This window comes from Rhodanobacter sp. K2T2 (assembly GCF_013408815.1).
Lineage (GTDB): Bacteria > Pseudomonadota > Gammaproteobacteria > Xanthomonadales > Rhodanobacteraceae > Rhodanobacter.
In genome coordinates this window covers 230687-288357 of sequence record NZ_JACCCA010000003.1, presented here as the reverse complement: position 1 = coordinate 288357, position 57671 = coordinate 230687, and the positions used below count along the sequence as shown (strand labels likewise).

Here is a 57671-nt window from a genome sequence, read left to right as displayed (position 1 = left end):
CACGGCAACGTCCGTCTGCGCCGCTTTCCCGCTGAAGCTGCAGCTGGCCCGGAGCTATCAGGCCGAACGGTTCGTGCTGCTCGGCGACGCGGCGCACGCCGTGCATCCGCTGGCGGGGCAGGGCGTCAATCTTGGCCTGCGCGACGTCGCCGAGCTGCGCGACACGCTCGTCGCCGCCCGTAAGGCCGGTCGGGATATCGGCACTCAACACGTGCTGCGGCAATACGCGCGCCGCCGGCGCAGCGCCGATACGCTCGATGCACTCGGTTTTGACGCGCTGGCACGTATCTATGCGTGGCAGTCGACGCCGCTGGTGGCTGCACGGGGGGGGGGCGTTCGGCTGCTGGACACGCTTTCGCCCATCAAACGTCATATTGCCGATCACGCGGCAGGAATCTGATCCGCGCTTGGCGCATCGTTCAAGCGCCGTTTTGAAGCGACATATTTTCCATCAACGCACCGAGGATTTCGTCATGCGACTCGTTCGACTTTGCTGCGCGCTCGTCCTTTGCACCGTCGCCATGGCGACGCAGGCCAAGATGGTCAATAAGCCGGTCGAGTGGACCCAAGACGGCACCCGCTTCCACAGCGTGCTGGTGTACGACGATGCGGTGAAAACCAAGCGCCCGGGCCTGGTGATGGTGCCGAACTGGTACGGCATCAACGACATGGCCGTGCAAAAGGCCGAGATGATTGCCGGCAAGGATTACGTGATCCTGCTCACCGACATGTACGGCGCGAATGTGCGTCCCACGCAGGGCAACGCCGATCAGGCGATGGCCGCGGTCAAGCCGCTGTACGGCAATCGCGAACTCATGCGTAAGCGCATCAACGAAGCGCTGGCGCAGCTGAAGGCGCAGGCCGGCAGTGCGCCGATCGATCTGAATAATCTGGCCGCCATCGGTTTCTGCTTCGGCGGTTCGGCCGTGCTCGATCTGGCGCGCAGCGGCGCCGATGTCAAAGCGGTGGTGTCGTTCCACGGCGGTCTGACGACCGACAATCCCGCGCTGGGCAAAAACATCAAGGCGCGCGTGCTGGCGATGAACGGTGCGGACGACAAGAGCACGATGCCCGACGCCGACAAGTTCATGGACGAGATGCGCGGCAGCCCGGCCGACTGGCAGTTTGTGGTGATTGGCCACGCCGTGCATTGCTTCACCGAGAAAGGCGAGAATTCCGCCGGCTGCCGCTACGACGAAAAAGTGGCGCAGCGCAGCTACCGCCTGATGCACGACTGGCTGCGCGAATCGTTCGCCAACCAGCCCTAACGTTTACTCCATCGACCATTCGGTCGACTCTTCGGAAACATTGATGAAAGCCAGCAAGGGTGCAGTAAGGGTCGAAGATCGCGCAGCGGTATTGCGCGCGCTGCAGAACGCCAAGATGGCGGCGTCGGCACACGCGTACGTGCGCGGTGCCACCGTGCGGTTTTATCAGTGGCTGGAAGCGAACCACAGTTGGTCGATTCCGCAGGGGCCCGCGGTTTGGATCTGCGGCGACTGCCACCTTGGCAACCTTGGCCCGCTGGCCGATACCGAAGGCCGCGTGCAGGTACAGATCCGCGATCTGGATCAAACCGTGATCGGCAATCCCGCGCACGATTTGATTCGGCTCGGCCTGTCGCTGGCCACCGCGGCGCGCGGCTCCGACCTGCCGGGCATCACCACGGTGCGCATGATCGAGACCTTGATGGAAGGTTACGAATCGGCGTTCCCCGAGAACGACGAGCCGCATCCGGAAAAGCCGCAAGCGGTGAAGCTGGTGATGAAAAAAGCGATGAAGCGCACCTGGAAGCAGCTGGCGCGCGAACGCATCGACGATCCCTCGCCGCAGATTCCGCTGGGCAAGCGCTTCTGGCCGCTCGCAAAAAACGAGCGCAAGGCGATCGAAGAGCTATTCAGTACCCCGGCGCTGGACGAATTGGTCACGCAGATCAACCACCGCGCCGACGGTTCGCGCATCAAGGTGCTCGACGCGGCTTACTGGCGCAAGGGCTGCAGCTCGCTCGGCAAACTCCGCTATGCAGTGCTGCTCGACGTCGATGGTGGCAACGTCAATGGTGACGATCTGTGCCTGATCGATATCAAGCAAGCCAACAAGGCTGCTGCACCGCATGCGGCGCGCGCCATCATGCCGCGCGACCAGGCACGGCGCGTGGTTGAAGGCGCGCGGCATCTGTCACCGGCGCTCGGCGATCGCATGCGCAGCGCCACGCTGCTGGACACCCCAGTCATCATTCGAGAGCTGCTGCCGCAGGACTTGAAGTTGGAGATCGAGCATCTGGACGAGGAGGAGGCCATCAAGGCCGCACGCTTCCTCGCCAGCGTGGTCGGTCACGCGCACTGCCGTCAGATGGATGCCAAAAACCGCCGCGCCTGGCGCAAGGAGCTGCAGCGCAACCGCTCCAAGACCCTCGATGCGCCCTCGTGGCTATGGTCCAGCGTGGTCGATCTGGTCGCCGAACACGAGCGCGGATACCTGGAGCATTGCCGCAAGTATGTGTTGCTTGATCAGGGGTGATGGAGAGCGGGGAATGGGGAACGGGGACGTGCGAGTTCGCGGCAGACGGATAGGCTGCGCCTGAGTTGCCTACCCGATTTTTTCGCCATTCGTCTGCACTGCATGAGCGAAGAACGTGATCGTGCAACGCTTTACCGTTCCCCGTTCCCCGTTCCCCGTTCCCCGCAACCTCAGCTCTTGCGTTCTACCGCATAAGCCGCCAATGCCAGCAGCGCATCGCGATGTGCTGAATCCGGTAGCACCTGCAGCGCGGCGCCGGCCGCATCGGAATGAAAGACGGCGCGCTGATGCGTGCGTTCCAGCGCACCGGAGTCGCGGATGGCGGCGATGATGCGGTCCAGCGAATCCAGGCCGCCGTGTTCGATGGCATGGCGCAACGATTGCGCCTGCTCGGGGGTGGATTTTTCCAGCGCGTAGATGACCGGCAGCGTGGGCTTGCCTTCGGCCAGGTCGTCGCCGATGTTCTTGCCCAGGGTGTCGGCGTCGGAGACGTAGTCGAGCAGGTCGTCGGCGATCTGGAAGGCGTAGCCGAGCTGCATGCCGTATTCGCGCAGCGCGGCGATCTGGTTTTCCGGCAGGCCCCCGAGAATGCCGCCCAACTCGGTGGCGGCGGCGAACAGCACCGCGGTCTTGCGTTCGATCACGGCCAGGTAGGCGGCCTCGTCGACGTCGGCATTGCCGATGTTGAGCAGCTGCAGCACCTCGCCTTCGGCGATGGTGTTGGTGGTGTCGGCCAGGATGCGCATGATCCGCATGTCGTCCAGCTCCACCATCAGCTGGAACGAGCGCGAGTACAGAAAATCGCCGACCAGCACGCTGGCGGCATTGCCCCACAGCGCGTTGGCGGTCTTGCGGCCGCGGCGCAGGTCCGATTCGTCGACTACGTCGTCGTGCAGCAGGGTCGAGGTGTGGATGAACTCGATGATCGCCGCCAGCTTGGTGTGCTGATCGCCGCGGTAGCCGGAGGCACCGGCGGCCAGCACGTGCAACATCGGGCGCAAGCGTTTGCCGCCGCTGGCGATGATGTGGTCGGCAATCTGGTTGATCAGCACCACGTCGGACGACAAACGCTGGCGGATCAGCGCGTCGACGCGCTGCATGTCGGCAGCGGCGAGAGCACGCACTTGGGAGAAGTCGGCGGGGCGGCTGGCGTCGGCTGGCATCGAGTTCATGAAGGCTTCAAATCGGCGTGTGCGTCGATTATAGGGTGCGACAGGTAATTACGCCGAGACACGACGCCGCGCGCCCCGGCAAGCCCCACCCAGCAGGCTCTTGCGAAAAACTTTACGGCTTGTTTACGCGTCAACGCCGAATCGATACCCCTTTGTTATGCGCCAATTCCTACAGTGCGCTCCTTACTTTACCGAGCCTGCGCCGATGGATTTCGTCTACCTGCTGCTGCTGATCGTGCTGTGCGCAGCCACCCTGGGTCTGTTGCTGATCTGCGACCGACTCAGTCCGCGCAAGTAATCGTGAACGGGACAAACCCCGCCGAAACGCCTCCGCCGTTGCCTCGATCGACACGGCTTCTTCAGCAACGTTACTGAGTTCCCTCTCATGAATGTCCTCTATGTCCTCGCCGGGCTGATCGCTGTGGCGCTGACCGGCTACCTCTGCGTAGCTCTTCTCAAGCCGGAGTGGTTCGAATGACCACGAATGACTTTGTCCAGATCGGTTTTTTCCTGGTCATCCTGCTGCTGCTGGTCAAGCCGCTGGGCGGCTACATGGCCAGCGTGTTTTCCGACACCCCCAATCGCCTCACGCGTTTCGGCGGCGGTGCGGAGCGGCTGATCTATCGACTTTGCGGCATTCGCCAGGACGAAGACATGGGCTGGAAGCGCTATGCGCTGGCCGTGCTGGTGTTCAATGTCCTCGGCCTGCTGGTGGTCTATGCGCTGCAGCGCCTGCAGCAGTGGCTGCCGCTCAACCCGCAGCACTTTGCCGCCGTGTCGCCCGACTCGGCGCTCAACACGGCGATCAGTTTTGCCAGCAACACCAACTGGCAGGGCTACGGCGGCGAGTCGACCATGAGCTATTTCACCCAGATGCTCGGACTGGCGGTGCAGAATTTCCTCTCGGCCGCCACGGGTATCGCGGTGCTGATTGCGATCATCCGCGGCTTCAGCCGGCGCAGCGCGTTGGGCCTGGGCAATTTCTGGGTCGACATGACGCGCAGCACGCTGTACATCCTGATGCCGCTGTCGCTGGTCCTGACGCTGCTGCTGGTGTCGCAGGGCGTGGTGCAGAACTTCAAGTCCTACGTCGACGTGCCGGTGGTGCAGACCACGACGGTTAGCGAACCGGTGCTGGATGCTTCCGGCGCGGCGGTGAAAGACAAGGCCGGCAACCCGGTAATGAAGCCGACTGAAGTCTCGACGCAAACCCTGCCGATGGGCCCGGCCGCCTCGCAGATCGCGATCAAGCAGCTCGGTACCAACGGCGGCGGCTTCTTCAACGTCAACTCGGCGCATCCGTATGAGAACCCCACACCTTTCAGCAATTTCCTCGAGCTGCTGTCGATCCTGCTGATTCCCGCCGCGCTCTGCTATACCTTCGGCGAGCTGGTGAAAGACAAGCGCCAGGGCTGGGCGCTGCTGGCGGTAATGCTGGTGATCTTTGTGCCACTGCTGATCGCCTGCACGGCGGCCGAGCAGGCGGGTAATCCCGCGTTCAACGCGCTGCATGTCGACCAGACAGCCTCCGCGCTGCAGGCCGGCGGCAATATGGAAGGCAAGGAGACGCGCTTCGGTATCGTCAATTCTACCTTGTGGGCGACGGCGACCACCGCGGCGTCGAACGGCTCGGTCAATGCGATGCATGACTCGTTCACGCCGTTGGGCGGGTTGATTCCGATGTGGCTGATGCAGTTGGGCGAGGTGATCTTCGGCGGCGTCGGCTGCGGGTTGTACGGCATGCTCGCCTTCGCGGTGGTCGCCGTGTTCATTGCCGGACTGATGGTCGGCCGTACGCCGGAATACCTCGGCAAGAAGATCGAAGCCTACGAGATGAAAATGGCCAGCCTCGCCGTGCTGCTGCCGTGCGCCCTGGTGGTGATCGGCACGGCGATCGCGGTGATGGTGCCGGCCGGCTTTGCCGGTGTTGCCAACCCCGGCGCGCACGGCTTCACCGAAATGCTTTATGCGTTGAGTTCGGCCTCCAACAACAACGGCAGCGCGTTTGGTGGTTTGTCGGCCAACACGCCGTTCTGGAACGTGCTGCTGGGCATCTGCATGTTCCTCGCGCGGTTCCCGCTGATCATCGCGATGCTGGCGATGGCCGGCGCGCTGGCGGCCAAGCGTCATGTGCCCGCCACGGCCGGCACCTTGCCGACGCATACGCCGCTGTTCGTCACGCTGCTGGCTTGCGTGGTGATCGTGATCGGCGCGCTGACCTTTCTGCCGGCGCTGGCCCTGGGGCCGATCGCCGAATACCTGATGTCCGCCCACTGATGCACTCGCCATCGATCTTATCGGGACACTGATTGCATGACTTCGCATACTGAAACGATGGGCAATGCGCCCGTCAGCAACTTCAACCGCGCGCTGGTGATTGCCGCGCTCGGAGATTCATTCCGCAAGCTGTCGCCGCGGCTGCAGTTCCGCAACCCGGTGATGTTCGTGGTGTTCGTTTGCAGCGTGCTGACCACCCTGCTGTGGGTGCAGGCGCTGGCCGGTCACGGCGAGGCGCCGACGGCCTTCATCTTCTGGGTCAGCCTGTGGCTGTGGTTCACCCTGCTGTTTGCCAACTTTGCCGAAGCGCTGGCCGAAGGTCGCGGCAAGGCCCAGGCCGACGCGCTGCGCAGTTCGCGCAAGGACGTGATCGCCAACAAGCTGGCCAGCGCCGATCGCAACGCTGCGATCACGATGACGCCATCGAGCGAACTGCGCACCGGCAACTTTGTGCTGGTGATGGCGGGCGAGCAGATTCCCGGCGACGGTGAAGTAGTGGTTGGCGCGGCCAGCGTCGACGAAAGCGCGATCACCGGCGAGTCTGCGCCGGTGATCCGCGAATCCGGCGGCGACCGCAGCGCCGTCACCGGCGGCACCAAGGTGCTGTCCGACTGGGTGGTGGTGCGCATCACCAGTAACCCGGGCGAGAGCTTTCTCGATCGCATGATCGCGATGGTGGAAGGTTCCAAGCGTCGCAAGACGCCGAACGAAATCGCGCTGACGATTCTGCTGGCCAAGTTCACCCTGATCTTTCTGCTTGCGTGCTCCACGCTGCTGCCGTATTCGATCTACAGCGTGAAAGTGGCCGGCGCCGGCAATCCGATCACGCTGACCGTGCTGATCGCGCTGCTGGTGTGCCTGATTCCCACCACCATTGGCGCGCTGCTGTCGGCCATCGGCATCGCCGGCATGGACCGGATGATCCGCGCCAACGTCATCGCCACCTCCGGTCGCGCCGTGGAGGCGGCCGGGGACGTCGACGTGCTGCTGCTGGACAAGACCGGCACCATCACGCTGGGCAACCGTCAGGCCGTGCAGTTTCATCCGGCGCCTGGCATTGCCGATCACGTGGTGGCCGAAGCCGCGCAGCTGGCTTCGCTGGCGGACGAAACGCCGGAAGGCCGCAGCGTGATCGTGCTGGCCAAGGAGAAGCATGGTCTGAGCGAGCCGCAGCTGGCCGAGGGTGTAGCGCAGTTCGTGCCGTTCACCGCGCAGACGCGCATGAGCGGCGTCGATATCGGCTCGCGCCAGATCCGCAAAGGTGCGCTGGACGCGGTCGAGCGTCATCTGGAAGCGCAGAGCAGCCACCTGCCGCCGCTGGTCAAGCGCATGGCCGAGGACATCGCCCGTCGCGGCGCCACGCCGCTGATCGTCACCGAAGGCGCGCGCGCGCTCGGCGTGATCGAGCTGAAGGACATCGTCAAGGTCGGCATCAAGGAGCGCTTCGCCGAGATGCGCAAGATGGGCATCAAAACCATCATGATCACCGGCGACAATCCGCTGACGGCCGCGGCCATCGCGGCCGAAGCCGGCGTCGATGATTTCCTCGCCGAAGCCACGCCGGAAGCGAAGCTGAAGCTGATCCGCGACATGCAGGCCGAAAACCGCCTGGTCGCGATGTGCGGCGACGGCACCAACGATGCTCCCGCACTGGCGCAGGCCGACGTGGCGGTGGCCATGAACACCGGCACGCAGGCGGCGAAAGAGGCCGGCAACATGGTCGACCTGGATTCGAACCCGACCAAGCTGATCGAAGTGGTGGCCATCGGCAAGCAGATGTTGATCACCCGCGGCGCGCTGACCACGTTCTCGATCTCCAACGATATTGCCAAGTATTTCGCGATCATTCCGGCGGCGTTCGCCACCACGTATCCCGCGCTCAACGCGCTGAACGTGATGCATCTGGCCACGCCGCAGAGCGCGATTCTTTCGGCGGTGATCTTCAACGCGCTGATCATCATCTTCCTGATTCCACTGGCGCTGAAGGGCGTGAAGTACCGCGCGCTGGGCGCAGGTGCGCTGCTGCGGCGCAACCTGCTGGTCTACGGCCTGGGCGGCATCGTGGTGCCGTTTATCGGCATCAAGATCATCGACATGCTGCTCGTCGTTTGCGGATTCGCCTGAGCGTAGCTGGCCTGATTCATTTTCACCGTCATGCCTGAGTTGACATGACGACTTACTTCTCTCTGGAGTCTGTCGATGCAAACCCTGAAGCTTTCTGTCTCGCTACCCGACGCAACCCATCCCGATATGGAGCTGCGCCTGTCGGCCAATGATTCGGACTGCGAAGTCGTTATCGCCTTGCCTGCGGGCACACGCGTCGACCTGGCCAAGCCAGCGGTCGTCAGCGTCAACCCGCTGAGCGCGGTCAACGACGAATACGAGCTCGGCGGTTACGCCGGCATCTGATCAAAAGAATTACCGCGACACACTTCACCACTCACTTATTTCACCACCAGTCTGGTCCGGCACGGACCGCAGTTGCAGGGGCTTTAACTTTTATGCAGTACAAGAAACTTCTTTCCAGCGCGATTCTCGTGGCGATGATGCCAGTCGGTCAGGCGATGGCCACGGTCGACGCCTCGACCGACGCAGCGCCCACGTCCGATTCGCAGTCGGCAATGTCCGCTCCGGCGCCGGCCAAGGTATCGAGCGGCGATTGTTCGGTCGGCTTTTTGAGCCGCTTTGCGGCGGCCTATCGCGAAGACGCGGAGCCGGCCGATCCGAACGCGCCTGCCACGCCGCGTCGTGCCATGCCGGCGCCGCTGGACTCGCCGCCTTTTCCCAACTCCGAATGGCAGCTGGGCGGCGTCGACGCGCCGATCGGTGTGCCAGATACGAACTCGCAGTATCCGCTGGAAAAAGCGCTGTCCTGCACGGCCTTCGGGCAGTGGATGAAAAACAACCGCATCGAGGTGTTCGGCTGGATCAATCCGTCGGCCAACGCCAGTACCTCCAACACGAGCAACTATCCGCTGTCGTACGCCACGCGGCCGAACCGATTGGAGTTCAACCAGTGGGTGCTGAATATCGAGCGCGTGCCCGACACGGTGCAGACCGATCATGTCGACTGGGGCTTCGACATCTCCAACCTGTACGGTTACGACTACCACTTCACCACCATGAAGGGCGTTTTCAGCAATCAGCTGTTGAACAATCCGGCCGGCGCCAACGAACCGCTGACGGGGAAGATCTACGGCGACGACCCGATGCTTTTTTACTACGACCTGTATATCCCTTCGGTCGCGCAGGGCATGGAGATACGTTTCGGCCGCTGGCTGTCGCTGCCGGATATCGAAGCACAGTTTTCGCCGCAGAACTATCTGGTCACGCACTCGATTCTGTACACCGTCGATCCCTACACCCAGATGGGTGTGATGACGACGACCAAGCTCAATAACCAGTGGACGGTACAGCTTGGCGTCAACGGCAGCAACGATACGGCAATCTGGAATTCGGCTGCGCGGCCGTCGCTGCAGGCCTGCGTACGCTGGGTTTCCAAAAGCAACGACGACATGCTTTACCCCTGCGTCAATAATTTCAACGAGTCGGACTACAACTACAACAACGTGCAGATGTACGTGATGACCTGGGGCCATCGCTTCAGTCAGAGCTTCCATATGCTCACCGAGTCCTACTACATGTACGGCCGCAACGTGCCCGGCTTCGGCCCGGGCGAAACGCCGGGAATCACGGGATCCTCGCCGCTGCCGGGCAAGGCGGGCGAATACGGCATCGTCAATTATCTGAACTTCGAACTGAGCCCGAGCAACATGCTGTCGTTCCGCAACGAGTTCTACAACGACCAGAAGGGTCAGCGCACCGGTTTCGCCACTCGCTACACCAGCCACACGGTAGGCGTCACTCATTGGGTGTCACAGGACCTGGAGATTCGTCCGGAGCTTCGCTACGAGCACTCCTACGATCTTCCGGCCTATGACGAAGGCAAGAAGAGCAGCCAGACCGTGGCGCTGCTCGACGCCATCATTCACTACTGAGAAACCTCATGGGCAAATTACTGCGTCAAGCCATCGTCATGCTGCTGCTGATGACGGTCATTACCGGCATCGCTTACCCGCTCCTCGCCACCGGGCTGGCCCAGGTGATGTTTCCTGGGCAGGCCAACGGCAGCCTGATCGAGAAGAACGGCAAGCCGGTCGGCTCCGCGTTGATCGGTCAATCGTTCACCGATGCCAGGTACTTCTGGGGTCGTCCATCGGCCACGTCGCCGAACCCGAACAATTCGGCGTCGTCGAGCGGTTCGAACACCGGCCCGAGCAATCCGGCGCTGATCGACACGATCAAACAGCGCATCGACGCGTTGCACGCGGTCGATCCCGGCAACACGGCGCCGGTGCCGGTGGACTTGATCACCGCCTCGGGCAGCGGCCTCGATCCGGAAATCTCGCCGGCAGCGGCACAGTATCAAGTGTCGCGTGTGGCGCAGGCGCGCAAGCTCAGCGTGTCGCAGGTGCAGGCGCTCGTCGCCGAGTACACCAGCGGTCGCACGCTGGGCATCCTCGGCGAGCCGCGGGTCAACGTGCTCAAGCTCAACCTAGCGCTCGACGCGCCGCACGGTAGCTGACGCATCGAGTCGTTGAATGGGCGGTGGCACGCGTTTGTCGGGCCGCCGTCGCGAGGCGAGACCATCCGGCGTTGTCGCGGTGGCTCGCCGCGTTTTTTTGAGCCTTTCGCCGTCCTCGTTTTATCCGGCGCACGCTGGCATGCTTGATCCTGAAGATGTGCGGACACCCCGACGTTCGAGGGGTGTTCTAACCGGAGTGGCACCGCATGAACGAATCCTCCCGTGACGCTCGTGCCGATGCGCTGCTCAATACCGCGCAGCAGGAGCAGGGCAACCGGCTGAAGATTTTTCTCGGCGCCGCGCCCGGCGTCGGCAAAACCTACGCCATGCTTTCCGCCGCGCGCGAGCTGAAGCGGCAGGGCGTCGACGTGGTGGTCGGCCTGGTGGAAACGCACGGCCGCGCCGAAACGGCGGCTCTGCTCGAAGGCATGGAGGTGTTGCCGCGTCGGGCCGTGCGCTACGAATCGTTCAACGGCGGCGACCGCGAGTTCAGCGAGTTCGATCTGGACGCGGCGCTGGCGCGCAAGCCGGCCGTGCTGCTGGTCGACGAGCTGGCCCATCGCAACCTGCCCGGCGGCCGGCACGAGCGCCGCTGGCAGGATATCGCCGAGCTGATCGACGCCGGCATCGAGGTCTACACCGCGCTCAACGTGCAGCACCTGGAAAGCCTCAACGATCAGGTGCAGCGCATCACCGGCATCACCGTGCGCGAAACCGTGCCCGATGCCTTTCTCGATCACGCGCGCGACATCGTGCTGATCGATCTGCCGCCGCGCGAGCTGATCGCGCGGTTGAAGCAGGGCAAGGTCTACGTGCCGGAGACGGCGGCCGCCGCGCTCAATGCGTTCTTCTCACCCACCAACCTCGCCGCGCTGCGCGAGCTGGCCCTGAGCACCATCGCCGATCACGTCGACAGCGATCTGCGCGAGCACATGCTGGCGCGCGGCAGCGCCATGACCGTGCGGCGTCGGGTGCTCGCGGCCATCGATGGCCATGCACAAAGCGATTACCTCGTCCGTGTGGCGCGGCGCATCGCCGAACGTCGCGGCGCGCCGTGGAGCGTGGCCTACGTCGATACGGGTGCGCGGCTTGATCCCGCAAGACGCGAGCAGCGGGACGCGGCGATGCGGCTCGCGCGTCGGCTCGGTGGCGAAACCATCATCCTGCGCGGCCATTCGATCGCGGACGAGTTGCTCGCCCATGCCGATCGCGAGGGCGTAGGCCAGATCATTCTCGGCCGTACACGCGAACGTCCGATCGCGCGCATGCTGGGTCGTTCGCTGACCCAGATGCTATTGCGTCGCGGCGCGCATATGGAGCTGACGATCATCGCCACGCCGGCCGAACGGGCCAAGGCACGCCGACGCCTGAAGCTGCCGCGCGATCGCGGCAGCCGCAGCGAATATGTCTACGCGACGTTGGCCACCTTCGTGGCATTCGGGCTTTCGTTCATTGCCGATCGCTATCTTTCGGTTGCCAATCTGTCGTTGATTTTTCTCACTGCCGTGCTGGTGGTGGCGGTTCGTACCCGCATGACGGTAGCCGTCTATACGGCTATCTTGTGTTTTCTTGGCTACAACTTCTTCTTTGCGCCACCACGTTATACGCTGGAAATCGCCAATTTCGACGATGTGCTGGCCGTTACGCTGTTCCTGGTGGCCGCGCTGGTCTGCAGCCGTCTGGCCACGCGTCTGGCCAGTCAGGTAGAGTCACTGCGCGCCTCGCATGCGCAGACCCGCGCATTGCTGTCTCTGGGTCAGCAGCTGAGTACCAGTACCGATGCCGGCGGCATCCGCGATGCGGGCAGCAAGGGACTGGCTCAGGCGCTGCATTGCGACGCCTCGATGCTTGCGCGTGACGCCGACCAGGTACTGCGTGTCGTGGCCAGTGCACCGCGGGAGTACGCGCTGACCGCGCAGGATATGGCCGCATCCGACTGGAGCGATCATCACGGCGAACAGGCCGGCCGTTTTACCGACACCTTGAATGCGGCGCCGTGCTGGATCCTGCCGCTGGGCACCGAGGCACGCCCGCTCGGCGTAGCGGCTCTGCGTTTCGATCCGAAGGAGGGCGAACCCGACGCCGACCGCCGCAGCCTGGCGCTGGCGATGGCGCAGGACATCGGTCAGGCGCTGGAGCGCGCGCGGCTGTCCGACGAGCTGGAGGGTGCGCGCGTGCAGGGCGAAACCGAGCGCCTGCGTAATGCGCTGCTGTCGTCCGTTTCGCACGATCTGCGCTCGCCGCTGGCCTCGATGATCGGCGCCGCCGGTACGCTGATCAGTTACGAAGCCAAGCTGCCGCAGGCCGAACGCACCGAGCTGCTGCAATCGATTCTCGGCGAGGGCCAGCGGCTGGATCGTTACATCCAGAATCTGCTCGACATGACCCGGCTGGGCCATGGCACGCTCAAGCTCAGCCGCGACTGGACCGACAGCAGCGAGATCATCGCGGCCGCTATCACGCGCCTGCGCAAGCTGTTTCCCGATCTGCGCGTGGAAACAGTGACGCCGCACGAGCCCATCCTGCTGTACGTGCACCCGGCGCTCATAGAGCAGGCGCTGTTCAACATTCTGGAGAACGCGGCGCGCTTCTCGCCGGCCGATGAAGCCGTGCGCGTCACCGTGCAGACGAAGGACGAACGCCTGCTGATCGACGTCAGTGACCGCGGCCCCGGTATTCCCGAGGCCGAGCGCGCGCAGATCTTCGATATGTTTTATTCCGTGTCGCGCGGCGATCGCGCACCGCAGGGCACCGGCCTTGGCCTGGCGATCTGCCGCGGCATGATCGGCGCCCACGGCGGCAGCGTCGAGGCCTTGCCAGGCGATGGTATCGGCACCACCATCCGTATCAGCCTGCCGCTGCCGGCGCCGCCGGGTTCGGAGCCGTGACGCTGGCTCGCCAATGGATTCGCGCGAAATGCTTTGCCATGACCTTATGACGATCGATCTGCCATGACCTCGGCTTCTCCACGCATTCTTGTGATCGACGACGAGGCGCAGATCCGGCGCTTCCTCGATATCGGCCTGCGCGCGGAAGGTTACGAGGTGTTTCTCGCGGCCAACGCGGCGGAAGGGCTGGCGCTGGCGGTGACGCAGTCGCCCGATCTGGTGATTCTCGATATTGGCCTGCCCGATCGCGAGGGACACGACGTGCTGGCCGAGCTGCGTCAGTGGACGCAGGTGCCGGTGATGATGCTGACCGTGCGCGATGCGGAAAAGGAAAAAGTGCGCGCGCTCGATGCCGGTGCCAACGATTATGTGACGAAGCCCTTCGGCATTCAGGAGCTGATGGCGCGACTGCGCGTGCTGCTACGCAGTCGCCCCGGCGAGCCTGCGACCCAACAGCGTTACGACGACGGCCATCTCATCATCGACCTGGCGCGGCGCGAAGTGCATCTGAACGGTGCGCTGCTATCGCTGACGCGCAAGGAATACGCCGTGCTCGCGCTGCTGCTGCGCCATGCCGGCCGCGTCGTCACCCAGCAGCAGCTGCTGCGCGAATTGTGGGGCGCTACCCACGTGCAGGACACTCACTACCTGCGCATCGTGCTGGGCAAGCTGCGCCAGAAACTCGGCGACGATGCCGCCGCCCCGCGCTGGCTGAAAACCGAACCCGGAGTCGGCTATCGCTTTCTCGGCGTCGGCTGAGCAAAGTCGCAGATGGCATAGGTTGGGCTGAGCGCACGCGAATCCCAACATGTTGGCGCCGCGATGTTGGGATTCACTAATGCTCATCCCAACCTACCAATGCCTGAGACACTTACTCTTCGGGCGGCGCCACCGACGCGCCGTTGATGCCGTGTCTGGCAAGCGCATCGGCCACGAAGCCTGAGGCTTTCATCTCCTCGACGAATTGCCGCAAAAACAGCGCGGCCTCGTCGCCGCGGATCTTGGGCGTACCCATCGCTTGCTGGATCACCATGAATCGCTCGGGCAACAAATGCAGTCCATGTTCTCCGGCGGCCTGCTGCTCCAGCTGCTGCTTGACGCCGGCGGCGACCTCGATCTGTTGCTCGAGAAATGTCCTGACGACGGCCGGTGAACTCGGGGCGCGGACGATCTGCGCATGCTTGAGCTCACGGCTCAGAAAAAGATCGTAGGCGCTGCCCTGTCCAACGACTACACGATGCTCCGGTCGATCGACGTCGGCGTTGGTTTTTATGGGGGACGTTTCGCGGACCAGATAAAAGCCCTCGATCAGTACATAGGCCGCGGTGAACGCGATGCTCGCACCGCGTGCTGGATCGATGGCGAAGAAACCGACGTCGGCGTTCTCTTCGGCCACTGCCTGTACCGACTTGCCTGCCGTGTCGAACGCAATCAGTTCGACGTCGACGCCCAGGCGTCGCCCCAGTTCCATCGCGAGGTCGATGGAAACGCCGCGTAGTCTTCCCGTGACCGGATCGGTGCCTGCAAGGATGGGATTGCCCAGATTGATCGAGGCTCGCAGGCGGTGATGAGGCGCAAGGCTTGCCCTGGTCGTGCTGTCTGGCTTCATGGCTTTATCCGAATACGCGGTTCGCGGGCTGCGAGCTTATGCTGTCGGCGCTTTATAAGGCCCGCCTCCGATATGCATGGTTGCCATCTGCGGAAAGGTGCTGCAAATTTTTTTCGGTTTCGAAAGAGTCCGGTCATGAATATCCGAAAATACTCGTGCTGATGAGCATCCGAACGCGAACTGGACGACAACGAGTTGGCCGGCAACGCTCGCAAAGGGAACACGATGGCAGCGAGGTCAAATCCGTCAAGCTGGCTTGACGCAGGCCCCCAACAAAATCAGGTCCACGCCGGCGAGGAACTGCTGGCGATCGTCATGGTCGCGCAGTTGCGCCGCCACCTGCCGCAAAAACGGCCGTGAATCCGGGTCGCCCTGCGTCCACCGTGCGGTCATGGCCGTAAGGAAGTCCCCTCGATCCGTCTCGCGAGGAAGCAGGCGGGCGTTGGCCGCATTCTGGCAGGCCACGCCGAGGATATAGCTCGTCAGCGCGGAGGTGCAGTCGAATTGCGCGTCGGCAGCGACACCGATCGCCTGCAGTCGTCCGCCGATGTGTTCGAAGATCTCGCCGATCGCGGGATGCCACGGCTCGCGAGAAAGATGCGCACCGGCCCAGGGATGGGCGTCGATGGCGTCGAATACCCCGAGCGCGATAGCTCGGATAGTGGCTTTTGAATCTGTTTCCTCGCCCACCGCTACCAAGGCGGGAGCGAGAACATCCTCGGTCGCGGCCGAAAGAAGGCCGTTCCGATCAGCGATATGCCAATAGATCGCCCCGCTGCCTGTCGCCAACCGCGCGGCCAATCCCCGAAAAGTCAGGGCAGCTTCCCCCTCGGCATCGAGGATCTCGATCGCTGCCCGGACAATCCGCGCTTTTGAAAGTGCTTCAGCGCGATGCTCGGTTTGTTTGAGTCGTTTGGGCACGCGGTATCGTGGCATGTATGGAACGATGTTCCAAATCGTGCTATGAGTGGAACACTGTTCCAGTCGTGCTTTGAGGCAAAGTGATGACCCATTCCATCGCCATCATCGGCGCAGGCCTCGGTGGTTTGGTCCTGGCCCGCGTGCTCCACGTCCACGGTATCCGCGCCACAGTCTATGAAGCGGAGGCTTCGGCCCAAGCCCGCGCCCAAGGTGGCCAGCTCGATATTCACGAGCATGACGGCCAGCGCGCGCTCGCTGCAGCCGGTCTGACGGACGCGTTCCGCGCGATTATCCATGAAGGCGGCGACGCCATGCGTGCGCTCGACCGGATGGGCAACGTGCTGCTCGACCAGCCGGAAGATGGCAGGCGTCCCGAGGTGCTCAGAGGGGAGCTACGGCGAATCCTCGTCGACTCCTTGCCAGCGGGCACGATCCGGTGGGGATGCAAGCTCGACAGACTGATATCCACGAGGGCGGGAAGCCACGAACTGACGTTCGCCGACGGCTCAAGCGTAGAGGCCGACTTGCTGGTCGGCGCCGATGGCGCTTGGTCGAAGGTGCGGCAGCAGCTCTCGGACGCCGAGCCCACCTACGTCGGCGTTTCCTTCGTCGAAACTTACCTGCACGATGTCGATCGGCGGTTCCCCGCGTCCGCAGCGGCGGTCGGCGCCGGGGGCATGTTTGCGTTGGAGCCCGGCAAGGGCATCACCGCGCATCGGGAGCCGGGAGGCGTAATCCACACTTACGTTCAGTTGATGCGCCCGGTTTCCTGGTTCGCCGACATCGATTTCAGCGACGCCGCGACTGCTAAGGCGCGGATCGGAGCGGAGTTCGACGGCTGGGCCTCGGTGCTGACCACGTTGATCAGCGGGAGTGACACTTCGCCGGTCCTGCGACCGATCAACACACTGCCGATCGGCCATCGATGGGAGCGCACCCCCGGCGTGACGCTGCTTGGCGACGCTGCCCATCTGTCACCGCCAGCCGGCGACGGCGCAAACCTGGCCATGCTCGACGGCGCCGAACTCGGCCTGGCTATCGCTGCCCATTCTGACGATGTCGAGGCCGCATTAGCCGCATACGAAACAGCGATGTTCCCCCGCAGCAAGGTCGCGGCCGTGGACGCGCACCGGATGTTGGACCTCTGCCTGGGCGCGCACGCCCCCTTCAGCCTTACCGACTTCCTCGCGGTGGCACATCGTTGATGCCGCCACCGTCCGTTCTTCGTCACTCAAACTGCTCGGGTACATCGATTCCCATCCTCACAAATCCACCCTGACATCTTAAGAGTTCATTCGACCGAATCGCGTACGTCCGGCACTTTTGGTCTGGTCAGCAGGGTAAAAACGACGAGCGACGAAATCAGCGTCACGACAACCAGCAGATGGAGAAGTATTCGGAACGCCTCGCCGTATTGCGTAACCAGCATCGCGGCGCCGAGATCGGGTAATCGCAGAACAGCATGAGCAAGGTCGCCGGACGACAGGCGTGCAGCGGCCTCGTGGATCGACGAACGATCGTGCGCGTGCCGATCGGGCAGTAGACGAGCGAGCCGGGACTGCGTCAACACGCTGAGAATCGCCGTAACGATCGCCAGTGCAATGCTCTCTCCCGCGACGCGGGTCGTGCTGAAAATTCCCGTGGCCATGCCTGCACGCTCTTTGGGCACCACGCTTATCGACAAACCATCCATGAGTCCCCAGGGCAATCCGGTGCCGCATCCGATCAGCAGCATCGGCAACACCAGCTCGCCACTGGTTTCGCGAATGGCGACGCGGCTGAGCAGGTAGAGACCCGCCGCTGCGATCAGCAGGCCGGTGCCGGAAAGTAGGCCGGGCGAGAGCCAGCGAGTCAGCCATGAGGCGAACGTCGGCACGACCAGCATCGGCGCCGACGAGGCGAGCATGAGCATGCCGGCATCCGTTTCATGCAAACCGTTGACGCCGATAAATCGAAGCGGAAGCAGCACCAGCAGTACGATATAGCAGTAGCAGGTGCCGATCGGCAGCACCTGCACGCCGACGAAACGTGGATAGCGGAAAAGCGCCAGGTCGAGCATCGGACGAGGCACCCTCCGTTCGATCGCCACGAATAGCGTCGCAAAAATCGTCGATGCGAGCAGCGGGCCAACCACGGCGAGACTCGTCAACGCATGATCGGTGGCTTCGACGATGCCGCTGGTCAACAGCACCAGCGTCAGGGTGAAAGTCAGCGCGCCCGGCATATCCAATCCGGCCGCCTGCGGGTCGCGCGATTCTTGCATTCGCGGCACGCCGAAAACGAATGCGGCGACAGCCACCGCGGCAATGAATAAAAATATCGAACGCCATCCCGCATGAGCGATAAGAAAACCGGCCAATATCGGGCCAAAAGCGAGACCCGTGCCAAAACTTGTTCCCAGCATGCTGAAAGCTCGCGTACGTGCATGGCCGTCGAACACTTGGGCAAGCGCCGCAGATCCGCCCGACAGCGCGGCTGCAGCGGCAAGCCCCTGCAGCGCGCGCAGCACGTCGATCCATAACACGGACGGGGCTGCGGCCAGCAGCAGCGAAAGCACTGCAAAAGCACCGACGCCGATGGCAAAGAGTTTCTTTCTGCCATAGGCGTCGGCGAGAGCGCCGGCGGCCATCAGCGTGCTACCAAAAGCCAGCATGAAAGCATTGGTAATCCAGATCAGGCTAGTACTGCTTCCGCCGAGCTGTCTGCCGATGATCGGCGTGGCTATTGCACCGGCCGAAAAGCTCAACGGCAGAATCAGGGCGGCGAGGCAGACCGCGGCGAGTATTAGCCGTGAGGCTTTCGGTGAAGCGACACTCAATGAGCTGGACATGACGTTATTCCGGTGGATGAAAAGACGGCGCTGGTTGATCGGCGCGTGCCCAATACATGCTATAGAAGCGTCAATCGACAATAATCAGCCTAAATATCCTCACACTGCGGAATGAATCGCTTGAATAAGTCGATCGAAAGCCTGGGGCGCGTCGCAACGTTTGTGCAGGCCGCCGAAAGCCTCAGTTTTGTGGGCGCGAGCCGCATTCTCGGTGTGTCGGCCTCTGCCGTAGGCAAGACCATCGCCGCGCTCGAGCAGGCGCTCGGTGTACGGCTGTTCCAGCGCAGCACGCGAACCGTCAGACTGACCACCGAGGGCGAGCTTTTCTACGAGCGCTGCCGCAAAGTGCTCGATGAGTTGCACGACGCCGAATCGATGCTTTCGCAGTCGGCCGAATTGCCGCGTGGCCGGTTACGCGTGAGTCTGCCGACCATCGGCTATCGCTTTCTGGTGCCGCATCTGGCCGAATTTCAGCGGCTGTACCCGCAGATCGAACTCGACCTCGACTTCAGCGATCGGCTGGTCGATATCATCGAGGATGGCTTCGACGCGGTGATCCGCAGTGGCGATCTACCGGATTCGCGACTGATGTCCAAGCACCTCGGCCCATTTCGCTTCGTGCTCTGCGCGGCGCCGAAATACCTTGCGCAACATGGCGCGCCAAAAAAAATCGCGGACCTGGCCGATCACGCATGTCTGCAGTTTCGTTTTCCCACCAGCGGAAAAATTCGCGGCTGGCCGTTTCCGGATAACGCCGCTTCGCCGCAGCGAAGCCAGCTGTCGATGCTCACCTGCAGCAATATGGAAGCGATTCGCGCGCTGGCCATCGAAGGCCTCGGTCTGGGTTACATGCCGGACTTTCTCGCCAGCGACGCCATCGCGGAAGGACTGCTTGAAATGGTATCGCTGCCCCTGCCGAAAGATGAGGGGCAGTTTTCCGTGATCTGGCCATCGAGCCGTCAGCTGTCGCCGAAGATTCGCGTTTTTGTCGATTTCGTCTCTTCGCGGCTTTTCAAGGGGGCGCGGCTCACGTGATCGCCGAGTGCGAATCGTTCAACGCGCTGGCATCGGCCACGCTGAAACGGATGCGCCGCTCGCTGAAGCGCACGCGCAGTTGCCGATACTTGGTGAGATAGCGCACCCCTACCAACGCTGCGGCCAAACCTGCGCTGGCGCCGACGGCCATGGCCCAGCGGGGGCCAAACGTATCCGCGACCCAGCCGACGATGGGGGCGCCGATCGGCGTGCCGCCCAGGGCGATGGCCATGACGATCGCCATCACGCGGCCACGCATCGCCGGCGCTGTACTCAGTTGCACGGTGCTGATCACCGTGGTGGTGAAGGTTTGCGCAGCAATGCCGACAATCGCCAGGGCCACACCGAACAGCCACACCGTTGGCATCAGCGCGGCGAACGCCAGGCCGAAGGCGAATACCGCGGCCGCCGAAAAAAGCAGTGCGGCATGGGCTTTGGCGCGCTGGGCCGCCAGGAGCGCGCCGACCACGGAGCCGATCGCCATCGTCGACGTCAGCAATCCGTACTCGCCGGCACCGGCGTGAAATGCCGTCACCGACATGGTGGAAATAAAGATGGGAAAGTTCAGGCCGAAGGTGCCGACGAACAGCAGCATGCACAGCACGGATTTCAGATCGGGGCGTTGCCACACATAGCGAAAGCCTTCGATCAGGCTGCCGCGTTTGCGCACGGCGCGCTCCCCGCGATGCAGCGTGTCCACCCGGATCAGGCAGAGCGAGAGGATCACTGCGGCGTACGAAACGGCATTGATCAAGAAGACCCATCCCGTGCCGACGCCGGCGATAAGCACGCCGGCAACCGCGGGCCCGATCATCCTCGCCGCGTTGAACGAGGTGGAGTTCAAACCCACGGCGTTGGATAGATCGTCCTCGCCCACCAGTTCGGAGACAAAGGTTTGTCGCGCCGGCGCGTCGAAAGCGGCGGCGCAGCCGAGCAGGAAGGCGAATACATATACATGCCACAGCTGTACCAGCCCCGTGACGGTCAACAGGCCCAGGCAAAGCGCCAGCAAACCCATCGATGCCTGGGTGGCCAGCAGCAGTTTGCGTCGGTCCAGATGGTCGGCGGCAAAGCCGCTGAAGGGCAGCATCAGCAGCTGCGGTCCGAACTGCAGGCCCATCACGATACCGACAGCCGTCGCGTTGTGATGAGTCAGCTGGGTCAGCACGATCCAGTCCTGGGCGGTGCGCTGCATCCAGGTGCCGACATTGGACACGACGGCGCCGCCGGCCCAGAGCCGGTAATTGGGATTGCGCAGAGAACGGAACGTACCCTTCATCCAGATTTACTTGGCGACCGTCGCATTGCCGCCGTGAAAGCGCCCGAAGTGACGCGCCATCATCACGCCCATCAGGATCATGCCCAGGCCGAGCGCCATGGCGTCGTCGGCAGCGCGCAGGTCGAACTCGCCGACGTGACACAGCAATAGGTAGCTGAAGACCAGATTCAAGAATCCCCATAGTACGTTGACCGTGGAGGAAGAGAGCCCCCGGCCGGACGGCTTGGCGAACGGGCTCTGGAAGGCGCGGCCCAGCATGCCGCTGACAAAATGCGGGATGGCGTTGGCGAGAAAGGCGCCGCCGAAGAACCAGGCGATATAGTGGGTCCATGGCATGATCAGGCGCTCCTCTCCAGTCGATCGATGACATCTTGGGTGGTGCCGGTTTCCGCGATTCTCGGGAAAATTTGCGTGATGCTGTGGGTGTGCTGGTCGAGGCTCATATCCGTCATGGCATCGACCGCCAGCGTGACGTTGAAGCCATTTTCGTAGGCATGCCGGGCCGTCGATTCGACGCCGGAACTGGTCGCGACCCCGACCACCACGACTTGCGTGACGCCCCGCTGCTTGAGGTATGCATCGAGGTCCGTGCCGGTGAATGCGCCGCGGGTCTGTTTGGTCACCAGGTGATCCTGCGGCTGCGGATTCAGTTGCGGAATGAGATCGGCCCAGCCGGCAGGGAACTCGCCGCGCAGCCGCGACTGCTCGACGCGGCCCGGCGACACGCCCGTTACGTTGACCAGTACCACCGGCAGATCGTGCCGGCGGAAGGCCTCGATCAGGCGGCAAGCGTTGCCGATCACGTCGTCGATGGGATGAGCGGTGGGCAGGCCGACGATGCCTTTTTGCAGATCGATCACGATCAGCGCGGTGTGCTTGTCCAGCGTGGTGAGCGGCATGGGGTTCTCCTTGGAAGTCTTGTATGGCGAATGCGGCGTAAGCTGGGCTGAGCAAAGCGATGCCCAACATCCGCCGGGCCAGACACGTTGGGTATACGGCGCGCTCCTGCGCGCCGCCCTTCGTGCCATTCGCTTCGAAAATGTTCGTTGCGGCATTCTGCCTCCACAGTCGCTGCGCTCAGCCCTACCTACAGGGCGCGCGAAGATGTGCGCCTATTCCTCGCTCAACCTTTTGAGCAATGCGATGCCTTGGGCGAGCTTCATCTGCTCCTTTGCGGTGAGCTTGCTGCTGATGGCGCGGTAGAGCCAGTCCTCCCGTGCCGCGCGACCGGCCTTCATCAATTTTCGGCAGTTCGCGGTCAGCGAAAGAACCGTTTGCCGGCCGTCGGTGGGATGCGGTGCGCTGGCGATCAAGCCCGCGGCCTGCAGCGACGAGACCGTGGCGCCCATCGACTGCGGGCGCACCCCGTCGGCCTTCGCCAGCGCCGTGATCGACGCCGAGCCCTCGCGTTCCAGATGCAGCAGCACCGATTTTTGCGAGGCGGTGAGATCACTGGAGTGCGCCTGTTCGCGCAGGCGCCGATTCAGGCGGCCGATCACGACGCGCATCTCGCTGGCCAACGCCAGTGCGCTGGCGGCCTCGTCCGTGTGCTGCGGATCGCCCATGCGTTTGCCTCGGATTAAAAGAAAAACTACAAAGTTAAACTTGTTATTTGGATCATCGTCCTACATGGGCTCGCTGTCAAGCGGCGGATGCCACGATGGAATATTCGGCGGGGAAAAGTGGACGCGTCGATCGGCCGGGATGCGCTTATCCATTCCGCGCACCGAGCGGCTTGTCTTACGGCGATTGCCGCGGCCGCAAGTTTTTGGGCTGTCGATTGTGCTAAAACTATATTGTCGTACAAATGGATTCGAGCCAGCGCCATGCCTCCCGATGCTTCGCAACCCAACGTTCACCGGCAGGTCGTCGACCAGTTGGGTCGTTTGATCGTAGGCGGTTCGCTGGCGCCGGGTGACGCGCTGCCGAGCGAGGAGCTGCTGGCCGGCCAGCTCGTTGTCAGCCGTTCCGCGCTGCGTGAGGCGATGAAGGCGCTCGGCGCCAAAGGCCTGATCGAAAGCCGCCAGAAAACCGGGGCGCGCGTGCGCGAGCGACGATTCTGGCATCAGCTCGATGCCGACGTGCTGGGCTGGCGCTTCGCCACCATGCCGACTCAGGCCTTTATTGCCGAACTGGTCGAGATGCGCGAGATCATCGAGCCCGCCGCTGCCGCTGCTGCTGCCAAGAAACGCGATCGCGATCAGCTCGCCGCCATCGCCGCGGCCTATCAGGCCATGGCGGCGGCTGGCGATCGGGATGCATGGGCCAAAGCCGACGCAGAATTTCACAGTGCCGTACTGAACGCGGCGAATAATGAGCTGATGAGCTCGCTCTTCAACGTCATTGCCACGGCGCTACACGGATTCTTTCTGCTCTCCGCGCGCGCGTCGGACGATTTCAAATATTCGCTGCCGCACCATTTCAACGTCTACGACGCGATTCGCAAGCGCAGCGCCCCGCAAGCGCGCATGGCCATGCAGAAAATGGTCGACGATTCACGGCGCCATCTTCAACACACGGGAGGAGTGGCATGAGCGGGTTGATCGCATTGGACTGGGGCACGTCGAGCCTGCGCGCCATACGGATGGATGCCGACGGCACGGTCTTGGAGACGCGCCGGCAGCCCTGGGGTATCCGGCAGCTGCCGGACAGCGGCTTTGCCGGGGCGCTCGAGGCCGTAACCCAGGGCTGGCCGGCGCTGATCCGCATTGCGTCCGGCATGATCGGCAGCCGCAGCGGTTGGCGCGAGGTCGCCTATCTTGATCTGCCCGCCGGCGGGGACGAGCTGGCCGGCGCGCTGGATACCGCCGACGGCCTGACGATTGTGCCGGGCCTGCGCAATCCGCGCGGACCGGACGTGATGCGCGGTGAGGAAACCCAGATTGTGGGCCTGATGGCGCTTCATCCGACCGCCGCCGACGCCACGGTGCTGCTGCCCGGCACCCACAGCAAGTGGGTATCGCTGCGCCAGGGCAGGGTGGTGGATTTCTGCACGCTGATGACCGGCGAGCTGTTTGCATTATTGCGTCAGCATTCCATTCTTGCGGCCGGTGTCGATGCCGGAGCCGTGGTCGATGACGGCGACGCGTTTCTCGACGGCGTGCGGCAGGCGCGCGATAGCGGTGCCGCCGGTGTCTTGAGCCGTCTATTTGCCACGCGCGCACGCATGCTCGACGGCGATCTGCAACCGGCCTCCATTCCCGACTATCTCTCCGGCCTGCTGATCGGCGAGGAGTTTCGCTCGATGCGAGCCGACCGGCGCATGCCCACCGACCAGCCGCTGTGGTTGATCGGCGACGCGGCGCTGTGCGCGCGCTACCGCCTGGCCGCGGCCGAATGTTCCATCGCGCTGGCTCCCGCCGTCGACGATACCGCTGCCGCCGGACTTTGGTGGCTGGCACGCGCGGCGGGTCTGCCGGGAGCCACTACGTCTCATTCTTCTGCAGGAGTTTCCCGATGATCGATCCCTGGTTCGAACCGCTGCCGCTGGTGGCGATACTGCGCGGCCTCACCCCGGACGAGGCTGTCGATGTCGGCAATGCCGTGCTCGATGCGGGCTTTCGCATCCTCGAGGTGCCGCTCAATTCCCCCGACCCGATGCGCAGCATCGGATTGATGGCTGAGGCCTTTGGCCATCGCGCGCTGGTCGGTGCAGGCACCGTCTTGAGCAAGGCGCAGGTGGGCCAGGTGGTGGCCGCCGGCGGCCAGCTCATCGTGATGCCGCATGGCGATGTGGAGGTGATTGCCGAAGCCAAGCGTCACGGCCTGTTCTGCATTCCCGGCATCGCCACGCCGACGGAAGCGTTTGCCGCCATCCATGCCGGTGCCGACGCGCTGAAAATCTTTGCCGCCGAGCACATCAGCCCCGCCGTGGTGAAGGCCTGGCGTGCGGTGCTGCCGAAGGATCTGGCCTTGCTGCCTGTCGGCGGCATCACGCCGGAAAACATGGGGCCATACGTGGCCGCTGGCGTACGCGGCTTCGGCATCGGCTCGGCGCTGTATGCGCCCGGTCGCAGCGCGGCGGAAACCGGTGAGCGCGCGAAGAAGTTCGCCCAGGCATGGGCCGAGGCGAAGACGTACGCGGCATGAAAATCACCGGCCTGAAAACGTATCTCGTGCCGCCGCGCTGGCTGTTTCTGAAAATCGAAACGGACAGCGGCATCGTCGGCTGGGGCGAGCCGGTGGTGGAAGGGCGCGCGCTGACGGTCGCTGCCGCCGTGGAAGAGCTGTCCGATTACCTGGTCGGCAAGGACCCCAGCCGCATCGAGGATCTGTGGAGCGTGATGTATCGCGGCGGGTTTTATCGCGGCGGTCCGATTCTGATGAGCGCGATCGCCGGCATCGACCAGGCACTGTGGGACATCAAGGGCAAGCATCTCGGTGTGCCGGTGCATACCTTGCTGGGTGGTCCGGTACGCGATCGCATCCGCGTGTATTCGTGGATCGGCGGTGATCGTCCGGCCGACACCGCGCGCGCGGCCAGTGATGCGGTAGGCCGGGGGTTCACCGCGGTCAAGATGAATGGCACCGAGGAAATGCAGTACATCGACTCGCACGACAAGGTCGACAAGGTGCTGGCCAACGTCCAGGCGGTGCGCGATGCGGTGGGCCCGAACATCGGCCTGGGCGTCGACTTCCACGGCCGCGTGCACAAGCCGATGGCCAAAGTGCTCATGCGCGAGCTGGCGCCGTACAAGCTGATGTTTATCGAGGAGCCGGTGCTGTCGGAATACCTCGAATGCATCCCCGAGCTGGCCGCTATTTCGCCAGCGCCGATCGCGCTTGGCGAACGGCTGTATTCGCGCTGGGATTTCAAGCGCGTGCTGGATCGCGGTGGCGTCGACATCATCCAGCCCGACCCCTCGCATGCCGGCGGCATCACCGAAACGCGCAAGATCGCCGCGATGGCCGAAGCCTACGACGTGGCGCTGGCGTTGCATTGTCCGCTCGGCCCGATCGCGCTGGCGGCGAACCTGCAGCTCGACGCCGTCTGTCACAACGCCTTTATCCAAGAACAGAGCCTCGGCATCCACTACAACGCCGCCAACGATCTGCTCGACTACGTGGCCGATCGCAGCGTGTTCGCCTACGAGAACGGCTACGTCACCATTCCCGGTGGCCCCGGCCTCGGTATCGAGGTCAACGAGGCCTATGTGATCGAGCGCGCGGCGGTCGGCCATCGCTGGCGCAACCCGATCTGGCGGCACGCCGACGGTAGCGTCGCGGAGTGGTAAGCATCGCCTGCGCCTTACGCCCTCTTCGTTTTATGGAAAACCTATCATGACGGCACGTTTTGCCAATTACCCCAGCCTTGTCGATCGCAGCGTGCTCATTACCGGCGGCGCCAGCGGCATCGGCGCCTCGTTGGTAGAACACTTCGCGCGGCAGGGTGCGCGCGTCGGCTTCATCGATATCGACGATGCATCGGCAGCCGCGCTGGTCGAGTCGCTCGCAGATGTGGCGCACACGCCGACGTACCAGCATGGCGATATCACCGACCTCGATGCGCTGGCACGGAGCATCGACACCTTGCGTAGCGCGGTGGGTCCGTTCTCGGTGCTCATCAACAATGCGGCGAATGACGGCCGCCATGCCCTGGACGACGTGGATGAGGCGTTCTTCGAGCGCAATATTGCCGTCAATCTGCGCCACCAGGTCTTTGTCACCAAGGCGGTGATGGCGGATATGCAGCGGCTGGGCGGTGGCTCGATCATCTGCATGGGTTCCATCAGCTGGATCAGGAAAAATGGCGCCTTCCCGCTGTATGCGATGGCCAAGGCCGCGGTGCGCGGTTTCGTCAACGGCATGGCGCGCGAACTCGGCGCGCAGCACATCCGCATCAACTGTCTGGTGCCCGGCTGGGTTATCACCGAGAAGCAGCGCACGCTGTGGCTCGATGCCGAGGGCGAAGCCTCGATCAAGCGCGGCCAGTGCCTGCCCGGACATCTGGAACCTTCCGATGTGGCGCGCGCGGCGCTGTTTCTCGCGGCCGATGACAGCCGTATGTGCACCGGCCAGGATTTCATTGTCGATGGAGGTTGGGTATGAGCGCAGCGCCGACCGTTGCACACGCCGTGCCGCACGAGCTGGGCGAAGGCGTGCTGTGGGACGACCGCCTGCAGGCGCTGTGGTGGACCGATATCGGTGGGCGCAAGCTGTGGCGTTTGCATCCTGACGATGGCCGCGTGCTGCACTGGGACATGCCCGAGCGGCTCGCCTCGTTCGCGTTGTGCGAAGCCGACGGCTGGCTGCTGCTGGCGCTGGCCTCGCGGCTGGCTTTCTTCCATCCCGACACGCGTGAACTGATTGAGCTGCACGCGGTGGAAAAAGAACTGCCGACGCGCAGCAACGACGGCGTCTGCGATCGGCAGGGTCGCTTCGTGTTCGGCACGCTGCACGAGCCGGCGCAGGGCGACAAGCAGGCCGTGGGCGGCTTCTATCGGCTCAACCGCGATCTGAGCCTGCAGCGGCTGCCGCTGCCCGACGTGGCGATCAGCAACAGCATCGCCTTCAGCCCGGCCGGCGATCGCATGTATTTCTGCGATTCGCCGACGCGCAAGATCTACTGTTGCGATTACGGCGACACGCTGGGCGAGCCACGCCTGTTCGTCGACCTCACCGGTATGAGCGGCGTGCCCGACGGCTCCACGGTCGATGCCGAGGGTGCGCTGTGGAACGCGCAATGGGGCATGGGCCGCGTGGTGCGTTACCTGGCCGACGGCAGCGAGGATCGCATCATCGCGCTGCCGGCCGCGCAGACGACCAAGCCGGCGTTTGGCGGCGCAAAACTCGACACGCTATTCGTCACCAGCGCCAGCGAAGACCTCACGGCCGAACAACTCGCCGCCGATCCTCAGGCCGGCTACCTCTTCACCGTCGACGTCGGCATGACCGGCCTGCGCGAGTCGCGCTTTGCCGGTACACCGAATCGTGACGGATGACGCCGGATGATGCGCTTTGCGGTCATCCGATCCGGCGTCCCCATCCGCTTTCCTCTTCAGGAATAAAACCATGAACACTTCTGAGTCACCGCAAGCCGTCGCCCGAACGACGGTTATTTTTACCTGCATCCTGGCGGCGCTGGCCGGCCTGATGTTCGGTCTAGATATCGGCGTGATTTCCGGCGCCACCCAGTTCATCCAGAAAGATTTCAATATCGACGACCACACCGTGGAGTGGATCGTCAGCGCCATGATGCTCGGTGCGGCCATCGGCGCGCTCGGTGCCGCGTGGATGTCCTCGGCACTTGGCCGAAAAAAATCGCTTATCGCCGGCGCGGTGTTGTTCGTCCTCGGCTCACTGCTGTGCGCGTTCGCCTGGTCGCCGATCACCTTGATTCTGGCGCGCATCGTGCTCGGCCTGGCGATCGGTATAGCGACCTTTACGGCGCCGCTGTATCTGGCGGAAGTGGCGCCGGAGAAAATTCGCGGTTCGATGATTTCGCTTTATCAGCTGATGATCACCACCGGTATTCTGGTGGCGTTCCTTTCCGATCTGGCTTTCAGCGCCGCAGGCGCTTGGCGCTGGATGCTTGGCATCATTGCCATCCCAGGCGTGCTGTTTCTGTTCGGCGTGTTCTTTCTGCCCGATAGCCCGCGTTGGCTGATGATGCGCGGTCGCAAACCCGACGCGATCAAGGTGCTCAAGCGTCTGCGCGGTGACGACGGTATCGTCGACCACGAGATCGCTGACATCGAAGAACAGTTGAAGCAGCCACAGCTCGGTTGGCATCTGTTTCAGCAGAACAAGAATTTTCGTCGCTCGGTCGGCTTGGGCGTACTGCTGCAGCTGATGCAGCAGTTCACCGGTATGAACGTGGTGATGTACTACGCGCCGAAGATCTTCCAGACGATGGGCTACGACACCCACGCGCAGCTGTGGTTTACCGCCATCGTCGGTCTCACCAACGTGCTGGCTACTTTCATTGCGATCGGCTTTGTCGATCGTCTCGGGCGCAAGCCGATGCTCTACGCGGGTTTTGTGGTGATGGCGCTTGGCTTGGGCGTGGTTGGCGCGATGATGCATATGGGCATCAACGGCAAAGGCGAGCAGTATTTTACCGTGGGTATGTTGCTGCTCTTTATTGTCGGCTTCGCGATGTCGGCGGGCCCGCTGATCTGGACGCTATGCTCGGAAGTGCAGCCGCTCAAAGGCCGCGACTTTGGCATCGGCGCGTCCACTTTCACCAACTGGGTCGGCAACTACATCGTCGGCCTGACCTTCCTCAGCCTGCTCAACGGCATCGGCAATGCCAACACGTTCTGGCTCTACGCCGCGCTCAACGTGATCTTCATCGGCCTCACCTTTTGGCTCGTGCCGGAGACCAAAGGCGTGACGCTGGAACAGATCGAAACCAGGCTGATGGCCGGCAAGCCGTTGCGTGCGATTGGGCGGTAATCTTCTATCCGCCCTACACCAACGGTTAGAAAACGCCGGCTTAGCGCCGGCGTTTTTTGTCGGCAAACCGCCTGCTCAGCTGGATGAGGTGCAAGCAATTCTTGATCAGGCGTCGTATATTTCGTGCGCCCGCTTCGAGTCCTTTTCGCCCTATGAATCGCTGGAAAGCCGCTGCCGTTCATCTGTCGATAAGCATCGTGTTGACGGTGTTGATGCTGGCCTGGCTCTACTTCATCTGGTTCCCTTCGCCGTATTTTTCCGCGGCGGGGGCGAACCGGCTGATCTTGCTGCTGCTGGGCGTCGACATCTGCATCGGGCCACTCTTGACCTTGCTGGTGGTGAATCGTCATAAGGCGCGCAAACTGTTGCGGCTGGATCTCACCGTCATCGGCATACTGCAGATCGCCGCCTTGAGCTACGGCGTGCACGTGATTACCGATGCACGGCCGGTATTCATCGTCGCCGAAGTGGATAGACTGGTGATGGTCTCGGCCCAGCAGCTCAGCGATGCGGATCTGGCCAAGGGCGACAGGCCCGAGTTCCGCAAGCGTTCGTTGAACGGTCCCGTGCTGGTGGGCGCGCTCACGCCAAAAGACGTATCGCTCGGCGATTTTGCACTCAAGGTCATGCAGACCGGCAAGGATATCGATCGGCTGCCCCAATATTATGTGACTTACGATCAGGCAATCGATGCGGTGATGAAACATGCCAGGCCCTTGGCATCGCTCAAGAACGCCACGGATTCCCAACGGGCTTATCTTCGTCGTTTGCAGGCGTCGGAACCTTCGCAGACGCTGCTGGCGCTGCCGCTCCAGCGCGAGGACACGACCTACACCGCGATCATGTCGCCTGTGACCAAGCGTCCGATCGCCGTGCTGCCTATCGACGCTTAGCCATCGTCACGCAGAGTGCGTGTAGCGGCCTTGCAAGCGGCGAGCACAGAGCTACAGGTTGCCGAGCCTATCGCGGCGTGCGCAGCACGGATTCGCGTAGCGCGGTGTCGTGCTGGACTTCATCCTGATAGGCGGTTTCTTCGCTATCGAATTCGCCATGCAGCGGACGGTGCATGCCCGTGGGCGAGTGGCTGACGTCGGGCGGGGTGTTGACGAAGTCGGGATTGACGGGTCCGGTCGCGCCCATGGCTGGTCCTCGGGATGTTTATGGCTTAGGGCAAGAATGTAAGCCAGCCGGCGGTGCATTGCCAGAGCGCTGTGCCGCCTTGCTGCCGCCCGCCTGGGGCAACTTTTATATGCCGCGATGTCGGCACCCGCCTGGTGGCTGCAGTGCGGGGTACGTCGATATCTTCGTGTCGCAGATAGGTCTCTGCGCCCACTGGCGGTCGATGCTTCGAAGGTTAACGCGAGTGTGAACCGCGGCCCTGGACATCTCGTTGCCTTAACGGCGAAACCACGGCGCAATGCTAGCCTTGCGCTCCGGCCCAATCGGCCCGATTTATCACCAGTCGACCGCCAGGTCGTGCCATCGGAGAAACGCGTGAAAAAGCTTTTGTTGACGGGACTATGGGTGCTTCTGGTCAGCGGATCGGCCTTCGCCGCCGACGGCCCGAAGGAAGTGCAGGCGGCCATCCAGCAGGGCAATTACACCCTGGCCGAGCAGGAGCTGCGCCAGGCGATCACCGAGCATCCGCAGAGCGCCAAGGCGCACTACTTGCTGGCCCAGGTGCTCGCCCATGAGGGCAATATCGGCGACGCGCAGAAGGAGGCCAGTCAGGCCAAGACGATCGATCCGAAGATCAGCTTTACCGACCCTGCAAAGTTCAACCGTTTCGAGGCCGAGTTGAATCAGGCCCTGGCGCCGTCGACCGGCGTACGCCGTCCGGCAGCGAGCGCACGCGAAGTGCCTTACGCGGCGGTCGAGCAGCCTGTGGCAGCCCAGCCGCGCTCCAGCGGCAGCATCTGGCCGTGGGTGATCGGCGCGGTGATCGTGGTGCTGCTGTTCGGCTGGTTCCGTCGCCGCCAGCAGGGCGCGATGAATAACTCCGGTTACGGCAATCAGGGCTATGGCCAGCAGGGTTATGGCGCGCCCGGCCCGCAGAACCCGTACGGCAACGGGCCGTACCCGCCGCCGGGCTATCAGCCGGGTCCGCAGGGCGGATCGGGGATCGGCGGCAGCATTCTCGGCGGGCTCGCCGGCGGCGTGCTGGGTGCGGCTGCGGTCAACGCGTACGAAAATCATGAGCGTCGCGAAGAAGAGCAGCGTGGCGATTTCCAGTCCGGCAACAACTTCGCGCCGAACGCGCCCGATCCGCAGGATCAGGCCTTTGACCAGCTGCGCAACCAGCCGATCGATATGGGAAATAACGACGACAGCTGGGACGACAACAGCGACGGCGGCTCGTTTGACGACAGCGGCGACGATAGCTGGAGCTGAAGTGGCGAAATGTAGGAGGTAGGTTGGGCTGAGCGCGAGCGAAGCCCAACATGGATTACCAGCTGACGTTGGGCATACGGCTCGCTCCAGCGAGCCGCCCTTTGGTCCATTCGCTACGCGAATGTTCGTTCCGGCATCCATGCCTCCACAGTCGCTTGAGTCGCTTGCGCTCAGCCCAACCTACACTCAACGTTCCTGCGCTTAGCTTACGGAATCTTGCACTGCCCGCCCAGCGGCTCCTTCGTGGCCGCATCCAGATCGGCACGGGCAACGTCCTTGTTTTTCGACGGATCGAACAGGATTTTGGCGCTGACGTTTTTGCCGCTGCTGCTGCGGATATTGGCAATACCGTCGAAGCTCAGCAGTTCATGCGTCTTGGCGTCGTAGGCTACGTCCAGATGGGGCAGGGCGAAGCCGATCATGCTGTCCAGGCTCAAACGGTACTGGCGCGCGGCGCGGCCTTCGATCTGGGCATCGGCCTGGCGCTTGACCCGAAAGCTGAGCGTGCCAAGGCGGCTGGGCACCAGAAACGGCAACGTGTCGCCGTCCTTGCTCAGCGTGTCCCAATGCGCGCGGATATAGGCATCGAAGCCGGCGTCGATCACCGGCATGGGCGAGGTATCCAGCGTGGCCGTGCGCTCCCTGGCATTTGTGCTGTCGCGTACGAATACCTCGCGCTTGCCGCCGGCGTTGCGAACGCCCTCCCGGTAGCCGGTTCGGCCGTCGTCCAGCGTGAAATCGGGCGCCTGCGCGCCGCCGTCGTCGTGCAGGGTCTTGCGGGCGAACGGTTTGCCGTCGGGACAGCGATACAGCACCAGCCGCGACGGGTCGTCGCCATCGTCATAGATCCAGTGCGATTCGGTGTACATCACGTGGCCGTCCGAGGCGTAAGCCTTGCCTTCGACGTAGCGGATCGCATCGGATCCGGTAGGGCTGGCGCTTGCGGCAACCGCCGTAGCGCCCAGGCTCAGTGTCAGTCCAAGCGCACAAGCGCGGCGATGGAGAGGCATCGTCAAGAGGTATCTCCCGTCAGTTAGGGGGTTTGCGGCCGAAAGGTATGCGTGCCTGCCGTCGTGAGTCGCAGGACTTAATTACGGGGCGTTGCGGCGGATGGATGCATCGGCCGCGCATGCTGAATGTCGAAAACGGCCGCAGCCGGCTATGATGGGAGGCCGTCGGAGGCGTGAAAATCGTGCGCGACCGGCAATTATCGACAGGGTCGAGGCTACGGCTTCGGCCAAGCACAGCGAGGTTAGTGATATGGCACGTGGCGTCAACAAAGTCATTCTGGTCGGCAACCTCGGCGGCGATCCGGAAATGCGTCACACCGGCAGCGGCACCGCGATCACCACGATCAACATTGCCACTTCCGAGTCGTGGACCGACAAGCAGTCGGGTGAAAAGCAGGAGCGCACCGAGTGGCACCGGGTGAAGCTGTTCGGCCGCTTGGCCGAAATTGCCGGTGACTATCTGAAAAAGGGCCGTCAGGTCTATATCGAAGGTTCGCTGCGCACCGACAAATACACCGACAAGGCTGGCGTCGAGCGCTACAGCACCGACGTGATCGCCAGCGAAATGCAGATGCTCGGCGGCATGGAAGGCGGCGGTGGTAGCAGCGGCGGCGGTCAGCGCGAGCGTCCGCAGAGCTCGGGCGGTCAGCGCAGCAGCGGCGGCGGTTCCTCGCGTGGCGGCGATCGCGGCGGCGACGACTACGGCCAGCGCGCACCGGCCCCGTCGGCTCCGGCCGGCAACAACAGCTTCGACGACGACGATATCCCGTTCTGAAACCTACCAGAACACCATTTGTCATGGATTGAACCAAGCCCGCCGATCGGCGGGCTTTTTTTGAGGGCCTCTCCGCGGCGGGAGATGGCCATCTAAACTACAACGCTATTTCACCAGCGCGCTGTCGTTGGCCCGATTGCGATCCGGCAGTGCATGCGTGGGGTCGATGGTGACCGATTTCACCTTGCGCGCGCCATCGACGTGGACAACGTATGTGCGGTGCTGCTGCCAGGTTTCCCACGGCACGCGAACGTCCTGCTCGCTGCCGTCGTCGTAGATCACTTCGAGCGTGGCCGGCAGCACCAGCTGATCGAGGTTGGCGATGGTGACGTCGAGCCCCTTGCGGAAATCGCCGCCGGTATAGGCGGCTTTTTGCACCGCCAGATCGAGCTGCCAGTTGTGCTGGTACCAGGCGTTCCAGAACCAGCCCAGATCTTCGCCGGTTTCGCTTTCCATGAAACGGAAGAAGTCCGACGGACTGGGATGCTTATAAGCCCAGGTAGCGATATAGCGCCGGAACGCAGGGTCGAAACGCTCCGGCCCGATGATCTGTTCGCGCAACAAGGTGAGGCCGAAGGCGCCTTTGAAATAGGTGATTGGATGGCGGTACTTCTCGGGCACCATATCGGCCCCGATCAACAGCGGCGGCGCGTTCGTATCGGCCAGCACGGCAGCCATCTGGTCGGCCGGCGTACCTTTGCCGGGGGCGTATTCGCCGTCGCGCTTGGGTGCGAATTCGCCGTGGTTGAAATGGTCGGATTCGTAGACGTCGATGAAGGTATTGAAGCCTTCATCCATCCACGCATCGCGGCGCTCGTTGCTGCCCACGATCATCGGGAACCAGCTGTGGCCGATCTCGTGCGCGATCAGCGCGTGCAGGTCGCTGCCCGTGGTGGTTTTGTCGTCGAAGGTGATGCCGGGATATTCCATGCCGCCGGCGGTGCCGGCTTCGTTGACGGCCACCGGCCACGGGTAGGGGAACCACTGTGCCGAAAAATATTCGGTAGCGGCTTTCAGGTATTCGGTGGCGCGGCGCCAGCCTTTATCGCCGGCGCTTTCCACGGGATACAGCGACATCGCCAGCGCGGTCTTTCCGGCCGGCAGGTTGATGCGCGCGGCGTCCCAAACATACGCCTTTGATGCGCCGAACGCCACGTCGCGGCTGTTCTGCATGCGGAAATGCCAGGTCAGCGTGCCGCTGCGCTTTGGACGGCTGGACGGCTGGGTCACTTCCTCGGGCGTGCGTATCATCACCGTGGTATCGCTATGCCGCGCCTGCTCCAGCCGCTGCTGTTCGGTGGCGGTGAGCACGTCGGCGGGATTGAGCAGTTCGCCCGAGCCCGTGACAATCATGTCCCACGGCACGGTGACCGAATAATCGAAGTCGCCGTATTCCAGGTAGAACTCGCTGTTGAGGTAAGGCGCGGTGTCCCATCCGCGCAGGTCATCGTAGACGCAGAGCCGCGGATACCACTGCGCCATTTCGAAGATATCGCCGTTCTTGCTGGCATTAAAATCCGTGCGTCCGCCGAATTCGCCGGGCACGGTGTAGTTCCAGCGAATGTGCAGTCGAAGCCGGCCGTCCTTGGCTTTCAGTGCCGTCGGCAAACGCACCTGCATGCGCGTATCGGAAATCACCCAGGTCGCGTCCTGCAGCTTGCCGGTGCCGTCTTCGACCTGCACCGACTCGATATGTTCGCCATCGGTGAATTGGTTCGGGAACTTGTCGCTGAAGGCGCCGCGCGCGTCCTTGCGATAGCGGTTCTGCTCCACCTGCAGCCACAGCACGTCGAGCGCGTCGGGGCTATGGTTGGTGTAGGTAATGACTTCGCTGCCGCTGAGTTTTCGACTGACGGGATCGAGCGCGGCCTGGATCGTATAGTCTGTGCGGTTCTGCCAGAACAGCGGCCCCGGCATGCCGCTGGCGGAGCGAAAGGCGTTGGCCGGCTGCGGGTAGGCGTAGGGGGCGAACGTTTGCGACGGATCGAACCGTGAGGCGGATGATTTATCGGCTGCCGCCGCAGTTGATGCGCCGATCGTGGTCAGCATCAGCAGAGCGAAGCCAGTAGCGAGTAGCCTTGGGTTTAACGTAACTATGAGGGGTTTGTGCATAGCCTGGTTCACGGAATGCCGCCGGACTCGATGAGCGCTAGCACTTCATAGCACGCGCCCATGGTGTGATAGTCGGTCTTGCCGGCCGGGCTTTTTTCGTCGTCGATCTTTTGGTTGTCGACGGTGAGGATGCGATACCACGCGCCGTATTGGTGGTCGACGAAATGCTCCCACGCGTAGGCCCAGATTTTTCCGTACCAGTCGTCATAGACGGGCAAGCCGGTGCGCGCGTGCAGCAGGGCCGCGGCGGCCAGCGATTCGGCCTGCACCCAGAAGTATTTGTCGCCGTCGCAGACGCTGCCGTCCGGCGCGAAGCCGTAGGCGATGCCGCCGTTGGTTTCATCCCACGCGCGCGCCAGCGCGGTGTCGAACAGATGCATGGCGGTGGGCAGCAGCCAGTTCTCCTCGCGGCCGCGTTCGAGCAGTAGCGGCTCCATGATCATCAGCAGCTTGGCCCATTCGGTCTGATGGCCGGGCTGATAGCCCCAGGGACGGAAAAGGTCCTTCGGATTGTCGCGGTGGTAATCCCAGTCGATGTTCCACTCGCTGTCGTAATGCTCCCACACCAGGCCATCGGCCTTGGCCGCCTGCCGGCGCGTCATGTGATCGGCTAGCGTGAGCGCGCGCTCGAGATAGCGCGGATCGTCGCTGGCCTGGTACGCCGCGAGCATCGCTTCGCACATGTGCATGTTGGCGTTTTGGCCGCGATAGCTGCTGAAGTTCCAATCTACATCGGCCTCGTCGCGATAGAGGCCGGCTTCGGCATCCCAGAAGCGCTGCTCGAGCAGCTGCCAGGTTTCGTCCATCCACGCGGCGGCCTCGCCGATGCCTGCCTTTAGCGCCGTCGAGTAGGCCAGCAGCACGAAGGCCACGCCGTAGGCGTGATTGGTGCGATCCTCCGGCTGACCGTTGCGGATGGTCCAGGTGTAACCGCCGGTTTTCGGGTTGCGATGCACGTCGCGCAGGTAGCGCAGGCCGTGATGGGTGGCATCCATGTACTCCTTCGCCAGCGCAGCGTCTTCGGCGAACTCCATCGCGGCCATCGCGTAGTTGAAGACGAAGCGCGTGCTGCTGACCAGATGGCGGTGGCTGCGATCGTAGATCGTGCCGTCATCTTTGAAGTACTGAAAAAAGCCGCCGGCCGGATCGATCGCGTGCGGATGGTAGAACGCCATGGTGTGGGCGATGTGCTTGCGCAGAAAATCGGCGGAGCGGAAATCGGGCGTGCCGCGGGTGGCGTCGGAACTCATGCGTGGGTCTCCATGAAATGTCGGGTTTCGGCATCGGTCGGCATCGCGGTAAACGAGCCCTGGCGACCAACGGCGATCGCGCCGCAGGCGGCGGCGTAGCGCAATACCGCATGCAGATGCGGCAGCGAGGTGAGCAGCGGTTGCAGGCGTTCGACGCCGCGACCTTCGAGTGTGGCGAGTTGATACAGTAGGCCACCGACAAAGGCGTCGCCCGCCGCCGTGGCATCGACCATCGGCACCGAATAGCACGGCAGCTCGCCGTCCATGTCCGGATGAAACCAGCGCATCGGCTGATTGCCGTCGGTCACGATCAGCAAAGTGGCGCGGCCCTTCCACAGCGCATCGAGCGCCGCGTCTTCGCCGTCGACGGCAATGTAGGCAAATTCTTCCTTGCTGAGTTTGACCACGTCGGCCAGATGCAGGGCCTCCCACAGCGCGGCGTGCGGCTCGCTGCCGTGCGGCCACAGCGCGGGGCGAAGATTCATGTCGAAACTTATCAGCGCACCGGCCTCGCGTGCACGGCGCATGCCGGCGTAGGTGGCCTCGGCCAGCGCGGGATCGGTCAGGCTGTTGGAGCAGACGTGGAAGATCGCTACGTCGGCAAACGTTTCGTTACTGAAATGCTGGGCGCGAAACAGCAGGTCGGCCGACGGCGGACGGTAAAAGCTGAAGCTGCGCTCGCCCTTGGCATCGTGCGTCACGAAGGCGAGCGCGGTATTCGCTTCGCCAGTACGCGCCACGTCCTGGGTGCCGACGCCCTCGTGCTGCAGGCGGTCGAGCAGAAAGTCGCCGAAGCGATCCTTGCCCAGCATGCCGGCGAAGCGCGCGTCGCCGCCGAGCCGCGCCACGGCGACCGCCACGTTGGCCGGGGCGCCGCCGGCAAAGGGTACGAACTGCTGCGCGAATCCGCGTTCGTCGCTGCCCTGCGCATGAAAGTCGATCAGCGCCTCGCCGAAACAGAGAATGGGTTGCATGGTCACGGTCTTGAATTTTTGAGTTTGAAAAAAACGGGGCGAAAAAAAACGAGGCGCCGGGGCGCCTCGTTGGGATGGGCCATTTACTTGATGGTGCGAACCTTCGAACCGCTGACGCCGTAAAACAGGATATAGGCGTAGCACAGCAGCGGCAGGAAAAACGCGTGCTGCAGGCCGATATGGTCGGCGAACACGCCCTGCACGTAGGGAATCAGCGCGCCGCCGACGATGGCCATGATCAGCAGGCTGGACGCCTTGCTGGTCAGCGTGCCGAGACGCTCGATGCCGAGCGCGAAGATGGTGGGGAACATGATCGAGTTGAACAGGCCGATTGCCACGATGCTGTAAACCGCCATGTCGCCGCTGGTGAGCATGGTGGTGAGCACGAGCAGGGCATTGATCGCGGCGAAGATCGATAGCAGCGTGCGCGGCAGCACTTTCGCCATCAGCGCCGAGCCGATGAAGCGGCCGACCATCGCGCCGCCCCAGTATAGCGACACGTAATGCGTGGCCTGCTGCTCGGTCATGTGACCGATGTCCGGCATCGCCAGATAGTTGACCAGGAAGCTGCCGATGGAAACTTCCGCGCCCACGTAGAAAAAGATGCCCAGCACGCCGAACAGCACGTGCGGATGACGCAGTGCCTCCATCAGTGTGTGCTTGGTGGTGGCGCCCGGCTTTTCCGTGGTTTCTTCCAGCGTGGGCAGGCGGAACAGCCAGACGAAGACGGCCAGCAGGAACAGCACGATCGCCAGGCCGACATACGGCATCTGCACGGCCTGCGCCTGTTGGGTCTGGTAGATCAGCTGCTGTGCCGGCGCAAGCTTGGCCAGCTCATCCGGCGTCTTGACCACGTTGGACAGGATCAGCAGGCCGCCGAACAGCGGCGCCAGCGTGGTGCCCAGCGAGTTCAGCGCCTGCGCCAGGGTCAGGCGGCTGGAGCTGGTTCGCTCCGGGCCGAGCAGGGCCACGTAGGGGTTGGCTGCCACCTGCAGCACGGTGATGCCGGTCGCCAGCACGAACAACGCGCCAAGAAAGGCGTTATAGGAATGCAGCGCTGCCGCGGGCCAGAAGCCCAGCGCGCCGATGCCGGCGATGGCCAGGCCGGCAACGATGCCTTTTTTGTAGCCCAGCGCGGCGACGAGCTTGCCGGAGGGCAGCGCCATCAAGAAGTACGCGCCGAAAAAGGTGAACTGGACCAGGATCGCCTGCGCATAGTTGAGCTGGAAAATGGACTTCAGATGCGGGATCAGAATGTCGTTGAGGCAGGTCAGGAAGCCCCACATGAAAAAGATCGTGGTGAGCACGCCGAGCGCCATCGGGTAATCGGTGTAGCGATTGCCCTTGCTCGGGCCTGACGCGGCGGCCGTGGGCGGGATGTTTGGAGCCATGGGGAGTCCTTGAGTGGGTTTTGCGTGAGTCGATCTGGGAGAGTCAGAAAGCAGGTGGTGGGCAGCTACTGGCGCGGATTACCAGTTTTACCGGCGCAACAGTTTGGCGATTGGGTGTATGCGGTTCGTGCAGGCGCTGCAGCATCAGCTGCGCAGCCTGCATGCCGCGCTCGTGCGGCGCGGTGGACAAGGTGGTGAGTGGCGGCATGCCCAGCGCGGCCTCGGCAATGTCGTCGAAACCGGTCAAGGCGAAATCCTTGCCCGGGCGCAAGCCGCGCTGGTTGAGGCCGAGCATCAGGCCCAGGGCGACCGCATCGTTGTAGCACACGGCGGCCGTAGGCGCGGCGTCACCGGCAAACAGCGCGGCCGTGCGGTGCGCTGCGTCGAGGCGGGTCGGCGCGCATTCGATCTGCCATGCCGGCTCGACCGGTAGGCCCGCCGCCTGCATCGCCTCGACGAAGCCGGCGCGCCGTTGGCTACACGAGCTGGAGTCGTGGTGACCGCCAAAAAAGGCGATACGCCGATGGCCGCGCTCGATCAGGTGCTCGGTCGCCAGCCGGGCGCCGCGCTGGTTGTCCAGCGCCAGCTGATCCCAGCGCGCGATGTCGGGCGCCGCGCCGCCGAGCTCGCGATTGAACAGCAGCAGCGGCGACAGCGGACCGATGGCCGCGAGCACGTCCTGCGCATTGCTGTGCTCGGCCGGCGACAGGATGATGCCGGCCGGGCCATGTTCCAGCAGCGAGCTGAGCACGGCCTGCTCGCGGCTCGCCGACTCGCCAGTGCAACCGAGCAGGGTGACGTAACCGGCGGCGGCCAGCGCTTCGTCCACGCCGGCGGCAAATTCCGCGAAGAAGGGGTTGGCCAGGTCGTTCAGTACCAGCGCAATGCTGGTCGAGGTGCGCCGGCGCAGATTGGCGGCAGCGCGGTTGTAGACGTAGCCCTGTCGTCGCAGTTCCTGTTCGACCCGTGTGCGCGTCTCGCGATTGACCAGGGGACTGCCGCGCAGCACCAGCGATACCGTGGCGCGCGACAGGGCGCAACCGGCGGCAATATCGTTAAGCGTGACTTTGCGATGGGTCGGCGGGTGGCTGGACACGGTACTCTGCGAATGGCGGCGATGCAGATTTGGAACGATCCAAATGTAACTTATCGGCGCAGTTAAACACGCCGCGACGCAGCATGCGCCTGCCGGGTGCAGGATGCTAGCGTGCGATGCCTGTTGATGTTCCGACTCCCCTGTTCGAGGTTGAAATGGTGCTCTGTTCGCGTCGTGCGTTATCCCGGTTGATCTGTTGCGCGCTCGTTTCGGCGGCAGCCGTGCTTCCGGCCCAAGCCCAGAACCCGCAGGGCGGGCATGCCGCCGAGGTCGATCCGCGCATCGGTACCGGCGGCGACGGCCACACCTTTCCGGGCGCCACGGTGCCGTTCGGCATGATCCAGCTGAGCCCGGATACGGCGATGCCGGACTTCAAGCACGCCTATAAATGGGCGGCCGGTTACCAGTTCAACGATCCGACCATCATGGGTTTTTCGCACACGCACTTTTCCGGTTCGGGACACTCGGATTTGGGCGATGTGCTGGTGATGCCGATCGCCGGCGATGTGAAGCTGGATCCGGGCGATGCGACCAAGCCGGGCAGCGGGTACCGCTCGCGCTTTTCGCACGACACCGAGATCGAGCAAGCGGGTTACTACGCGGTGACTCTGGCCGATTACGGCGTGCGCGCCGAGCTGACCGCCGGCCAGCGGATCGGCTGGCATCGCTACACCTTCCCGCAGGGCAAGCTGGCGCATGTATTGCTCGACCTGCGCCCGAGCATTTACGACTACCCCGGCAAGGTGCTGTGGGCGCACCTGCGCGTGCAGGCCGACGGCACCGTCACCGGCTGCCGCACCACGCGCGGCTGGGCGCCCGGACGCGAGCTGTGTTTCGCCATGCGTTTTTCGCAGCCGATGACCTCGCGCGAGCTGTACAACCGCGAGACCGACACCGTCTACAAGGGCTTCGCCGGACCCGGCAACCAGCCGCAGGACAAGGACGCGCAGAACGGCCGCGCGTTGGTCGCCTCGTTCGATTTCGGTCAGCTCAAGCAGCCACTGGAAGTGAAAGTGGCGATTTCGACGGTCAGCGAGGTCAACGCGGTGGCCTCGCTGGACCAGGACGGCCAGGGCTGGGATTTCGACGCCCGCCGGGCCGAGGCCACGGCGGCCTGGAACAAGGCGCTGGCGGCGATCGACGTGGAAGGCTCCAAGGCCGAAACGACGAGCTTCTACACCGCGCTCTATCACGCGATGCTGGCGCCCACGCTGAGCACGGACGTCAACGGCGAGTTCCGCGGACCCGACCACGCCGTGCATCGCGCGCACGATGCCAATGGCGACTTCAACTTCTATTCGACCTGGTCGATGTGGGATGTTTACCGCGCCGAGGAACCGCTGATGGTGCTGCTGCGGCCGGACCTCAGCACGCTGTTCATCCGTTCGCTGATCGCCGCACGTGAGGCCAGTCCGTTCGGCATCCTGCCCGTGTGGGCGTATCAGGGGCTGGAAACCTGGTGCATGACCGGCTATCACGCGCTACCGATCATCGCCGATGCCTACATCAAGGGCGTGCGCGGCTTCGACGCCGAGGCGGCGATGCGCGCCATGGTCACGAGTGCGACCTATGCGCCGTACGGCGATCTGGGCGACTACATGAAGCTCGGCTACGTGCCCATCGACAAGGAAGCCGAGGGTGCGTCCAAGACCCAGGAATATGCCTACGACGACTGGTCGCTGGCGCAGATGGCCAAGGCGATGGGCAAGACCGACATCGCGGCGACGTTCGAGCAGCGCGCCGGCAACTGGCGCCACGTGTGGGACCCGAAAACCAGCTTTATGCGTGCGCGCTTGAGCAACGGCCAGTTCCGCGAGCCGTTCGATCCCAACTTCGCCGGCTACGGCAGCGACTACACCGAAGCCAATGCCTGGCAGTACTCCTGGTACGTGCCGCAGGATGTGGCCGGGTTGATCCATGCCTTCGGCGGCGACGCCAAGTTCACCGCCAAACTCGACCAGGTATTCGACGCCAAGGTCGATCCGGCGCAGTTCAAGGACGTGGAGGACATCACCGGGCTGATCGGCTGGTACGCGCACGGCAACGAGCCCAGCCATCACATCGCCTATCTCTACGACTACGCCGGCCAGCCCTGGAAAACCCAGCAACGGCTCAAGCAGATCATGGATACCCAGTACGCGCCGCGGCCCGACGGCCTGGCCGGCAACGACGACCTGGGTCAGATGTCGGCCTGGTACATCTTCACCGCGCTGGGCTTTTACCCGGTGACGCCGGCCAGCGACGAGTATGCGATCGGGCGCCCGTTCGTGGCGCGGGCGGCCATCCATCTTGGCAACGGGCATACCTTTACGGTGAGCGCCGATCCGCTGGATGACGCGCACCCCTACGTTGGCGCGGTGACCCTCAACGGCAAGCCGCTCAATCGCGTGTACCTGCATCACGCCGAGCTGCTGGCCGGCGGCGAGCTGCATTTCAGCATGCAGGCGCAGCCGAACACGACCTGGGGAACGGCGCGCTCGGTACGACCGTCGTCCACCAGCGCCTACGGCCGCTGATCCCGCCACGTCAGGCGGACGCCCCCGCAGGCATCCAGCCTGCCGTGACGTTCAGCATTCCGTGAAACATGCAAGAATGCCGCGGCTGTTGAACCCGGCAGCCCGACCTTCAAGACCGACGCGAAAAGACCGACGATGGCGACAGAAATGAAAGCCAGAGACATGGTGAGCTGGCGTATTGCCGGCCTGCTGGTGGCCATCTTCATCATCGTCGGGCTGCCGTACCTCGTCACGCTGAACAATCTGCGCCAGACCGAGCAGACCACGGCTTGGGTGGCCCACTCGAACGCCGTCAAGGCAGTGACTTACGAGATCGCCTACCTGGTTCGCGACAGCGAAGCGGCGGCTTATCGCATGCTGGCCGGCGACGGTAGCAACGTCACGCAGATGCGCGTGGATCGCGCCGGTAGCGATGTGAAAGGCCTACTGGCGCAGCTGCGCGACATGACCCGGGACAATCCCGATCAGCAGATCCTGATCGGCACGCTAGACAGCAGCGTCAACGGCCGCATTACCCTGATGAATCAGGCGACCACACGGATCGAGCACGCCGATATCGCGGGAGGGCGGCAATCGCTGCGCGACGCCGGCGATCTGTTCAAGATCAACTCGACGGTCGTGTCCATCGTGAAAAACGAGGACGCCCTGCTCGCCTCGCGGCAGGCGGCGGCCAGCCATGAGGCGAGCACGGGCAAGCTGGTGCTCGCGGTAACCGCGCTGGCGCAGCTGCTGCTGCTGGCCATCATCGTGGTGGCGTCGGAGCGTCAGGTCGGTCGGCGGCTTGTCGCCGAGACGCGCGAGAGCAGTGCGGTGAAGCGTTCTCAGCAGATCCTGCATGCCGTGCGCGAACCCATCGCGCTGTTCGACGACAAGCTGAATGCGCTGTTGGTCAACACCGCTTTCAGCGAGCTGTATCAGATGGACGCCGACGAGCAGGCGCAGCCGCTGGCCGAGATCGGTCACGGCGCCTGGAACGACAGCGTGCTGCAGCAGCGGCTGCGCGACGTGCTGCTGCGCGACCGCGAGCTGTGGGATTACGACATGACCCAGCGCACGATCGACGGTGAGGACCGGCACGTCGTGGTCAATGCGCGCCGGCTGCAGCAGCAGGAAAGCGATGCGCCCACGCTGCTGCTGACGGTCAGCGACATCACGGCGCGCGCGATGGTCGAGCAGAAGGTCAGCGAGCTCAACCGCCAGCTCGAGGGCAAGGTCAGCCAGATCTCCGACGTCAACCGCGAGCTGGAGGCCTTCAGCTACTCCGTGTCGCACGATCTGCGCGCGCCGCTACGGCATATTTCCGGCTTTGCGCGCAAGCTTGAGCATCACTTGGGCGAGCACGTCGACGAGAAGGCCGCGCACTATATCGAGGTCATCTCCAGCTCGGCGCAGCGCATGGCGCTGCTGATCGACGACCTGCTGGTTTTTTCGCGGCTGGGGCGCGGTGCGCTACGGCTGCAGGCGGTGGATATGCAGACCGTGGTTGAGGAGTCGCGCGCGATTGTCGAGTCCGGCGCGCAGGATCGGCGCATCGTGTGGGATCTGGAGCCATTGCCGATGGTGATCGGCGATGAGAACATGCTGCGCACGGTCTGGCAGAATCTGCTCGGCAACGCGGTGAAGTACACTGCGCAGCGCGACATCGCCACCATCAAGGTGACGGTGCAGCAAGGCGCCAACGGGGATTACGAATTTACCGTGGCCGACAATGGCGCGGGCTTCGATATGCAATATGCGGACAAGCTGTTCGGCGTGTTCCAGCGTCTGCATCGCGCGTCCGAATTCGCCGGCAACGGCATCGGTTTGGCCAATGTGCGGCGCATCATCAGCCGTCACGGTGGCCGGGTCTGGGCTGATGCCGAGCTGGGCAAGGGCGCCAACTTCCATTTTTCGCTACCGGCCACCGATCTGGCTGGGGCTTCGGCTTCAACGAATGAGACTCGCGTATGAATAAGCGTGACCTGCGTACCATCCTGCTGGTTGAAGACAGCCCCGCCGACGCCGAGATGGCGCTCGATGCGCTCAATGGCGCGCATCTGGCCAACCCGGTGGTGCACGTGGAGGACGGCGTGGAGTGCCTCGACTACCTGCATTGCCGCGGCGCGTTCGCCGGACGCCAGGACGGCGACCCGGCCGTCGTGCTGCTGGACATCAAGATGCCGCGCATGAACGGGCTGGACGTGCTCACCCAGATGCGCGCCGACGAGCGCATGCGGCGCATCCCGGTGGTGATTCTCTCGTCCTCGCGCGAAGAGAGCGACCTGGCCCGCAGTTGGGATCTCGGCGCCAATGCCTATGTGATCAAGCCGGTCGACGTCGACCAGTTTTTCGACGCGGTGCGCACCCTCGGCCAGTTCTGGGCGGTATTGAATCAGCCCCCGGAAAAAGAGTGATAGTCAGCGATAACCGGGGCGTGAAAGCCCCGCTGCAAACCCGGCAAGATGTGCAAACGAAAGGCTTGGAAAACCGCATCGAGGAGAGCAGGTCGCTGGCAGAGATTTTTCCGAAAGGCCCAGAACATTGTCGCGCCGGTTTTCATGCCGCCCGGCCGCACAGTTTCCGGTCACGCTGAATTCGTTTCCCTGGAACCCATCCATGCCACACCGGCAGACTCAATTACCGCCAAGCATTCGCGTGCTGCAGGTCGAGGACAGTGCACTCGATGCCGAGCTCGTACTGGCGCAGCTCGATGAAGACGGCATCGCCTACGAGGTGCGTCTGGTCGACGACGCGCCGCGCTTCCTGGCGGCTCTGGAGGAGTTCAAGCCGGACATCGTGCTCTCCGATCTGAGCATGCCGGGCTTTTCAGGCCAGCACGCGCTGGAGTTGCTGCGCCAACGCGACGAGGACCTGCCGTTTATCTTCGTCTCCGCCACGCTCGGCGAAGAGGCGGCCATCGAGGCGCTGCGCAACGGCGCCACCGATTACATTCTCAAGCAGAATCCGGCGCGACTGGCCAGCGCCGTGCGCCGCGCGCTGGCCGAGGCCGACGCGCGCCGCGCCAGCCGCCGTGCCGAAGCCGAGCTGATCCGCGCGCAGCGCTTCGAGAGCCTGGCCATGCTGGCTGGCGGCCTAAGCCACGACCTGCGCAACCTGCTGCAGCCGCTGCTGCTGGCCGGCGACAGCCTGCAGGATTACCAGGACGATCCGCGACTGGCCCGGCTGGGCAAGCTGGTGCGCGATTGCGGCAAGCGCGGGCTGGACATGGTGCAGTCGATGCTGTCGTTCGCACGCGGTGCGCGGCGGGCGGAAGAGGTGCGTCTGGGTGCGCTGCTCAACGCGCTCGACCTGCTCCTGCAGGGCAGCATTCCGCGTTCGGTGGCGATGGAGCTGGCGATCGAAGACCCCGAGCTGTCCTTCGAAGGCAACCACACCGAGCTGCAGCAGTGCCTGCTCAATCTCTGCCTCAACGCGATTCAGGCCATGCCCGACGGTGGCAACCTGCGCATCGAAACGGCGCAGATCCATCTGCCGCTGGATTTCTTTCTGCCCGAAGAGCACCCGCGTCAGGGCCGCTACCTGCGCATGAGCGTGATCGATAGCGGCGCGGGCATGAGCCAGGATGTGCTGGAGCGACTGTTCGAACCGTTTTTCACGACCAAGGAAACCGGTACCGGCCTTGGCCTGCTGTCGTGCAAGCGCATCATCAGCACCCACGGTGGCGTGATGCGCGTGAACAGCGAGCCAGGCAAAGGCACGCGGTTCGATCTGTATATCCCGCTGGAGGAGCTGGCGGCCGACAGCGAACACAGTGGCAGCAAGGACAGCCTGGAAGGTTCCGGCGAGCGTGTACTGGTGGTGGTGGAAGAGGCCGGGCAGCTCTCCCTGATGGTCGACACGCTCGACTCCTACGGTTACGAAGCGCATGCCAGCCAGAGCGGTACCGCGGCTTTGCAGTGGATCGAAGCCTGCGGCCTGCCCGATCTGGTCGTGCTCGATGCCGACATGAACCTGTACACCGGCGTGCGCACCTTGGCGGCATTGACCGAACATGGGTACAACGGTGCCGTCATCCTGCTCGGTCGCCCCGAGGCACCGCCGGATCTGCACGAGCTGCCGCCGTTCGATCACCTGTATGTGATGAACAAGCCGATCACCACGCCGCTGCTGCTGAAGACCTTGCGCAAGGCCCTGCTGGCGGCAAGCGGCGAACAGTAGCCACTGATCTGATACGGTTCCCGCAACGACGGGTGCTGGAACCGTATCAGTCGATGCCGAGCTTTTTCAGCTTGTAACGCAGCGCGCGAAAGGTGATGCCGAGTTTTCTGGCCGCGGCGGTCTTGTTGTAGCGCGACTCTTCCAGCGCCTTGATGATGGCGGTGCGCTCGAGGTTGCTGATGTAGTCGTCCAGCCCACCGTTATCGGCGGCTGGCGGCGGCGCATGGCCGCCCATCGTCGGCATGCTTTCCTGAAAGGAGGAGCGCGGCGCGCGCTGCGGCAGCATCAGGTCGTCGGCGTCGATGCTGTTGCCGTCGCACATCGCCATCGCGCGCTCGAGAATGTTTTCCAGCTCGCGCACGTTGCCGGGGAACTCGTAGGCCTCCAGCGCCTGCCTGGCCGCCGGCAGCAGCTGACCGACGGGTTCGCCGCTCTTGCCGGCGAGCGCTTTGAGAATAAAGGCCGACAGCAGCGGTACGTCGCCGCGGCGCTCGCGCAACGGCGGTACGCGCAGTTCGATCACGTTGATGCGATAGAACAGATCCTGGCGAAACTGACCCTGCTCGACCAACTGGCTGAGGTTCTTGTGCGTGGCCGAAAGAATGCGTGCGTCGACCGGAATCTCGTCGCGGCCGCCGATCGGGCGCACGGCTTTCTCCTGGATCGCGCGCAGCAGCTTCACTTGCATGTGTAGCGGCAGTTCGGCCACTTCATCGAGAAACAGCGTGCCGCCCTGCGCGGCCTGGAACAGGCCTTCTTTGTCGCTGCTGGCGCCGGTAAAGCTGCCCTTGCGATGGCCGAAGAATTCGCTTTCCATCAGCTCGGATGGAATCGCGCCGCAGTTGACCGGCACGAACGGACCGCTGGCGCGCGGCCCCTGCTCGTGGATCAACCGCGCGACCAGCTCCTTGCCCACGCCGGATTCGCCGGCGATATAGACCGGCGCCTGATTGCGCGCCAATTTGCCGATGGTGGCGCGCACCTGCTGCATCGCCGGCGAGTCGCCGATCAGGCGTTCGCTGGAGTCGCCGGGTTTGGCCGCGCCGACGCCGTTGCGCTTTTCTTCGGCAAGCTTGAGCGCGGTGCGCACGAGGCCACGCAGCATCTGGATATCGACCGGCTTGGAAACGAAATCGAACGCACCGGCCTTCAGCGCGTTCACCGCGGCGTCCACGTTGCCGTAGGCAGTGATCATCGCCACCGGCGTATCCGGCGCCGTGCTGGAGATCAGTTCGATGATTTCCTGTCCGTCACCGTCAGGCAGGCGCATGTCGGTGAAGCACAGGTCATAGGTTTTTTCGGAAAGGGCGCGACGCGCCTCCGCCACTGTGCCTACAGCATCGACTTGCAAATCCATCCGGCCCAGCGTGATGGTCAACAGTTCGCGGATGTCGCGCTCGTCATCAATGACCAGAACGGTCTGTAAGCTCATGGTGCGCCGTGTTGCGATAGGTTGGTCAGAGAATACCCGTCCAGGCCGAGCGGGGCAAAGATCGCAACCCAGGCGTGCGGTTTCCGTGACGCATGTCGCCATCGGCAAAGGCTCTGGCCAACCATCTAGCGGCCCAGATGGCGATCGAAGAAGCTCACCATCACGGCATAGGCCTCCTTCGACTCGGGCATCTGCGGATCGGAGAAGAACGAGTGCCACATGCCGTCCCACACGTGCAGCTCGGCGTCGACGCCCGCTGCACTGAGCAGACGCTGGCTCTGCATTTCGGTGCTCATGGCGAAGTCGCGGGTGCCGGTGATCAGCAGGGTTGGCGGGAATTTCGCCAATAGCGCCGGCGAGTTGGCCGGAAAGACCAGCGGATCGTCCGCTTTGGCATGGGCGAAGTAGGGCAGGCTGGCAAGCTTGAGCGGTGCGCTCGGTATGGCCTGACCGTTGAGGATCGGCGCCACATAGCTGGAGTCGCCGCTGAACTCGGCCACCGACCCGCAGAACGTGCCGATCGCGCCAGGTACCGGCAGCTTTTTCGAGATGATCCAGGCCACCGCCTCGGCGGTCAGCACGCCGCCGGCGGAACAGCCGTAGATGCCGATGTTCTTCGCCGGATACTGCTTCAGCAGGGCGCGGTAGACCGCGGCGACGTCTTCGCTGGCGGCGGGAAAGACGTGCTCCGGGCCTTCGCGATAGTCGACGGTGACGACCTTGATGCGGCCAAGGCTTGCTAGCGGAATCGACTCGACCAGTCCGCCGCTATGCGCCCCCCACAGAAAGCCGCCGCCGTGCAGATTGATCAGTACGCGCTTTTTTTGCGCCGCGGATACGCCGTTGGCGGGCAGCACGACATCGGTCGGCACCCCGCCGATGGTTTCCGCATGCGTCGTCACCGGATAGATCGTCTGCATGCGCCTGGCGCGATCGCTGTTGATCCGGTCGTAAAATGTGCGACTCGGCTCGATGCCGAGCGCCAGCGATGGCGTTTTCCTGCCGTCTGCCAATACCTTCTGAAACATCGCCGCCGCCTCGGGCGAGGCGTAGCTCGAATAGGGAATGGAGAACGCAGATCCTGTCGCCGTACCGCTCTTGTCGATGGCCGGTGGCGTGTCGGCGAGAACCGGAGCACCGGACAGAAAGGCCAGAATAGCGATGGACAAAGTGCGCAGGCGGGTCATTGGCATGATGCATTTCCTCGACGTCGGGTGGAATGCGAAATCGTCTTGTCAGTGGGCGGCGCGGGTCAGCCGCGTCTTGCCGGCGGCATCGCGATCGATGGTGATGTCGTAGGCGATGCCGCGAAAGCGAACGTGCTTCAGCGTCAGCGATTTCCATGAGGCTGGCAGCACCGGCGGATACGCTTCGACCACGCCCGCTTCTTCGATGCGCAGGCCGGTGAAGCCATACACCATGTTCTGCAGCAGCCCTGCGCTGGCGGTCAGGAAATAGCCGGTGTTGTTGGTCGCGGTTTCGGTGCGCACGTTGAATGGCGGCTTGATCACGTCGGCCGTGATGTTTCGCCGAAACCACTCGCTCGCCCCGACTGCATCGCCCAGTGTGGCGGCGGCGATCGAGGTGGGCGCCAGACCCATGCTGTTGGGGTCGCGATGCGAGCCGGTGATCGGACTCAGCGCAAAGTCGTAATCGCGTTGGCGCAGGGCCTGCGTCATCGGAAAGTCGAGTGAGGGATACGACAGCATCGGCAGTGAGCTGCCGCCCCACGAATCCATGTCGTGCGGCACGCTTTCGTCGAGGTCGAGGTGATGGCCGTCTTTTTCGGAGAACGGAATCAGCATGCGTGCGGCGATATCCGACCAGCGCGGGTCGGGTGTCTCGCCGACGATCGCCGCCGCCGCGGTGGCGATGTTCAGCGCTTTCGCGGCCGAGGCGTTGGTGAAGGTGTCGTTCGGCACGTCGTTGTAGTCCTCGTCGACCGAGGTGACGTGCAGGATTTCGTAGCGCTGTTTCTTGGCATTGAAGGTTGCGCGGCCGGTCCAGAATTTCGCGATCTCGCGGATCACCGGCCAGCCATGCTGTTTGAGCCAAATCTTGTCACCGCTGGCCAGGTAGTACTGCCACTGCGCGATGGCGATATCGGCATTGACGTGGATCTCGCGCTCGCCCAGCACGCGCGCGAAATACGGCGTCTGTTCGGTGCCGTTCTCGGGATCGGCTTCCCATGGGTACATCGCACCCGGCAGCCCGCGTTCGCGCGCGCGCTGCTGCGCAGCGGGCAGTGTGCGGTCGCGGAACATCACCAGCGACTTGGCGCGCGACGGATGCAGCAGCAACAGCGCGGGGAACACCCACGAATCGCTGTCCCAGAACGCATGACCGGCGTAACCGGGCGTCATCGCGCAGGCACCGATCGGCCACGCGGTATCGGCGGTGGAGTTCGACAGCAGGTAGTACAGATCCGAATGCACGATCTGCTGTGCCTTCGAATCGCCGTCGATCTGGACGTCCGTTTGCCAGAGCGCGTGCCACGCCGCCTGATGCGCGCTCAGCAGCGCGTCGAATCCCTGCGTGCGGGCTGTGCGCGCCAGAGCGAGGTCGTCGCGCGCGTCGCCGCCCCAGTTCTCGCGCGAGGCGGCCACATATTTGGTAAAGGTATAGGTCTGGCCCTTGCGCACCGGGATGCGCAGGTTCAACGCGAGCCGATAGTCGCTCCGGTAGAACTTGCCGTCGATCGGCTTCAGCTGATCCGGCAGGCTGATCGCCGCGGCCTCGGCCATGCGCAGACCTCGTTCGGCGCGGCCATCGAGCGATAGCGTCAGATCCTTCGCGTCGCCGTGGCTGGTCAGTACGTGGGTATCACCGTGATACCAGAATGCGGCGCGATCGGAGGTGGCCGGCGCGATCGGCTCCAGCTTCATATTGTGCGCGGCGACCGCCTCCTGCATCTGCTCGCCGGTCAGCTTTCCCAGCGGCATGCGCGGTTGATACGGCGCCCAGGTATTGAGTGCGAAGGACAGTTCGACGATGCCGTCGAAATCCGGCGTGATCGACAGCTGCGTGGCCGCCAGGTGCGGCGACGCCTGGCTGACGAAGGTCGTCACGGCGACGTCGGTGGCACGGCTGTGATCGATATAGCGATAGCGCGTGCTCAGCGTGGCGTCGTGCAGGTTCAGCACCTGCCGGTAGTTCTGGAATACCGACGGCGCCAGCGCGACCTGATTCATCCAGAAGTGGCCGGCGCTGGAGGTGCCCGTGCTGTAGTCGATCTCGGTCCAGCCGGGTATGGCGGCGGGCCGCGAAAAGTCGTCCCTGGTGTAATCCATCAAGGCGACCATGTAGGCGAGGTTGCCTTCGGTGCCGCGCGGCGCGGTCATGGTCGAGAAATAGCCGTTGGCCAGCTGGCCGGGAAAGTAGGTAGCGAAATCGTTCGAGCTGGCGGTCAGCAGAAAGCTGGGGTCCGTTGCGGCGAACGAGGGCGCGACCGCTGAGAGAAGCAGCGCCAGCACGATCGGCCGGAGCCATGGCCGTGACGAATTCATGCGCTGTTTCCTGCCGCATCGGGCAACACGTCGAAGGCCACCGTCAGACGCGTGCGATCGCCTGTGAACGGTACGGTGCCGTGCCACAGGTAGGAAGGGAACAGCACCAGCATGCCGACCTCGGGTCGCAGTACGTGTTCGGCGGCTAACGCCGGAGTCGTCGCGATGCCCGGTGCACCGAACGCCAGGCAGCCTTCCGGCGTGGATGCCTTGGCGATGCCGTCGGGCATGTCGATATAGCAGGCGGACGAGATCCATCCACGCGGATGCACGTGATTGTTGTGAAAGCCCGACGTGCGCAGCCGCACCGACCAGCCGCCGTTGAATCGGTAGCTGCCGCGGTTGCGGCGGCGCATCGGGTCGTGGCCCTGGCCGATATGTGCGAGGTATTGACGTATCGGTGCGTCGAAGGCTGCGAACAGCGCCTGGATCGTCGGGTCGCTGCTGCGCGCCAGATCGTCGGTCGTTTCGGTGCCGTGGCGCAGCGACTGAAACAGCAGCGGATGTCCGTTCGCCGGATGCAGCCGTTCGAGGCTGCGTTTGACATCGGTCAGAAAACTGGCCATGTCAGCCCACGGTGCAGGCGCCTGCAATGGCTGGGGAACGACCAGCTGCGCGTAGTCGCACAGCTCGTCGTAGCGGGGATCGTCGAGCAGGCGCCACGCCGTCGTTTGCAGCGCGATGAGATACTGGTCGTCCGGCGTGCGCGACAAAAGCTCTTCGGTCTGCGCCAGCGCTTCGCCTGCCTCACCCACGCCGAGCAGCGACGCTACGCGAAGATTTTTTGCGGGCTCGTTGGCTGGCGACGTGCGCAGCGCTCGCTCGGCGAGCGCCAGCGATGCCGCCGGGTCGAATTCCAATGCTGCCAGGCCTGCACGCACCAAGAGCGCGGGCGTCGCCTGCGGTTTGCCGGCCTGCTCGGCCAGGCAGGCGTACGCGCCACGCGCGTCGCCGGCGCCCTGCAGAATCGCCGCTTTCGTGGCGCGCAGCGTGTCGTCGTCGGCAAACGTCTGCAGCGCCCGATCGAGCATCGCGGTGGTCTGGCCGATGTCGCCAGTGCGCATCCACACCAGCCGGGCCAGATGGTTTTGCGCATCGACGAGACGCGGGTTCTGTCGCAGGCAATCGTGCAGCGCCGCCTCGGCGCGATCGAACTTGCCCAGACCGATCAGGCTGCGCGCGTGCGTGAAATAGGCGGCGGCGGTCCGGTGTCCGCTCGCTATTGCCGATTGGGCTACTCGCTCGGCCTCCGCATGCCGGTTCGCGGCATCGAGCGCGATGGCCAGCGCGTGCGCAGCGGCAGGGTCGGCGGGAGATCGTTCGGCGCGTCGACGGTAGATCGCGATCGCTTCCTCGTGGCGACCCAGCGCCGCCAGTGCCGTCACGTGCTGCGTGACCAGTTCGACCTCGGCGTTTTCCACCGCGCAAAGCGGTGCGACTATGGCGAGGGCTTCACTCGCGCGCTGCGCGTCGTTGTAATAGCGCGCCAGTGCCAGCGCGGCGTGCGGCAAACGCTGTGCTGCACGGCGCAGCAGCGGTTCGGCCTCATCGCCGCGGCCGCGACTGAGCAGCAGTTCGCCCAGCGTCGCCAGCGTCGGCGCCCAGTGCGTATCCTTGGCCAGCGCCTGGCGCAGCAGGGCTTCGGCGGCGTCGATGTCGCCCAGGGCCTGCTTGGTCCCGGCCAGCAGACGCAGCGGCTCGACCGCCTCGGGATGCTGCGCGACCAGCTCGGCGAGTCGATCGTGCGCGTCGCGCAGGTCGCCCGATTGCAACAGGGCGCCGACGCGGCGCATGGATTCGAGCAAGGCGTGCGGCAAGGTATCCATTCAAATGCCGTTGTTTGGATACCCATGCGAACCCGTCGCACCGGCGAAACGCGAACGGCCAGCGTGAGCGATGGTGAAGATATCCATCGCCGTCATAGCGACTTGCGCGTCAGCCGGGCCTTGCCTGCCGCATCGCGATCGACCGTGATGTCGTACAGCTTGCCGCGAAAGCTGATGTGCTTCAGCGTCATCGATCGCCAGGTCGGTGGGAGCGCAGGGGCATAGGCTTCGCTGAGGCCGCTATCGTCGATGCGCAGGCCGCTCAGTCCGTACACCAGACTCTGCACAAAGCCTGCCGAGGTGGCGAGAATATAGCCGGCGTTGTTCGAGGCGGTTTCGCTGCGTACGTTGTAGGGCGCTTTCAGAAAGCCGACCAGGTTGCGCTGCAACCACTCGCCGGCCGTCTTGCCATCGCCCACTTCGGCGGCGGCAGTGGCCAGCATCACCATCATCATTTCGTTGGGGTCGTTGCCGTGCACTTTCAGCTCTTCCAGCTGGAAGGCGAAGTCGTTCCGACGGATTTCCGGCGACATCGGCAGATCGAGATTGGGATACATCAGCCACGCCAGCGACGAGCCCATCCAGGTGATCTTGTCGTGCGGCACCGAGGCATCGAAGTCGAGATGACGCTGCGCCTTGGCATCGAACGGGATATACATCTTCCTGGCGATAGCGGCCCACTGCGGATCGGGCGTGGCACCGACCTTGAGCGCGGCGGCGGTCGCGATGTCCAGCGCCTTGCGCGCGGCGGCGTTAGTGAACGAGTCGTTCGGCACGTCGTCGTAGGCCTCGTCGGGCGACGTGACGTGCAGAATTTCGTAGCGGTCGTCGGTCTTGTCGTAACTGACGCGGCTGACCCAGAAATCGGCGATCTCCTTGATCACCGGCCAGCCGTTCGCCTTCAGCCAGGCGCTATCGCCGCTGGCCAGGTAGTACTGCCATTGCGCGATGGCGATGTCGGCGTTGACGTGCACCTCGCGGAACACACCATAAGCAAAGTGCGGCGTGTAGTCGATGCCGGTTTCCGGATCGGCCTCCCACGGATACATCGTGCCCTTGACGCCGTACTGCGCAGCGCGCTCACGCGCCGGCTGCATGGTGCGATGGCGGAACATCACGATCGGCTTGGCCCGCTCCGGGTGCAGCAGCAGCAGCGCGGGGAATACCCATGAATCGGAATCCCAGAACGCATGTCCGGCGTAGTTCGGGGTCAGCGCGCACGCGCCCATCGGCCATGCCGTGCCGGTGGTGGAGTTGGACAAGAGATAATAGAGATCCGAATGCACGGCCTGCTGCACCTTCGCGTCGCCATCGATCGCGATGTCCGACTGCCACAGCGTATGCCAGGCGGCCTGATGGTCGGCGAGCAGCTTGTCGAAGCCGGTGCCGCGCGCTTTTTTCGCTAACGTGGCGGTGGCTTCTGCATCGCCACCCCAGGTTTCGCGGGACATTGCCACGTATTTGGTGAAGGTATAGGTCTGGCCCTTCTTTACAGGCACCTTCAGATTCAGCGCCAGCTGATAGGTGCTTTTGTCGAGAGTGATGGCGCTAGGCTCGATGCCCTTGGGCAATTCGATCGCAGCCGCCTCGGCCATGCGCAAACCCTGCTCGGCCTTGCCGTCGAGCTGCAGGGTGAGATCCGTCGTGCTGCCGTTCTCGTTCGAGACGCCGGTGTCGCCGTGGTACCAGACCGGTGCGCGGTCGGCGGTGCGATAGTTGACCGGCTCGGTCACCGACATATTGTTGGCGGCGACCGCGGCCAGCATCTCGTCGCCGGTCATCTTGCCGATCGGGAAGCGCGGCTGGTGCGGTGCCCAGATATTCAACGGAAACGACAGCTGCACGGTGCCGTCGAATTCCGGCGTGACGCTGATGCGCGTCGCCGCCAGATGCGTATCCGCCTGGCTGACGAAGGTGGTGACGGCGATGCGCGTGGATTTGCCGCCGTCGTCGGTATAGCGGTAGCGCGTGGTCAAGGTGCCGTCGTGCATGTCCAGCGTCTGCTGGTAGTCGCCGAAGGCTTTCTCGCTGAGCAAGGTGCGGTTGAGCCAGAACTCGCCGGCGGTCGATTTGCCCGTGCTGTAGTCGATGCCGCTCCAGCCGGGGATGGCCGCCGGGCGAGCGATATCGTCCTTGGCGTAATCCATGAACGCGACCATGTACGCAAGATTGCCTTCGGTGCCACGCACCGAGGTCATGGTCGAGAAATAGCCGTTGGCCAGATAGCTGGGAAAGTAGTTGTCGAAATTCTTCGACGTGGCGCTCATGACGAAGCTTGGGTCCGTCGCGGCGTGCGCTGCCGGTGCGGCCAGAGCCAGCGCCACGAAGAGAGGGGATAACAGTCGATGAGCTAGCGTCATGTTATTTCCGTATGGATGGGGCCGGCGTGACTGGCCCGGTGTGGATGCGTGCAGGCAATCGCACGCTTATTTGCCGGCCAGGTTCAATGCGGTCGGTGCGGCGCCGCCGGCGCGGTCGGTCTCGCGTTTGAAAAAGAACAGCGTGACCAGTACCAAGACCATCGGCACCAGCGAAAAATAAAAGGCGTGGATGCCGTCGAAGCTGGCGAATACCCGCGCCGTGATGTACGAGCCCAAGGTGCCGCCGAGCGCCGAGAAAACCACGATCAGCCCGGTCATGGCCGCGTGCATGGGCTTGGGCAGGGAGCTCAGCGCCACCGAATTGATCACCGGATAGATCGGCGCCATCAGTAGACCGAGCAGGGGAATCAGATAGGCCGCGGTCGGTGCGTTGAACCAGCCCACGTCCGCTCGCGCCACCACGCCACTGGCCAGTGGCAGCACGATGATCACGAGCACGCCCATGCCGATCACGCAGACGTTGAGCAGGGTGTACCAGCGCACGCGCTTCAGCACGATGCCGGCGGCGATGCGCCCAAGCGCGGTCATGCCGGCCAGGATGCTGGCGAACTGGATGCTCATGGCATTGGGCAGTTTCAGTATTTCGTTGTTGAACGTCGGCAGCCAGGTGCCGAAGCTCTGCTCGATCAACACGTAGAGAAAGGCGGATGCCAGAAACACGTACACCAGCGGCCGTACGAACAGCCGGAACATTTCCATCAGCGAGTCGCCGAACGAATTGTTGTGCCCGTGCGAGTGCGCTGCGCTCTCGTCCAAGCGGCTGCTGGCCAGCAATACGATCACCAGAGCGCACAGCGTCGCCAGCACCCAGTAGACGTTGAACCATACCGGGTTGCCCGGATGCGCGCGATCGACAAAGCCGCTGAAGATCCAGTTGCCGGCGAGCACGCCGACCATGAACATGCCTTCGACGAAATTGGTCAGTCGCGAATGCGCGGTCTTGTCGGCGGTGAGCAGGCCGATCGATGAATACACGCCGACCTTGGCCAGCGCAAACGAAATGCCCACGCAGGCAAACAGCAACCGCGTAGTCAGGAAAGTAGGGTAGATCGGCATCAGCAGGCAGGCGCCGCCGACGATGGCCAATGCCAGCATCATCGACCGCTTGTAGCCGGCCAGCGGAATGAACGAGGCGACCAGAAACGAGGTGAGCGCGATCGACAAATCTTTGTAGCGCTCCAGCGCGCTGGCTTCGGGCTTGTCGATGCCGAACGTAGCGATCGACTGCAGGATCACCGTGCCTACGCTGTTGAGCAGGATCGCGAAGATCATGTAGATCAGTACCAGCGCGGCGATCATGCGGTATCGGTTCACGGCATTCTCTTGGTTCGTTTTCGGCA

Annotated in this window: 48 protein-coding genes (1 of these 48 cut by a window edge); 27 read left to right on the top strand and 21 right to left on the bottom strand. The window is 63.7% G+C overall.

Annotated features, from left to right (window positions below; translation table 11 throughout):
- From HDE78_RS06885 to HDE78_RS06875, 3 genes are all read left to right on the top strand, one after another.
- On the top strand, positions 1-400 hold the 3' portion of the coding sequence (locus HDE78_RS06885; protein WP_179477792.1) for a UbiH/UbiF/VisC/COQ6 family ubiquinone biosynthesis hydroxylase. The gene continues 812 nt to the left of window position 1, outside the view; the window shows 400 of its 1212 coding nt (coding positions 813-1212); its start codon lies beyond the left edge, outside the window; the stop codon is at positions 398-400.
- A 73-nt stretch (positions 401-473) separates the two neighbouring features.
- Positions 474-1268 (top strand): dienelactone hydrolase family protein, encoded by a 795-nt coding sequence (locus HDE78_RS06880; RefSeq protein WP_179477791.1) that lies wholly within the window; start codon positions 474-476, stop codon positions 1266-1268.
- 43 nt (positions 1269-1311) lie between these two features.
- Positions 1312-2520 (top strand): DUF2252 family protein, encoded by a 1209-nt coding sequence (locus HDE78_RS06875; RefSeq protein WP_179477790.1) that lies wholly within the window; start codon positions 1312-1314, stop codon positions 2518-2520.
- 170 nt (positions 2521-2690) lie between these two features.
- On the opposite strand, the gene HDE78_RS06870 is transcribed toward HDE78_RS06875, so the two are convergent.
- On the bottom strand, positions 2691-3692 hold the full coding sequence (locus tag HDE78_RS06870; RefSeq protein ID WP_179477789.1) for a polyprenyl synthetase family protein: 1002 nt from the start codon (positions 3690-3692) through the stop codon (positions 2691-2693).
- Between the two features lie 385 nt (positions 3693-4077).
- Here HDE78_RS06870 and kdpF point away from each other — a divergent pair, with 385 nt between their 5' ends.
- The 8 genes from kdpF to HDE78_RS06830 all read left to right on the top strand — a co-directional run bounded on the left by kdpF (position 4078) and on the right by HDE78_RS06830 (position 14201).
- Positions 4078-4170 carry a K(+)-transporting ATPase subunit F gene (kdpF, locus tag HDE78_RS06865; protein ID WP_179477788.1) on the top strand — a complete coding sequence of 31 codons (93 nt, stop codon included), beginning with the start codon at positions 4078-4080 and terminating at the stop codon, positions 4168-4170.
- Positions 4167-5969, top strand: coding sequence for a potassium-transporting ATPase subunit KdpA (gene kdpA / locus HDE78_RS06860; protein ID WP_179477787.1), 1803 nt, complete (start codon positions 4167-4169; stop codon positions 5967-5969). The genes kdpF and kdpA overlap by 4 nt, the downstream gene beginning before the upstream one ends.
- A gap of 36 nt (positions 5970-6005) precedes the next feature.
- The gene (kdpB, locus tag HDE78_RS06855) at positions 6006-8093 is read left to right on the top strand and encodes a potassium-transporting ATPase subunit KdpB (RefSeq protein WP_179477786.1); all 2088 of its coding nucleotides are present in this window, start codon (positions 6006-6008) and stop codon (positions 8091-8093) included.
- 75 nt (positions 8094-8168) lie between these two features.
- The gene (locus HDE78_RS06850) at positions 8169-8378 is read left to right on the top strand and encodes a hypothetical protein (RefSeq protein WP_179477785.1); all 210 of its coding nucleotides are present in this window, start codon (positions 8169-8171) and stop codon (positions 8376-8378) included.
- Between the two features lie 92 nt (positions 8379-8470).
- On the top strand, positions 8471-9967 hold the full coding sequence (locus tag HDE78_RS06845; protein WP_179477784.1) for an outer membrane beta-barrel protein: 1497 nt from the start codon (positions 8471-8473) through the stop codon (positions 9965-9967).
- 8 nt (positions 9968-9975) lie between these two features.
- Positions 9976-10554 carry a potassium-transporting ATPase subunit KdpC gene (gene kdpC, locus HDE78_RS06840; protein WP_179477783.1) on the top strand — a complete coding sequence of 193 codons (579 nt, stop codon included), beginning with the start codon at positions 9976-9978 and terminating at the stop codon, positions 10552-10554.
- A gap of 206 nt (positions 10555-10760) precedes the next feature.
- Positions 10761-13442: a sensor histidine kinase KdpD gene (locus tag HDE78_RS06835; protein WP_179477782.1), complete on the top strand. Its 2682-nt coding sequence runs from the start codon at positions 10761-10763 to the stop codon at positions 13440-13442.
- 63 nt (positions 13443-13505) lie between these two features.
- Positions 13506-14201: a response regulator transcription factor gene (locus tag HDE78_RS06830; protein ID WP_179477781.1), complete on the top strand. Its 696-nt coding sequence runs from the start codon at positions 13506-13508 to the stop codon at positions 14199-14201.
- A 112-nt stretch (positions 14202-14313) separates the two neighbouring features.
- On the opposite strand, the gene HDE78_RS06825 is transcribed toward HDE78_RS06830, so the two are convergent.
- On the bottom strand, positions 14314-15051 hold the full coding sequence (locus HDE78_RS06825) for an ABC transporter substrate-binding protein (protein ID WP_179477780.1): 738 nt from the start codon (positions 15049-15051) through the stop codon (positions 14314-14316).
- Positions 15052-15297: 246 nt separating this feature from the next.
- On the bottom strand, positions 15298-15972 hold the full coding sequence (locus tag HDE78_RS06820) for a TetR family transcriptional regulator (protein ID WP_345776040.1): 675 nt from the start codon (positions 15970-15972) through the stop codon (positions 15298-15300).
- Between the two features lie 83 nt (positions 15973-16055).
- On the opposite strand from HDE78_RS06820, the gene HDE78_RS06815 reads away from it, so the two are divergent.
- Positions 16056-17177 carry an NAD(P)/FAD-dependent oxidoreductase gene (locus HDE78_RS06815; protein ID WP_179477778.1) on the top strand — a complete coding sequence of 374 codons (1122 nt, stop codon included), beginning with the start codon at positions 16056-16058 and terminating at the stop codon, positions 17175-17177.
- A gap of 86 nt (positions 17178-17263) precedes the next feature.
- On the opposite strand, the gene HDE78_RS06810 is transcribed toward HDE78_RS06815, so the two are convergent.
- Positions 17264-18802, bottom strand: a complete 1539-nt coding sequence (locus HDE78_RS06810) for an MFS transporter (protein ID WP_179477777.1) — start codon at positions 18800-18802, stop codon at positions 17264-17266.
- Between the two features lie 111 nt (positions 18803-18913).
- Between HDE78_RS06810 and HDE78_RS06805 the strand changes: the two genes are divergently transcribed.
- On the top strand, positions 18914-19837 hold the full coding sequence (locus tag HDE78_RS06805; protein WP_218862103.1) for a LysR family transcriptional regulator: 924 nt from the start codon (positions 18914-18916) through the stop codon (positions 19835-19837).
- Here HDE78_RS06805 and HDE78_RS06800 read toward each other — a convergent pair.
- The 4 genes from HDE78_RS06800 to HDE78_RS06785 all read right to left on the bottom strand — a co-directional run bounded on the left by HDE78_RS06800 (position 19830) and on the right by HDE78_RS06785 (position 22681).
- Entirely contained in the window at positions 19830-21116 is a 1287-nt protein-coding gene (locus HDE78_RS06800; protein ID WP_179477776.1) for an MFS transporter, read from the bottom strand. The genes HDE78_RS06805 and HDE78_RS06800 overlap by 8 nt on opposite strands.
- Before the next feature lie 6 nt (positions 21117-21122).
- Entirely contained in the window at positions 21123-21452 is a 330-nt protein-coding gene (locus tag HDE78_RS06795; protein ID WP_179477775.1) for a hypothetical protein, read from the bottom strand.
- A 2-nt stretch (positions 21453-21454) separates the two neighbouring features.
- Positions 21455-22015 carry an isochorismatase family protein gene (locus HDE78_RS06790; protein WP_179477774.1) on the bottom strand — a complete coding sequence of 187 codons (561 nt, stop codon included), beginning with the start codon at positions 22013-22015 and terminating at the stop codon, positions 21455-21457.
- A gap of 213 nt (positions 22016-22228) precedes the next feature.
- Positions 22229-22681, bottom strand: coding sequence for a MarR family transcriptional regulator (locus tag HDE78_RS06785; protein WP_179477773.1), 453 nt, complete (start codon positions 22679-22681; stop codon positions 22229-22231).
- A 261-nt stretch (positions 22682-22942) separates the two neighbouring features.
- On the opposite strand from HDE78_RS06785, the gene HDE78_RS06780 reads away from it, so the two are divergent.
- The 8 genes from HDE78_RS06780 to tfpZ all read left to right on the top strand — a co-directional run bounded on the left by HDE78_RS06780 (position 22943) and on the right by tfpZ (position 30406).
- The gene (locus tag HDE78_RS06780; RefSeq protein ID WP_179477772.1) at positions 22943-23650 is read left to right on the top strand and encodes a FadR/GntR family transcriptional regulator; all 708 of its coding nucleotides are present in this window, start codon (positions 22943-22945) and stop codon (positions 23648-23650) included.
- A complete protein-coding gene (locus HDE78_RS06775; RefSeq protein ID WP_179477771.1) occupies positions 23647-24576 on the top strand; it encodes a 2-dehydro-3-deoxygalactonokinase in 930 nt (309 codons plus the stop codon). The genes HDE78_RS06780 and HDE78_RS06775 overlap by 4 nt, the downstream gene beginning before the upstream one ends.
- A complete protein-coding gene (locus HDE78_RS06770; protein WP_179477770.1) occupies positions 24573-25205 on the top strand; it encodes a 2-dehydro-3-deoxy-6-phosphogalactonate aldolase in 633 nt (210 codons plus the stop codon). Before HDE78_RS06775 ends, HDE78_RS06770 begins: the two co-directional genes overlap by 4 nt.
- The gene (gene dgoD, locus HDE78_RS06765; protein WP_179477769.1) at positions 25202-26350 is read left to right on the top strand and encodes a galactonate dehydratase; all 1149 of its coding nucleotides are present in this window, start codon (positions 25202-25204) and stop codon (positions 26348-26350) included. The genes HDE78_RS06770 and dgoD overlap by 4 nt, the downstream gene beginning before the upstream one ends.
- Positions 26351-26396: 46 nt before the next feature.
- Complete coding sequence (locus HDE78_RS06760; protein WP_179477768.1) at positions 26397-27164, top strand: SDR family oxidoreductase; 768 nt, start codon at positions 26397-26399, stop codon at positions 27162-27164.
- The gene (locus HDE78_RS06755; RefSeq protein ID WP_179477767.1) at positions 27161-28057 is read left to right on the top strand and encodes an SMP-30/gluconolactonase/LRE family protein; all 897 of its coding nucleotides are present in this window, start codon (positions 27161-27163) and stop codon (positions 28055-28057) included. Before HDE78_RS06760 ends, HDE78_RS06755 begins: the two co-directional genes overlap by 4 nt.
- 70 nt (positions 28058-28127) lie before the next feature.
- Complete coding sequence (locus tag HDE78_RS06750; protein WP_179477766.1) at positions 28128-29513, top strand: sugar porter family MFS transporter; 1386 nt, start codon at positions 28128-28130, stop codon at positions 29511-29513.
- A 152-nt stretch (positions 29514-29665) separates the two neighbouring features.
- Positions 29666-30406, top strand: coding sequence for a TfpX/TfpZ family type IV pilin accessory protein (tfpZ, locus tag HDE78_RS06745; RefSeq protein ID WP_179477765.1), 741 nt, complete (start codon positions 29666-29668; stop codon positions 30404-30406).
- 67 nt (positions 30407-30473) lie between these two features.
- Here tfpZ and HDE78_RS06740 read toward each other — a convergent pair whose 3' ends face one another.
- On the bottom strand, positions 30474-30653 hold the full coding sequence (locus HDE78_RS06740) for a hypothetical protein (RefSeq protein WP_179477764.1): 180 nt from the start codon (positions 30651-30653) through the stop codon (positions 30474-30476).
- 354 nt (positions 30654-31007) lie between these two features.
- Between HDE78_RS06740 and HDE78_RS06735 the strand changes: the two genes are divergently transcribed.
- A complete protein-coding gene (locus HDE78_RS06735; RefSeq protein WP_179477763.1) occupies positions 31008-31904 on the top strand; it encodes a tetratricopeptide repeat protein in 897 nt (298 codons plus the stop codon).
- A 206-nt stretch (positions 31905-32110) separates the two neighbouring features.
- Here the strand turns inward: HDE78_RS06735 and HDE78_RS06730 are convergent, their stop codons facing one another.
- Positions 32111-32920, bottom strand: coding sequence for a hypothetical protein (locus tag HDE78_RS06730; RefSeq protein ID WP_179477762.1), 810 nt, complete (start codon positions 32918-32920; stop codon positions 32111-32113).
- Positions 32921-33164: 244 nt separating this feature from the next.
- Between HDE78_RS06730 and ssb the strand changes: the two genes are divergently transcribed.
- Complete coding sequence (gene ssb / locus HDE78_RS06725) at positions 33165-33689, top strand: single-stranded DNA-binding protein (protein ID WP_179477761.1); 525 nt, start codon at positions 33165-33167, stop codon at positions 33687-33689.
- Between the two features lie 105 nt (positions 33690-33794).
- Here the strand turns inward: ssb and HDE78_RS06720 are convergent, their stop codons facing one another.
- The 5 genes from HDE78_RS06720 to HDE78_RS06700 all read right to left on the bottom strand — a co-directional run bounded on the left by HDE78_RS06720 (position 33795) and on the right by HDE78_RS06700 (position 40512).
- A complete protein-coding gene (locus HDE78_RS06720) occupies positions 33795-35738 on the bottom strand; it encodes a M1 family aminopeptidase (protein WP_179477760.1) in 1944 nt (647 codons plus the stop codon).
- Positions 35739-35809: 71 nt separating this feature from the next.
- Positions 35810-37051 carry an AGE family epimerase/isomerase gene (locus tag HDE78_RS06715; protein WP_179477759.1) on the bottom strand — a complete coding sequence of 414 codons (1242 nt, stop codon included), beginning with the start codon at positions 37049-37051 and terminating at the stop codon, positions 35810-35812.
- Positions 37048-38025: a carbohydrate kinase gene (locus tag HDE78_RS06710; protein WP_179477758.1), complete on the bottom strand. Its 978-nt coding sequence runs from the start codon at positions 38023-38025 to the stop codon at positions 37048-37050. The genes HDE78_RS06715 and HDE78_RS06710 overlap by 4 nt, the downstream gene beginning before the upstream one ends.
- An 83-nt stretch (positions 38026-38108) precedes the next feature.
- Entirely contained in the window at positions 38109-39344 is a 1236-nt protein-coding gene (fucP, locus tag HDE78_RS06705; protein ID WP_255457695.1) for an L-fucose:H+ symporter permease, read from the bottom strand.
- Positions 39345-39459: 115 nt separating this feature from the next.
- Positions 39460-40512 carry a LacI family DNA-binding transcriptional regulator gene (locus HDE78_RS06700; protein WP_345776039.1) on the bottom strand — a complete coding sequence of 351 codons (1053 nt, stop codon included), beginning with the start codon at positions 40510-40512 and terminating at the stop codon, positions 39460-39462.
- A 116-nt stretch (positions 40513-40628) separates the two neighbouring features.
- Here HDE78_RS06700 and HDE78_RS06695 point away from each other — a divergent pair, with 116 nt between their 5' ends.
- From HDE78_RS06695 to HDE78_RS06680, 4 genes are all read left to right on the top strand, one after another.
- Positions 40629-43028 (top strand): GH92 family glycosyl hydrolase, encoded by a 2400-nt coding sequence (locus HDE78_RS06695; RefSeq protein WP_345776038.1) that lies wholly within the window; start codon positions 40629-40631, stop codon positions 43026-43028.
- A 147-nt stretch (positions 43029-43175) separates the two neighbouring features.
- A complete protein-coding gene (locus tag HDE78_RS06690) occupies positions 43176-44978 on the top strand; it encodes an ATP-binding protein (RefSeq protein ID WP_179477756.1) in 1803 nt (600 codons plus the stop codon).
- Positions 44975-45421 carry a response regulator gene (locus HDE78_RS06685; RefSeq protein WP_179477755.1) on the top strand — a complete coding sequence of 149 codons (447 nt, stop codon included), beginning with the start codon at positions 44975-44977 and terminating at the stop codon, positions 45419-45421. Before HDE78_RS06690 ends, HDE78_RS06685 begins: the two co-directional genes overlap by 4 nt.
- 202 nt (positions 45422-45623) lie before the next feature.
- The gene (locus tag HDE78_RS06680; RefSeq protein ID WP_179477754.1) at positions 45624-47186 is read left to right on the top strand and encodes a response regulator; all 1563 of its coding nucleotides are present in this window, start codon (positions 45624-45626) and stop codon (positions 47184-47186) included.
- A gap of 46 nt (positions 47187-47232) precedes the next feature.
- Here HDE78_RS06680 and HDE78_RS06675 read toward each other — a convergent pair whose 3' ends face one another.
- The 6 genes from HDE78_RS06675 to HDE78_RS06650 all read right to left on the bottom strand — a co-directional run bounded on the left by HDE78_RS06675 (position 47233) and on the right by HDE78_RS06650 (position 57630).
- Positions 47233-48618 carry a sigma-54 dependent transcriptional regulator gene (locus tag HDE78_RS06675; RefSeq protein WP_179477753.1) on the bottom strand — a complete coding sequence of 462 codons (1386 nt, stop codon included), beginning with the start codon at positions 48616-48618 and terminating at the stop codon, positions 47233-47235.
- Between the two features lie 125 nt (positions 48619-48743).
- Positions 48744-49811 (bottom strand): alpha/beta hydrolase fold domain-containing protein, encoded by a 1068-nt coding sequence (locus HDE78_RS06670; protein WP_255457678.1) that lies wholly within the window; start codon positions 49809-49811, stop codon positions 48744-48746.
- Between the two features lie 42 nt (positions 49812-49853).
- Entirely contained in the window at positions 49854-52124 is a 2271-nt protein-coding gene (locus HDE78_RS06665; protein WP_179477752.1) for a glycoside hydrolase family 65 protein, read from the bottom strand.
- Entirely contained in the window at positions 52121-53950 is a 1830-nt protein-coding gene (locus HDE78_RS06660) for a putative 2OG-Fe(II) oxygenase (RefSeq protein WP_179477751.1), read from the bottom strand. The genes HDE78_RS06665 and HDE78_RS06660 overlap by 4 nt, the downstream gene beginning before the upstream one ends.
- 92 nt (positions 53951-54042) lie before the next feature.
- On the bottom strand, positions 54043-56310 hold the full coding sequence (locus tag HDE78_RS06655; RefSeq protein WP_179477750.1) for a glycoside hydrolase family 65 protein: 2268 nt from the start codon (positions 56308-56310) through the stop codon (positions 54043-54045).
- 66 nt (positions 56311-56376) lie between these two features.
- Entirely contained in the window at positions 56377-57630 is a 1254-nt protein-coding gene (locus tag HDE78_RS06650; RefSeq protein WP_179477917.1) for an MFS transporter, read from the bottom strand.
- Between the last annotated feature and the right edge of the window lie 41 nt (positions 57631-57671).

Excerpts from the sequence above, each read along its gene's own strand:
- HDE78_RS06870 (WP_179477789.1), bottom strand. The coding sequence starts at position 3,692 with ATGAACTCGATGCCAGCCGACGCCAGCCGCCCCGCCGACTTCTCCCAA.
- HDE78_RS06795 (WP_179477775.1), bottom strand. The coding sequence starts at position 21,452 with ATGCCATGGACCCACTATATCGCCTGGTTCTTCGGCGGCGCCTTTCTC.
- HDE78_RS06845 (WP_179477784.1), top strand. The coding sequence starts at position 8,471 with ATGCAGTACAAGAAACTTCTTTCCAGCGCGATTCTCGTGGCGATGATG.
- HDE78_RS06835 (WP_179477782.1), top strand. The coding sequence starts at position 10,761 with ATGAACGAATCCTCCCGTGACGCTCGTGCCGATGCGCTGCTCAATACC.
- HDE78_RS06690 (WP_179477756.1), top strand. The coding sequence starts at position 43,176 with ATGAAAGCCAGAGACATGGTGAGCTGGCGTATTGCCGGCCTGCTGGTG.
- HDE78_RS06720 (WP_179477760.1), bottom strand. The coding sequence starts at position 35,738 with ATGCTGACCACGATCGGCGCATCAACTGCGGCGGCAGCCGATAAATCA.
- HDE78_RS06695 (WP_345776038.1), top strand. The coding sequence starts at position 40,629 with ATGCCTGTTGATGTTCCGACTCCCCTGTTCGAGGTTGAAATGGTGCTC.
- HDE78_RS06815 (WP_179477778.1), top strand. The coding sequence starts at position 16,056 with ATGACCCATTCCATCGCCATCATCGGCGCAGGCCTCGGTGGTTTGGTC.
- HDE78_RS06775 (WP_179477771.1), top strand. The coding sequence starts at position 23,647 with ATGAGCGGGTTGATCGCATTGGACTGGGGCACGTCGAGCCTGCGCGCC.
- HDE78_RS06800 (WP_179477776.1), bottom strand. The coding sequence starts at position 21,116 with ATGAAGGGTACGTTCCGTTCTCTGCGCAATCCCAATTACCGGCTCTGG.
- HDE78_RS06850 (WP_179477785.1), top strand. The coding sequence starts at position 8,169 with ATGCAAACCCTGAAGCTTTCTGTCTCGCTACCCGACGCAACCCATCCC.
- HDE78_RS06760 (WP_179477768.1), top strand. The coding sequence starts at position 26,397 with ATGACGGCACGTTTTGCCAATTACCCCAGCCTTGTCGATCGCAGCGTG.
- HDE78_RS06655 (WP_179477750.1), bottom strand. The coding sequence starts at position 56,310 with ATGACGCTAGCTCATCGACTGTTATCCCCTCTCTTCGTGGCGCTGGCT.
- HDE78_RS06715 (WP_179477759.1), bottom strand. The coding sequence starts at position 37,051 with ATGAGTTCCGACGCCACCCGCGGCACGCCCGATTTCCGCTCCGCCGAT.
- HDE78_RS06875 (WP_179477790.1), top strand. The coding sequence starts at position 1,312 with ATGAAAGCCAGCAAGGGTGCAGTAAGGGTCGAAGATCGCGCAGCGGTA.
- HDE78_RS06660 (WP_179477751.1), bottom strand. The coding sequence starts at position 53,950 with ATGGATACCTTGCCGCACGCCTTGCTCGAATCCATGCGCCGCGTCGGC.
- HDE78_RS06785 (WP_179477773.1), bottom strand. The coding sequence starts at position 22,681 with ATGGGCGATCCGCAGCACACGGACGAGGCCGCCAGCGCACTGGCGTTG.
- fucP (WP_255457695.1), bottom strand. The coding sequence starts at position 39,344 with ATGGCGCTCGGCGTGCTCACCACGATCTTTTTCATGTGGGGCTTCCTG.
- HDE78_RS06750 (WP_179477766.1), top strand. The coding sequence starts at position 28,128 with ATGAACACTTCTGAGTCACCGCAAGCCGTCGCCCGAACGACGGTTATT.
- kdpC (WP_179477783.1), top strand. The coding sequence starts at position 9,976 with ATGGGCAAATTACTGCGTCAAGCCATCGTCATGCTGCTGCTGATGACG.
- HDE78_RS06805 (WP_218862103.1), top strand. The coding sequence starts at position 18,914 with ATGAATCGCTTGAATAAGTCGATCGAAAGCCTGGGGCGCGTCGCAACG.
- tfpZ (WP_179477765.1), top strand. The coding sequence starts at position 29,666 with ATGAATCGCTGGAAAGCCGCTGCCGTTCATCTGTCGATAAGCATCGTG.
- ssb (WP_179477761.1), top strand. The coding sequence starts at position 33,165 with ATGGCACGTGGCGTCAACAAAGTCATTCTGGTCGGCAACCTCGGCGGC.
- HDE78_RS06665 (WP_179477752.1), bottom strand. The coding sequence starts at position 52,124 with ATGAATTCGTCACGGCCATGGCTCCGGCCGATCGTGCTGGCGCTGCTT.
- kdpF (WP_179477788.1), top strand. The coding sequence starts at position 4,078 with ATGAATGTCCTCTATGTCCTCGCCGGGCTGATCGCTGTGGCGCTGACC.
- HDE78_RS06880 (WP_179477791.1), top strand. The coding sequence starts at position 474 with ATGCGACTCGTTCGACTTTGCTGCGCGCTCGTCCTTTGCACCGTCGCC.
- kdpA (WP_179477787.1), top strand. The coding sequence starts at position 4,167 with ATGACCACGAATGACTTTGTCCAGATCGGTTTTTTCCTGGTCATCCTG.
- HDE78_RS06830 (WP_179477781.1), top strand. The coding sequence starts at position 13,506 with ATGACCTCGGCTTCTCCACGCATTCTTGTGATCGACGACGAGGCGCAG.
- HDE78_RS06825 (WP_179477780.1), bottom strand. The coding sequence starts at position 15,051 with ATGAAGCCAGACAGCACGACCAGGGCAAGCCTTGCGCCTCATCACCGC.
- HDE78_RS06685 (WP_179477755.1), top strand. The coding sequence starts at position 44,975 with ATGAATAAGCGTGACCTGCGTACCATCCTGCTGGTTGAAGACAGCCCC.
- kdpB (WP_179477786.1), top strand. The coding sequence starts at position 6,006 with ATGACTTCGCATACTGAAACGATGGGCAATGCGCCCGTCAGCAACTTC.
- HDE78_RS06710 (WP_179477758.1), bottom strand. The coding sequence starts at position 38,025 with ATGCAACCCATTCTCTGTTTCGGCGAGGCGCTGATCGACTTTCATGCG.
- HDE78_RS06755 (WP_179477767.1), top strand. The coding sequence starts at position 27,161 with ATGAGCGCAGCGCCGACCGTTGCACACGCCGTGCCGCACGAGCTGGGC.
- HDE78_RS06780 (WP_179477772.1), top strand. The coding sequence starts at position 22,943 with ATGCCTCCCGATGCTTCGCAACCCAACGTTCACCGGCAGGTCGTCGAC.
- HDE78_RS06740 (WP_179477764.1), bottom strand. The coding sequence starts at position 30,653 with ATGGGCGCGACCGGACCCGTCAATCCCGACTTCGTCAACACCCCGCCC.
- HDE78_RS06810 (WP_179477777.1), bottom strand. The coding sequence starts at position 18,802 with ATGTCCAGCTCATTGAGTGTCGCTTCACCGAAAGCCTCACGGCTAATA.
- dgoD (WP_179477769.1), top strand. The coding sequence starts at position 25,202 with ATGAAAATCACCGGCCTGAAAACGTATCTCGTGCCGCCGCGCTGGCTG.
- HDE78_RS06670 (WP_255457678.1), bottom strand. The coding sequence starts at position 49,811 with ATGCCAATGACCCGCCTGCGCACTTTGTCCATCGCTATTCTGGCCTTT.
- HDE78_RS06680 (WP_179477754.1), top strand. The coding sequence starts at position 45,624 with ATGCCACACCGGCAGACTCAATTACCGCCAAGCATTCGCGTGCTGCAG.
- HDE78_RS06770 (WP_179477770.1), top strand. The coding sequence starts at position 24,573 with ATGATCGATCCCTGGTTCGAACCGCTGCCGCTGGTGGCGATACTGCGC.
- HDE78_RS06790 (WP_179477774.1), bottom strand. The coding sequence starts at position 22,015 with ATGCCGCTCACCACGCTGGACAAGCACACCGCGCTGATCGTGATCGAT.
- HDE78_RS06675 (WP_179477753.1), bottom strand. The coding sequence starts at position 48,618 with ATGAGCTTACAGACCGTTCTGGTCATTGATGACGAGCGCGACATCCGC.
- HDE78_RS06650 (WP_179477917.1), bottom strand. The coding sequence starts at position 57,630 with ATGATCGCCGCGCTGGTACTGATCTACATGATCTTCGCGATCCTGCTC.